At 52.6% G+C, this 56,965-nt stretch carries 61 protein-coding genes and 2 pseudogenes (2 of these 63 running past the window's edge); 17 read left to right on the top strand and 46 right to left on the bottom strand.

Annotated features, from left to right (window positions below; all coding sequences use genetic code 11):
- Positions 1-222, bottom strand: partial view of a TetR/AcrR family transcriptional regulator gene (locus BLP91_RS07140; protein WP_091568234.1) — the beginning only. It extends 372 nt beyond the left edge of the window; 222 of the gene's 594 nt are visible here — the first part of the coding sequence; it begins with the start codon at positions 220-222; its stop codon lies off the left edge, out of view.
- Positions 223-402: 180 nt separating this feature from the next.
- Here BLP91_RS07140 and BLP91_RS07135 point away from each other — a divergent pair, with 180 nt between their 5' ends.
- Positions 403-1,161, top strand: a complete 759-nt coding sequence (locus BLP91_RS07135) for an SDR family NAD(P)-dependent oxidoreductase (protein ID WP_091568231.1) — start codon at positions 403-405, stop codon at positions 1,159-1,161.
- 57 nt (positions 1,162-1,218) lie between these two features.
- On the opposite strand, the gene BLP91_RS07130 is transcribed toward BLP91_RS07135, so the two are convergent.
- Positions 1,219-1,974 (bottom strand): sirohydrochlorin chelatase, encoded by a 756-nt coding sequence (locus BLP91_RS07130; protein ID WP_091568229.1) that lies wholly within the window; start codon positions 1,972-1,974, stop codon positions 1,219-1,221.
- 269 nt (positions 1,975-2,243) lie between these two features.
- Here BLP91_RS07130 and BLP91_RS07125 point away from each other — a divergent pair, with 269 nt between their 5' ends.
- Together BLP91_RS07125 and BLP91_RS07120 are read left to right on the top strand one after the other, a co-directional pair.
- The gene (locus BLP91_RS07125; protein ID WP_091568226.1) at positions 2,244-2,804 is read left to right on the top strand and encodes a GNAT family N-acetyltransferase; all 561 of its coding nucleotides are present in this window, start codon (positions 2,244-2,246) and stop codon (positions 2,802-2,804) included.
- Between the two features lie 92 nt (positions 2,805-2,896).
- Positions 2,897-3,334, top strand: coding sequence for a peptidylprolyl isomerase (locus tag BLP91_RS07120; protein ID WP_091568224.1), 438 nt, complete (start codon positions 2,897-2,899; stop codon positions 3,332-3,334).
- 36 nt (positions 3,335-3,370) lie between these two features.
- Here the strand turns inward: BLP91_RS07120 and lplA are convergent, their stop codons facing one another.
- On the bottom strand, positions 3,371-4,363 hold the full coding sequence (gene lplA / locus BLP91_RS07115; RefSeq protein ID WP_091568291.1) for a lipoate--protein ligase: 993 nt from the start codon (positions 4,361-4,363) through the stop codon (positions 3,371-3,373).
- 199 nt (positions 4,364-4,562) lie between these two features.
- On the opposite strand from lplA, the gene BLP91_RS07110 reads away from it, so the two are divergent.
- Both BLP91_RS07110 and typA read left to right on the top strand, forming a co-directional pair.
- A complete protein-coding gene (locus BLP91_RS07110) occupies positions 4,563-5,498 on the top strand; it encodes a sporulation protein (protein ID WP_176757885.1) in 936 nt (311 codons plus the stop codon).
- A 207-nt stretch (positions 5,499-5,705) separates the two neighbouring features.
- On the top strand, positions 5,706-7,535 hold the full coding sequence (typA, locus tag BLP91_RS07105; protein WP_091568217.1) for a translational GTPase TypA: 1,830 nt from the start codon (positions 5,706-5,708) through the stop codon (positions 7,533-7,535).
- Positions 7,536-7,596: 61 nt separating this feature from the next.
- On the opposite strand, the gene BLP91_RS07100 is transcribed toward typA, so the two are convergent.
- Positions 7,597-8,169 (bottom strand): NAD(P)H oxidoreductase, encoded by a 573-nt coding sequence (locus BLP91_RS07100; RefSeq protein ID WP_091568215.1) that lies wholly within the window; start codon positions 8,167-8,169, stop codon positions 7,597-7,599.
- A gap of 122 nt (positions 8,170-8,291) precedes the next feature.
- Between BLP91_RS07100 and BLP91_RS07095 the strand changes: the two genes are divergently transcribed.
- On the top strand, positions 8,292-9,161 hold the full coding sequence (locus BLP91_RS07095; RefSeq protein ID WP_091568212.1) for a LysR family transcriptional regulator: 870 nt from the start codon (positions 8,292-8,294) through the stop codon (positions 9,159-9,161).
- A gap of 35 nt (positions 9,162-9,196) precedes the next feature.
- Here the strand turns inward: BLP91_RS07095 and BLP91_RS17125 are convergent, their stop codons facing one another.
- The 10 genes from BLP91_RS17125 to BLP91_RS07045 form a co-directional block, all read right to left on the bottom strand.
- Complete coding sequence (locus tag BLP91_RS17125) at positions 9,197-10,051, bottom strand: CAP domain-containing protein (protein ID WP_245662182.1); 855 nt, start codon at positions 10,049-10,051, stop codon at positions 9,197-9,199.
- Between the two features lie 176 nt (positions 10,052-10,227).
- Positions 10,228-10,863: a CDGSH iron-sulfur domain-containing protein gene (locus BLP91_RS07085; RefSeq protein ID WP_091568209.1), complete on the bottom strand. Its 636-nt coding sequence runs from the start codon at positions 10,861-10,863 to the stop codon at positions 10,228-10,230.
- 367 nt (positions 10,864-11,230) lie between these two features.
- The gene (locus BLP91_RS07080) at positions 11,231-12,649 is read right to left on the bottom strand and encodes a sugar porter family MFS transporter (RefSeq protein ID WP_091568207.1); all 1,419 of its coding nucleotides are present in this window, start codon (positions 12,647-12,649) and stop codon (positions 11,231-11,233) included.
- 660 nt (positions 12,650-13,309) lie between these two features.
- Positions 13,310-14,308 (bottom strand): LacI family DNA-binding transcriptional regulator, encoded by a 999-nt coding sequence (locus tag BLP91_RS07075; protein WP_091568204.1) that lies wholly within the window; start codon positions 14,306-14,308, stop codon positions 13,310-13,312.
- Positions 14,309-15,149: 841 nt separating this feature from the next.
- Positions 15,150-15,725 carry a hypothetical protein gene (locus BLP91_RS07070; RefSeq protein WP_091568201.1) on the bottom strand — a complete coding sequence of 192 codons (576 nt, stop codon included), beginning with the start codon at positions 15,723-15,725 and terminating at the stop codon, positions 15,150-15,152.
- A gap of 117 nt (positions 15,726-15,842) precedes the next feature.
- Positions 15,843-16,862 (bottom strand): NADP-dependent oxidoreductase, encoded by a 1,020-nt coding sequence (locus BLP91_RS07065; protein ID WP_091568199.1) that lies wholly within the window; start codon positions 16,860-16,862, stop codon positions 15,843-15,845.
- Between the two features lie 72 nt (positions 16,863-16,934).
- A complete protein-coding gene (locus BLP91_RS07060) occupies positions 16,935-17,465 on the bottom strand; it encodes a GNAT family N-acetyltransferase (protein WP_176757884.1) in 531 nt (176 codons plus the stop codon).
- A 279-nt stretch (positions 17,466-17,744) separates the two neighbouring features.
- Positions 17,745-18,158, bottom strand: a complete 414-nt coding sequence (locus tag BLP91_RS07055) for a hypothetical protein (protein WP_091568194.1) — start codon at positions 18,156-18,158, stop codon at positions 17,745-17,747.
- A gap of 66 nt (positions 18,159-18,224) precedes the next feature.
- On the bottom strand, positions 18,225-19,331 hold the full coding sequence (gene menC, locus BLP91_RS07050) for an o-succinylbenzoate synthase (protein ID WP_091568191.1): 1,107 nt from the start codon (positions 19,329-19,331) through the stop codon (positions 18,225-18,227).
- Entirely contained in the window at positions 19,328-20,845 is a 1,518-nt protein-coding gene (locus BLP91_RS07045; protein WP_245662181.1) for an o-succinylbenzoate--CoA ligase, read from the bottom strand. The genes menC and BLP91_RS07045 overlap by 4 nt, the downstream gene beginning before the upstream one ends.
- Positions 20,846-21,003: 158 nt before the next feature.
- Here BLP91_RS07045 and BLP91_RS07040 point away from each other — a divergent pair, with 158 nt between their 5' ends.
- Positions 21,004-21,597, top strand: a complete 594-nt coding sequence (locus BLP91_RS07040; RefSeq protein ID WP_091568188.1) for a TetR/AcrR family transcriptional regulator — start codon at positions 21,004-21,006, stop codon at positions 21,595-21,597.
- A 4-nt stretch (positions 21,598-21,601) separates the two neighbouring features.
- The gene (locus BLP91_RS07035) at positions 21,602-21,922 is read left to right on the top strand and encodes a DMT family transporter (RefSeq protein WP_091568185.1); all 321 of its coding nucleotides are present in this window, start codon (positions 21,602-21,604) and stop codon (positions 21,920-21,922) included.
- Positions 21,923-21,969: 47 nt separating this feature from the next.
- On the opposite strand, the gene BLP91_RS16725 is transcribed toward BLP91_RS07035, so the two are convergent.
- The 5 genes from BLP91_RS16725 to BLP91_RS07015 form a co-directional block, all read right to left on the bottom strand.
- Positions 21,970-22,128 carry a hypothetical protein gene (locus BLP91_RS16725; RefSeq protein WP_176757883.1) on the bottom strand — a complete coding sequence of 53 codons (159 nt, stop codon included), beginning with the start codon at positions 22,126-22,128 and terminating at the stop codon, positions 21,970-21,972.
- A gap of 125 nt (positions 22,129-22,253) precedes the next feature.
- Complete coding sequence (gene menB, locus BLP91_RS07030) at positions 22,254-23,072, bottom strand: 1,4-dihydroxy-2-naphthoyl-CoA synthase (RefSeq protein WP_091568182.1); 819 nt, start codon at positions 23,070-23,072, stop codon at positions 22,254-22,256.
- Between the two features lie 50 nt (positions 23,073-23,122).
- Entirely contained in the window at positions 23,123-23,953 is an 831-nt protein-coding gene (gene menH / locus BLP91_RS07025; protein WP_091568180.1) for a 2-succinyl-6-hydroxy-2,4-cyclohexadiene-1-carboxylate synthase, read from the bottom strand.
- Positions 23,950-25,731, bottom strand: a complete 1,782-nt coding sequence (gene menD / locus BLP91_RS07020; RefSeq protein ID WP_091568177.1) for a 2-succinyl-5-enolpyruvyl-6-hydroxy-3-cyclohexene-1-carboxylic-acid synthase — start codon at positions 25,729-25,731, stop codon at positions 23,950-23,952. Before menD ends, menH begins: the two co-directional genes overlap by 4 nt.
- On the bottom strand, positions 25,728-27,128 hold the full coding sequence (locus tag BLP91_RS07015) for an isochorismate synthase (protein WP_245662189.1): 1,401 nt from the start codon (positions 27,126-27,128) through the stop codon (positions 25,728-25,730). The genes menD and BLP91_RS07015 overlap by 4 nt, the downstream gene beginning before the upstream one ends.
- Positions 27,129-27,393: 265 nt before the next feature.
- Between BLP91_RS07015 and BLP91_RS07010 the strand changes: the two genes are divergently transcribed.
- A complete protein-coding gene (locus BLP91_RS07010; RefSeq protein ID WP_091568172.1) occupies positions 27,394-28,332 on the top strand; it encodes a 1,4-dihydroxy-2-naphthoate polyprenyltransferase in 939 nt (312 codons plus the stop codon).
- 206 nt (positions 28,333-28,538) lie between these two features.
- Positions 28,539-28,736, top strand: coding sequence for a DUF2188 domain-containing protein (locus tag BLP91_RS07005; protein WP_091568168.1), 198 nt, complete (start codon positions 28,539-28,541; stop codon positions 28,734-28,736).
- Positions 28,737-28,835: 99 nt separating this feature from the next.
- On the opposite strand, the gene trxB is transcribed toward BLP91_RS07005, so the two are convergent.
- Entirely contained in the window at positions 28,836-29,786 is a 951-nt protein-coding gene (gene trxB / locus BLP91_RS07000) for a thioredoxin-disulfide reductase (protein ID WP_091568165.1), read from the bottom strand.
- 96 nt (positions 29,787-29,882) lie between these two features.
- Positions 29,883-30,206 carry an ArsR/SmtB family transcription factor gene (locus BLP91_RS06995; RefSeq protein WP_176757881.1) on the bottom strand — a complete coding sequence of 108 codons (324 nt, stop codon included), beginning with the start codon at positions 30,204-30,206 and terminating at the stop codon, positions 29,883-29,885.
- Positions 30,207-30,420: 214 nt separating this feature from the next.
- Between BLP91_RS06995 and BLP91_RS06990 the strand changes: the two genes are divergently transcribed.
- Positions 30,421-31,674, top strand: coding sequence for a YeeE/YedE family protein (locus tag BLP91_RS06990; RefSeq protein ID WP_091568162.1), 1,254 nt, complete (start codon positions 30,421-30,423; stop codon positions 31,672-31,674).
- Between the two features lie 78 nt (positions 31,675-31,752).
- Here the strand turns inward: BLP91_RS06990 and msrA are convergent, their stop codons facing one another.
- The 4 genes from msrA to abc-f all read right to left on the bottom strand — a co-directional run bounded on the left by msrA (position 31,753) and on the right by abc-f (position 36,412).
- A complete protein-coding gene (msrA, locus tag BLP91_RS06985) occupies positions 31,753-32,223 on the bottom strand; it encodes a peptide-methionine (S)-S-oxide reductase MsrA (protein WP_091568160.1) in 471 nt (156 codons plus the stop codon).
- Positions 32,224-32,808: 585 nt separating this feature from the next.
- Positions 32,809-33,150 (bottom strand): class I SAM-dependent methyltransferase, encoded by a 342-nt coding sequence (locus BLP91_RS06980; RefSeq protein WP_245662180.1) that lies wholly within the window; start codon positions 33,148-33,150, stop codon positions 32,809-32,811.
- Positions 33,151-33,450: 300 nt separating this feature from the next.
- A complete protein-coding gene (locus tag BLP91_RS06975) occupies positions 33,451-34,530 on the bottom strand; it encodes an NAD(P)H-dependent flavin oxidoreductase (RefSeq protein WP_091568157.1) in 1,080 nt (359 codons plus the stop codon).
- Positions 34,531-34,579: 49 nt separating this feature from the next.
- Positions 34,580-36,412: a ribosomal protection-like ABC-F family protein gene (gene abc-f, locus BLP91_RS06970; protein WP_091568154.1), complete on the bottom strand. Its 1,833-nt coding sequence runs from the start codon at positions 36,410-36,412 to the stop codon at positions 34,580-34,582.
- A gap of 399 nt (positions 36,413-36,811) precedes the next feature.
- Here abc-f and BLP91_RS06965 point away from each other — a divergent pair, with 399 nt between their 5' ends.
- Positions 36,812-37,057 (top strand): hypothetical protein, encoded by a 246-nt coding sequence (locus BLP91_RS06965; RefSeq protein ID WP_091568152.1) that lies wholly within the window; start codon positions 36,812-36,814, stop codon positions 37,055-37,057.
- 79 nt (positions 37,058-37,136) lie between these two features.
- Here BLP91_RS06965 and BLP91_RS06960 read toward each other — a convergent pair whose 3' ends face one another.
- Together BLP91_RS06960 and BLP91_RS06955 are read right to left on the bottom strand one after the other, a co-directional pair.
- On the bottom strand, positions 37,137-38,441 hold the full coding sequence (locus BLP91_RS06960) for an NCS2 family permease (RefSeq protein ID WP_091568149.1): 1,305 nt from the start codon (positions 38,439-38,441) through the stop codon (positions 37,137-37,139).
- A gap of 615 nt (positions 38,442-39,056) precedes the next feature.
- A pseudogene (locus BLP91_RS06955) lies at positions 39,057-40,156 on the bottom strand (DUF3626 domain-containing protein).
- Between the two features lie 203 nt (positions 40,157-40,359).
- Between BLP91_RS06955 and BLP91_RS06950 the strand changes: the two are divergent.
- On the top strand, positions 40,360-41,268 hold the full coding sequence (locus BLP91_RS06950) for a cupin domain-containing protein (protein ID WP_245662179.1): 909 nt from the start codon (positions 40,360-40,362) through the stop codon (positions 41,266-41,268).
- Positions 41,269-41,372: 104 nt separating this feature from the next.
- Here BLP91_RS06950 and BLP91_RS17120 read toward each other — a convergent pair whose 3' ends face one another.
- From BLP91_RS17120 to BLP91_RS16375, 7 genes are all read right to left on the bottom strand, one after another.
- Positions 41,373-41,735 (bottom strand): hypothetical protein, encoded by a 363-nt coding sequence (locus BLP91_RS17120; protein WP_245662178.1) that lies wholly within the window; start codon positions 41,733-41,735, stop codon positions 41,373-41,375.
- Complete coding sequence (locus tag BLP91_RS17115) at positions 41,683-41,862, bottom strand: hypothetical protein (RefSeq protein WP_245662177.1); 180 nt, start codon at positions 41,860-41,862, stop codon at positions 41,683-41,685. Before BLP91_RS17115 ends, BLP91_RS17120 begins: the two co-directional genes overlap by 53 nt.
- A 4-nt stretch (positions 41,863-41,866) precedes the next feature.
- Positions 41,867-42,019, bottom strand: a complete 153-nt coding sequence (locus BLP91_RS17110) for a hypothetical protein (protein WP_245662176.1) — start codon at positions 42,017-42,019, stop codon at positions 41,867-41,869.
- A gap of 197 nt (positions 42,020-42,216) precedes the next feature.
- On the bottom strand, positions 42,217-42,642 hold the full coding sequence (locus BLP91_RS17105; protein WP_245662175.1) for an Nramp family divalent metal transporter: 426 nt from the start codon (positions 42,640-42,642) through the stop codon (positions 42,217-42,219).
- A gap of 19 nt (positions 42,643-42,661) precedes the next feature.
- Complete coding sequence (locus tag BLP91_RS06940) at positions 42,662-43,843, bottom strand: thiolase family protein (RefSeq protein WP_091568281.1); 1,182 nt, start codon at positions 43,841-43,843, stop codon at positions 42,662-42,664.
- Between the two features lie 24 nt (positions 43,844-43,867).
- On the bottom strand, positions 43,868-43,999 hold the full coding sequence (locus tag BLP91_RS17265; protein ID WP_281220460.1) for a hypothetical protein: 132 nt from the start codon (positions 43,997-43,999) through the stop codon (positions 43,868-43,870).
- A gap of 68 nt (positions 44,000-44,067) precedes the next feature.
- Positions 44,068-44,250 (bottom strand): hypothetical protein, encoded by a 183-nt coding sequence (locus tag BLP91_RS16375; RefSeq protein ID WP_143003490.1) that lies wholly within the window; start codon positions 44,248-44,250, stop codon positions 44,068-44,070.
- Positions 44,251-44,427: 177 nt separating this feature from the next.
- On the opposite strand from BLP91_RS16375, the gene BLP91_RS06935 reads away from it, so the two are divergent.
- Together BLP91_RS06935 and BLP91_RS06930 are read left to right on the top strand one after the other, a co-directional pair.
- Positions 44,428-45,213: an IclR family transcriptional regulator domain-containing protein gene (locus BLP91_RS06935; protein WP_091568144.1), complete on the top strand. Its 786-nt coding sequence runs from the start codon at positions 44,428-44,430 to the stop codon at positions 45,211-45,213.
- A 90-nt stretch (positions 45,214-45,303) separates the two neighbouring features.
- A complete protein-coding gene (locus BLP91_RS06930) occupies positions 45,304-45,507 on the top strand; it encodes a YhzD family protein (protein ID WP_091568141.1) in 204 nt (67 codons plus the stop codon).
- A gap of 74 nt (positions 45,508-45,581) precedes the next feature.
- Here the strand turns inward: BLP91_RS06930 and BLP91_RS06925 are convergent, their stop codons facing one another.
- The 3 genes from BLP91_RS06925 to BLP91_RS06915 form a co-directional block, all read right to left on the bottom strand.
- Positions 45,582-46,028, bottom strand: a complete 447-nt coding sequence (locus BLP91_RS06925) for an SACOL1771 family peroxiredoxin (protein WP_091568139.1) — start codon at positions 46,026-46,028, stop codon at positions 45,582-45,584.
- 129 nt (positions 46,029-46,157) lie between these two features.
- Positions 46,158-48,371 carry an amino acid carrier protein gene (locus tag BLP91_RS17375; protein ID WP_176757880.1) on the bottom strand — a complete coding sequence of 738 codons (2,214 nt, stop codon included), beginning with the start codon at positions 48,369-48,371 and terminating at the stop codon, positions 46,158-46,160.
- A gap of 144 nt (positions 48,372-48,515) precedes the next feature.
- Positions 48,516-50,063 (bottom strand): carboxypeptidase M32, encoded by a 1,548-nt coding sequence (locus BLP91_RS06915; protein WP_091568136.1) that lies wholly within the window; start codon positions 50,061-50,063, stop codon positions 48,516-48,518.
- 160 nt (positions 50,064-50,223) lie between these two features.
- Between BLP91_RS06915 and BLP91_RS16715 the strand changes: the two genes are divergently transcribed.
- Entirely contained in the window at positions 50,224-50,391 is a 168-nt protein-coding gene (locus tag BLP91_RS16715; RefSeq protein ID WP_176757879.1) for a hypothetical protein, read from the top strand.
- Between the two features lie 110 nt (positions 50,392-50,501).
- On the opposite strand, the gene BLP91_RS06910 is transcribed toward BLP91_RS16715, so the two are convergent.
- The 4 genes and pseudogenes from BLP91_RS06910 to BLP91_RS17515 all read right to left on the bottom strand — a co-directional run bounded on the left by BLP91_RS06910 (position 50,502) and on the right by BLP91_RS17515 (position 54,146).
- The gene (locus BLP91_RS06910) at positions 50,502-52,556 is read right to left on the bottom strand and encodes a thioredoxin domain-containing protein (protein ID WP_091568133.1); all 2,055 of its coding nucleotides are present in this window, start codon (positions 52,554-52,556) and stop codon (positions 50,502-50,504) included.
- Positions 52,557-53,309: 753 nt separating this feature from the next.
- Positions 53,310-53,623, bottom strand: a pseudogene (locus BLP91_RS17090) (MFS transporter); the annotation flags it as partial.
- 204 nt (positions 53,624-53,827) lie between these two features.
- A complete protein-coding gene (locus BLP91_RS06905; protein ID WP_425412188.1) occupies positions 53,828-54,085 on the bottom strand; it encodes a YdhR family protein in 258 nt (85 codons plus the stop codon).
- The gene (locus BLP91_RS17515) at positions 54,054-54,146 is read right to left on the bottom strand and encodes a YdhR family protein (protein ID WP_425412187.1); all 93 of its coding nucleotides are present in this window, start codon (positions 54,144-54,146) and stop codon (positions 54,054-54,056) included. The genes BLP91_RS06905 and BLP91_RS17515 overlap by 32 nt, the downstream gene beginning before the upstream one ends.
- Before the next feature lie 286 nt (positions 54,147-54,432).
- Between BLP91_RS17515 and BLP91_RS06900 the strand changes: the two genes are divergently transcribed.
- Positions 54,433-54,798 (top strand): hypothetical protein, encoded by a 366-nt coding sequence (locus tag BLP91_RS06900; RefSeq protein ID WP_091568131.1) that lies wholly within the window; start codon positions 54,433-54,435, stop codon positions 54,796-54,798.
- A gap of 281 nt (positions 54,799-55,079) precedes the next feature.
- Here the strand turns inward: BLP91_RS06900 and BLP91_RS16365 are convergent, their stop codons facing one another.
- The 5 genes from BLP91_RS16365 to BLP91_RS17070 all read right to left on the bottom strand — a co-directional run.
- Positions 55,080-55,229 carry an oxidoreductase gene (locus BLP91_RS16365; RefSeq protein ID WP_143003487.1) on the bottom strand — a complete coding sequence of 50 codons (150 nt, stop codon included), beginning with the start codon at positions 55,227-55,229 and terminating at the stop codon, positions 55,080-55,082.
- A gap of 194 nt (positions 55,230-55,423) precedes the next feature.
- Positions 55,424-55,810, bottom strand: coding sequence for a Gfo/Idh/MocA family protein (locus BLP91_RS17085; RefSeq protein ID WP_245662174.1), 387 nt, complete (start codon positions 55,808-55,810; stop codon positions 55,424-55,426).
- 41 nt (positions 55,811-55,851) lie between these two features.
- Positions 55,852-56,259, bottom strand: a complete 408-nt coding sequence (locus tag BLP91_RS17080; protein ID WP_245662173.1) for a Gfo/Idh/MocA family protein — start codon at positions 56,257-56,259, stop codon at positions 55,852-55,854.
- Between the two features lie 168 nt (positions 56,260-56,427).
- Entirely contained in the window at positions 56,428-56,646 is a 219-nt protein-coding gene (locus BLP91_RS17075; protein ID WP_245662172.1) for a helix-turn-helix domain-containing protein, read from the bottom strand.
- 80 nt (positions 56,647-56,726) lie between these two features.
- Positions 56,727-56,965, bottom strand: the 3' portion of a protein-coding gene (locus BLP91_RS17070) for a cupin domain-containing protein (RefSeq protein ID WP_245662171.1). It continues 349 nt past the right edge of the window; 239 of the gene's 588 nt are visible here — the last part of the coding sequence; its start codon lies off the right edge, out of view; the stop codon is at positions 56,727-56,729.

The raw sequence follows: 56,965 nt of genomic DNA, 5'->3' as shown, positions 1-56,965 counted from the left end.
TCCCATCACCACCGGCCGGAGCGACTGTAAAAACAGCTCCGCTCCCCGGTCCGTGATTTCGAATAAAAGATCCTCCTTGGACCGGATGTGGGCATACAGACTGCCGGAAAGAATCCCGCTCGCTTCCGATATGTCCCGTATGGTGGTCCCGTGGTACCCTTTGCGTCGAAACAGGCGGCTGGCAATTTCAAGAATTTGTTCCCTTCGTCCCGTCCTGGGCATTGACGTCCGACTCCTTTATTCCGTTAAAACAAGCGCTTGCTTGGGTTTAGTGTACCCAAATAAAGGAATGTTGTCAATGGTCTGATTATTCTTTTTCCTTTTCGCCGCTTTTTTTATCAGAGGGAATTCCCTGTATAATAAAGGGCAGTCCATGCACTGAGAAAGAAAGGGTGAAAAAATTTGGATCTGGGGCTGAAAAAACGGATTGTCCTGGTGACCGGCGGTTCCAAGGGGATCGGAAAAGAGATCGCCCGCGCCTTTGTCGAAGAAGGAGCCCAGGTGGCCATCGCAGCTCGGGGGCTGTCCGCACTGGAAGAGACGAGTAACGCCTTGGGCGGAATCCCTTTTTACCAGGGGGATCTCACGATAAAAGCGGAACGGGAACGAATCTTCCAAAAGCTGATCGACGATTTTGGCACGATCGATGTGTTAGTCAACAACGTCGGCGGCAGTAACGGAAGTTCTGTGGAAGAGACCGACCTGGAGCAATTTGAACAGGCGATGGCTCTTAATTATTATTCCACCCTTCACTTTAGCAAGATGGCCCTGGAGGTGATGAAAAAGAGGCAGCGGGGCGCCATCCTCAACATTACCTCCATCTTCGGCCGAGAATCGGGAGGAAAGGTGAGTTACAACAACAGCAAAGCGGCGGTGATCAGTTTTACCAAAGCGCTAGCAGATGAGGCCATTCCCTACGGCGTCCGGGTCAACGGGATCGCTCCCGGAGCGATTCTCCATCCTACGGGAAACTGGCAAAAACGGCTGGAGGCTGATCCCGAAGGAATCAAAGCTTATGTGAAGCGGGAGATTCCCGCCGGCCGGTTCGGCAAACCGGAGGAAGTCGCCAACGTGGCCGTTTTCCTCGCATCGGAGAAAGCCTCCTGGGTGACCGGCGCCACTTTACAGGTGGATGGCGGTCAATCCCGGGCCAACTTTTAACCGATATAGAAACCCCGCCCCTAGTTATAGGGACGGGGTTGTCTTTTCGATGGATGATCATCTCGCCCACCGATTCACCGTCTCCTCGATCCAACGGCTGACCAGGGGGTGGGGCAGATACGTCTCCTCCTGGTAAGCACAAGGGATCCCTTCCAGCTCCGTCGGGATGACAACATCGGTAAAGTAGCCCCGGCTGAGAAAGACTGGCAGAATGAGCAGACGTCGTCCCCGGCAGAGAACCTTCGCCTTTTCTCGCAGGTTTCCCAACTGAAGCATCGCCACTTCCACTTCGGGGAAACCGAACCGCTTTTGCAGTCCATCGGTCAGTTGACGGAGTCCCCTATCCCACACTGCTTGAAAGCCGGATTGACCACTCCCGTGAGCCACCAAAAGCAGGCTCTCCTCACCCGGACTGTGGGAGAGCTTACAGACGCGCTCTTTCAGCAGTCGGAGAATGAGGGGGTGGGCATCCATCGCCGGGCACCAGACGATCTCCGCCTGGGGACGGATCGGTGAAAGGTGGGTCTCCACTCGTGATCGACTCTTCACGCCGAGGGCGTATTGGATCTCTTCCAGGTGGGTGCTGCCGGAGGAGACGAACAGGGGAACCGCCAGGATACGATTCACACCCTGTGCCTCCAACCACTGCACCCCGTCAGGGATCAGCCGTCCTTCCACCAACTCCAGATAACCGACGGTGATGGGAAGATCCGTCTCCACCCTTTTCACCGCTTCCTCTACCAGCTGATTCCAGGTGGGATTGCGGGAACCGTGAGCGATGACGAGCACCCCGGTAACGTCGGTTGTTGCCAAGGATATCCCACCTCTCCTGCTTGACCTTCTTCACTCCAATGTACCATGCTATCCCCCTGTAAACCAACAGAGACCTCGACGCTATCAGGAACACGAATCGGAATAGAAGGGTGGTATACGACAATTCGACACGATTCTTGTCAACCCTGAATCTCCCTTTCATCATCTAGGATGAAAGCGCTTTATCCAGGGAGTTTCCCAAAGTATGTTAAAGTGAAACATGTGTTAGTTGCGGGAAAACCGCAAAAAAATCAACAGGAGGACATTTTGTGGATTGGTATCGTCGTTTGAACGATTACTTTCCTGAGGAAGAGATGAAACAGTATGGCCAGCTGCGCGACCTGATCCGGGACCATGACTTGTACTACAAGGAGGAGACGGAGGACTACCTCATCCTCTATGCCGAATTTGACTCCTTTCTCTTTGTCGACTACCTGTTGGTCAAGGAGACGGCGCGCAGAGGCGGAGTCGGAAGTCGGGTGATTCAGAAGTTGAAAGAAAAAGGGAAGCCGATCCTTTTAGAAGTGGAACCCGTCGATCCCAACGTCAGTGACACCGAAAAGCGCGTCCGTTTTTACGCCAAAAATGGCTTTCAGATAGCTGATCGGGTCCGATACCAACGGGAGACTGATGATGGGGACACCTTCGACCTCAACATCCACTACTGGAGCCCTCGCTCCCTCTCCCAACGCACGATTTTAGATATGATGGCTAAAGCTTGCGATAAAATTCACAATTTCCGTTCCAAACGGTACTACGGCCGCATCCAAGCTGATCCGGATAAAGTGTTGGAATGGAAGGAAACAGAGAAAGAAGCGATTGGATCCTGACCTCTTTCCCCGCAACAGCGGGGATTTTTATGTCCACTCCCGGTCAGCGAATATGGTACAATGGGCAAGTTCACATGAAGGGAGGCAGCAACATGGCCGTTAAAGGCAGCATTGAAATGGAAGACGGCAATACGATTCAACTGGAATTTTTCCCGGAAGCCGCTCCGAAAACGGTGGAAAACTTTCGCAACCTCGCGGACAAAGGTTTTTATGACGGACTGACGTTCCACCGGGTGATCCCCGGCTTCGTCAGTCAGGGCGGTTGTCCAAAGGGAAACGGGACCGGCAACGCTGGCTACACCATTCCCTGTGAGACGGACAACAACCCTCACAAGCACGAACCTGGCAGCCTGTCCATGGCCCATGCGGGACGGGACACCGGTTCCTGTCAATTTTTTATCGTGCATGAAGCCCAGCCCCATCTAGACGGGGTTCACACCGTGTTCGGCAAAGTGACCGAGGGACTGGACGTGGCCCGGGGCATGAACAACGGAGACCGGATGAAAACCGTTCGCGTCTGGGAGGAATAACATAAAAAAGAACGGGGAGCGAACCCCCGTTCTTTTTCAATACATCAGATCGATCAACTGATCCCGGGTAATGTTTCCAAAATACTGCTGCACATCGATCTCGCGCAAGGCCTGTTCCATATCAGCCGGTTCATAGCGGCGACCGACCAACCGCTCCTCTACTTCCTTCACATCTCTCACTCCGAAAAAGTCCCCGAAAATGGTGCACTCTTGGATAACCCCCTTCTCCACCTGCAAGCGGATATCGATACTTCCCACTCCCTCAAAGCGTCGGGAGTTTTCCACGTTGAAACGGGGGGAGCGGCCAAAATTCCAGTCCCAGTTTTGGTAGCGTTCGGCGGAGATCTGGTTGATCACCTTCCAATCTGCCTCATCCAACCGGTACTCCGGAATCTCCGTTTCCTCTTCAAAGATGTAGCGCAACAACAGATCCCGAAACTCCTCTACTGTCATCTCCCGATCCATAAATTCGCTGATGTTGGCCACCCGGCTCCGAATCGATTTGGTGCTCTTCGATTGAAACTTCTCTTCCTTCACCTTGAGAGCATCGGCCACCCGTTCCAGATCGACGTCAAACATCAGCGTGCCATGGCTAAACATCCGCCCCTTGGTAGTGAACTGGGCGTTTCCGGAGATTTTCTTCTCCCCGACCTGAAGGTCGTTGCGGCCGGTCAATTCCGCCTCCACCCCCAGTCGGCGGAGGGCTCTCACCACCGGTTCTGTAAACTTGCGGAAGTTGAGAAAGCTGTCCCCGTCATCCTTGGTGATAAAGCTGAAGTTCAGGTTGCCTCGGTCATGATAAACCGCCCCGCCTCCTGACAGGCGACGGACCACGTGAATTCCGTGTTCCTGGCAGTAATCCACCTGAATCTCTTCTACGGTGTTTTGATTGCGTCCGATGATGATGGACGGGTCGTTGATGTAAAACAATAGGTAGGTCTCATCGATGTCCAAGTGCTTCAGCGCATATTCCTCGATCGCGAGATTGATCCGCGGATCATAGTGGTTCTGGTTATCTATAAACAGCAACATCCTTCGCCTCCTCTTCATCCAACCCTTACTATTGTAGACAAAGACAGGCACGGAAGCAATTTTTGTCAACTTTTTCAATAGAGAAGCGGCAGTTTTCGACAATTTATATACAAGTCCGTGCTCGTTCATGACAAAATCTTTTTATTTGTATACATTTTGTAGTATCCCTTATCTGATTCAACGAGGAGGTTATGCCTTGATCAAAAATCTGATGGCCAAGTTAGGAAAAGGTGCAGCCCGAGTCGATTTGGTTCTGGACCAGGAGGATTATCTTCCCGGCGATCTCGTTACCGGTGAACTGGTGATCCAAGGTGGAACCGTGGAACAGAAAATCAATGAAATCCTGGTCGACCTTACCTTGTTGATCCGCGTCAAGGGAAAAGATTTCTCGCACCTCATTCAACAGTTCCCCTTTTACGAATCCTTTACGATTCAGCCGGGAGAACAGAAACGTTTCCCCTTCTCCTGTGAACTTCCCCGGGATCTTCCCGTCTCCGGAAATCAAGTGGCTTACTTTTTTGTCACCCACTTGGATATCGCCTCTGGAGTGGACCATTCCGACCGGGACTACATTCAGATTCATCCTCCATCGAGTCTGCAAAAAGTATTGGATGCCTTGAATGAGTTGGGACTGCGGGAAAAATATGAATCCCGGTCTTTTAACGGCTACGCTCAAGAATTTGAACTGTTTCCCACCACCTTTCTAAACGGACAGGTGGAAGAGGTGGAATTTGTGGCCGGGGTGGAAACCTCAGGTCTACGCCTCCTCTTGGAAGTGGATGTTTATTCCTGGAGCGGTGAACGGGAAGTGCGAAGAGAGATCTGGTTGGACCACACCCTGATCCAGGACCCGGAAGCGCTTCGGAACCATCTGGAAAATATTTTGCAGGAGATGGTGGAGAGCCCTTCTTCCTTCCGCATGCCCACTTCTCTATACGGCGGTCACAAACATAGCGGTTTATCCAAATGGTCTGGTGCCATCGGCGGATTTGCCGCCGGCGCCCTGGGGGCCGTGGTTTTGTCGGAATTGATGGATGATGGTGAGGAGATCGTATCGGAAGCGACAGAAGCCCTAGACGAAGAAACTGGCCTTTTCGAAGATATGGGTGATTTTTTTGGCGCTGACGACTAACGATCCAACATCCCCTGGAGTGATTTCCAGGGGATGTTTCAGGTTGTTGAATATCTAACCAATGAAAAAACCTCCCCCTTGCCTCCTATTCGCCTCAAGGATGCCACTATGCTATAATAAAATGATAAACATTAATCCCGCATCGATCCTCGGCCGCATGGCGCCGAGTGATTTTTTTCAAAGGAGGAAGCGCACCCGCGCGTGACCATGAAAGCTGAACACATTCGCAATATCGCTATGATCGCTCACGTCGACCATGGGAAGACCACCCTGGTAGACGCGATGTTGAAACAGAGCCGGATTTTCCGCAAAAACCAGCCGGTGGAAGAGCGGGTGATGGATTCCAACGACTTGGAACGGGAGCGGGGGATCACCATTCTGTCTAAAAACACCGCCGTGGAATACGAGGGGGTGAAGATCAACATTGTTGACACCCCCGGCCACGCCGACTTCGGCGGTGAGGTGGAACGTGTGATGAACATGGTGGACGGTGTACTTCTGTTGGTTGACTCCGTCGAAGGGCCGATGCCCCAGACCAAATTCGTGCTGCGCCACGCGCTGGAGCAGGGACACCAGGCAATCGTCGTCGTCAACAAGATCGACCGTCCCAACGCCCGCCCGGACCATGTGATCGATCGCACCTTCGACCTTTTCGTCGATCTGGGGGCGACCGAAGAGCAGGCGGAATTCCCCGTTCTCTATACCAATGCCCTGACAGGGGCCTGCGGAAAGGAACCGGATCAATTAACAGACAGTATGGTGCCCCTGTTTGAAGAGATCCTGAACGCCCTACCCGCTCCGCAGGTGGATCCGAAGGGACCGCTGCAGCTGCAAGCCACCTTGATGGGTTATGACGATTACAAAGGGAAAATCGTGATCGGTCGCCTCAACAGCGGATCGATTGGTAAAAATGACCATGTCCTCCGCATCGACCGAGAACAAAACCATCACCCCCTCAAAGTGAGCCAGGTGTTTACCCATGAAGGTTTGAATCGGATCGAAGTGGATCGAGCGGATGCCGGGGACATCGTCGCCCTGACCGGCCTTGGAGATGTGGGTATCGGGGATACGATCACCGATCCGGATCATCCGAAGGCTCTGCCTCCGATCAAAGTGGAAGAACCCACCCTGACCGTCACCTTCGGGGTCAACTCCAGCCCATTCGCCGGCCGCGAGGGGGAATACGTCACCTCCCGCAAATTGCGAGAACGCCTTTTTATCGAATCGGCACGGGATGTGGCGCTCAATGTGGAAGATACCGATTCCCCCGATACCTTTCTGGTGGCCGGGCGCGGCGAACTTCATATCGGCATCCTGATCGAAAACATGCGCCGGGAAGGGTATGAGTTTGAGGTCAGCAAACCGGAAGTGATCTTGAAAAAAATCGATGAAAAATGGCACGAACCGATGGAAATCGTCGAGGTGGAAGTGAGCGAAGCCTACCAAGGAGCCGTGGTGGAACTCCTCGGAAAGCGAAAGGGACAGATGATCGATATGTCCGTCCGAGACGATGGTTCCATGCACTACACCTTCCGCGTGCCCACCCGGGGCCTGATCGGCTTCCGCCATCAGTTTTTGACCGCCACCCGTGGCGAAGGGCTGATGAACACGCTCTTCGGCGGATTTGAACCCCACGCCGGCGACATCCCCACCCGGGACCACGGTTCCCTTGTCGCCTGGGAGCCCGGCGAAGCCACCAGCTACGGGCTGCACGCCGCCCAGGAGCGGGGCACCCTCTTTATCGGGCCCAACACCGAGGTTTACGAAGGGATGGTAGTCGGTCAGCATATTCGGGAAAACGACCTGGATGTCAACGTCTGCAAAAAGAAGCAGCTAACCAACTTCCGCGCCGCCGGTTCTGACGACGCCCTCCGCTTGGAACCGCCCAAGGAGCTCTCTCTGGATGACGCTCTGGAGTACCTCTCCGAAGACGAACTCTTGGAGGTCACACCAAAGGATTTCCGCATCCGCAAACGAATCCTGCCTAAAAACCAACGCCGCCGTTACCAGAAGCAAGGCGGGAAAGTGGAAAAGTAAGAACGAATCCCCTCGCATGAACGAGGGGATATTTTTTGTCCTTCGCTGGGCTTCGTCTATATTATCCAGTATAATTCAAACCCAGGTGATAAGCTCGGTTCAGCAACGTTTCCACATGGCCAGGTCCTGATTCAATCGTTTCGTAAAAGAGTTCTACCTTCGAGTTTGGAATTCCGCAGTAATCAGCCAAACCGACGTTGAAGTAATGATCGATCATCGAATGATATCTCCTTTTTTCAAACCGCTCGATGGGAGCCCCCGCCAGACTGAGCCACAAAACCTGTTGATGCGGGAGTTTCTTTGGGCCATAAGCAAACCCATAGTTCCAGACACGGTCGATATATCCTTTTAACATCGCGGGCATGCTCCACCACCATAAGGGAAAAACAAACGCCAACCCATCATGATTTTTCATTCGATCGATTTCCCTCTCCACCTCTGAAGAATACCTCTGATTGTCCGCTGTCCATTCGGGCTCATCGGCCTCCCATAAGACAGGGTTAAAACCGCTGCGGTATAGGTCCAGCAATTCCGTTTGATGCCCTTTTGCCTTCAAACCGGCAATCAATCGGTGGGCAACCTGAAAGGTCAAGGAATCCACCCTTGGATGAGATACGACGGTAAGTACATTCACAAATGGTACCCCCACTTCTGATATAGATGTAAGGACAGTTTATAACGGATCTTTTTATTAGTAAAATAGATATTTTCAAACATTTGATTCAATAAATTCGATAGAAAAAAGAGGTGAAGGTTATGGAGCTGCGTCAACTGATCACTTTTCGCACCATCGTCGAAGTAGGAGGTTTTAAAAGGGCAGCTGAGCGATTGGATTATGCACAATCGTCGATCACCACCCATATCAAACAACTGGAAAAGGAACTCGGCTCTCCCCTTTTTGATCGATTAGGTAAAAACATCAGCTTGACCCAAACCGGCAGACGTTTTCTTCCCTATGCTTTGGACATGATCCAGCTGTATACGGAGTCAAAAGAAGCGGTTCTACGTGATGACGAAGTTTCCGGTCCACTTACCATCGGGGCTTCTGAATCGTTAATGATTTACTGGATGCCCGAACTGATGATGGATTTCATGAAAGAATATCCGAAAATTGATTTAACCCTCAAATCCCTGGATTATCCTGACGTAACTTCCCAATTAAAGCGTGGCGATATCGATGTGGCCCTCCTGGTGGAAACTTCCCACTGGAATCCGCCCGAATGTAGAATCCAAAAACTAAAAGATGAAAAGCTGATCTTGGTTCAATCCACCAACAATCAGACAGCCAAAAGCGAACAAACCATGTTATATACGGAAAAAGCCTGCAGTTGGCGGCCCATTTTTGAAAACCGATTAAGCGTTGGAGGCACGAAATCGTTTTTTAAGGTGGAATTACCCAGTGTCGAGGCCATCAAGAAATCCGTATTATGCGGACTGGGCATCTCCCTGCTTCCTCTATTTACGGTTGAGGAGGAACTGGCGAAAGGAGACTTGGTGGAGCTACCAACCGATATGGAAAACCACCCGATCGGTATTTATGCCGCCTTTCACCAAAACAAATGGATCTCAGCCAACCTAAGCGCGTTTTTAAATAAACTAAGAGAAAAATCCGCTTCCACCATATAAAAACGCCGGCCTTCACCGGCGTTTTTTACACATGTTTACTTGGAGATGAACATTTGCGTCCAGTAGTGGCCATAGGAGCCACCTTTGGTGTAGCCGACGCCGATGTGGGTGAACTGGTCATTGAGAATGTTCTCACGGTGACCCTCGCTTTCCATCCAGCCCTTCACCACCGCTTGTGGGGTGGTTTGTCCGGCAGCGATGTTTTCCCCGGCGGCCCGGTACTGAATACCAAACTCCTGCATCATTTCAAAAGGGGACCCGTAAGTGGGAGACTGATGGGAAAAATAGTTTTCATCCCGCATATCTTCGGACTTGGTCCGGGCCACGTCAGCCAGTTCCGTATCCACTTTCAGCGGGTTCAGCCCCCTTTCGGTGCGTTCCTGATTCACCAGCTGTACCACCTCTTGCTCAAAAGCGGACAGGTCCTTCTCATCGGATGCGGCCTCGCTTGGTGACTGGGACGGGGTTGATTCAGCTGCCACCACCTGCCCTTCTTCCTTCCCGGATTCGGAAGGTGTCGGTACCCCCTCTGATTCTGGCTCAGGCAGAGCGTCATGCTGAGCCGCATCGGCATCCGGGTTGGAAGCATCGGCCTTTTCTCGATCCTGCGCTTGTTTCTGTTGGGGTGCTTGTTCATCAGGGGAAGGCTCTTCCCGTTCAACATCGGCCGGCTCCTGTTGTTCAAGGGAAGCGGAGGGAGATGGTTGCTCCTGCTGCTGTAGGTCCGCAGCCGGTTGAGCCGTCCCCTGCTCATCCCCCGCAAACAGCTTCTCTTGGGCGTACAAGACCCCGGCTGACAGGGATATGATAAGAGCGGTCACCCCTAAATAAAGGGGAAACCGACGTTTCCTTCTCTTTTTTCGGGGTGGTAAAGAGGATGGTTTAACCAAAGAAACGGCCTCCTTCACTTGGTTTTTATTCAATATACAGGGAGGATTGTCGATCAATGGGTCCCTGTATAGTAACGAGTGAAAGAGAAGAGCCGGTTTCCGGAATGGCAGATTTGGATAGATGTACCTGCAGCCACAAAAAACGGCCCTATCGGACCGTTTGCCTTCCTGTATGCTTATGAACTCCCTTTTTCACCGTCTTTGCTCCATCCCCAGCGTTTTTTGTGTGTTCCGTCGCAGAAGGGCTTATGCTTGGAGGCACCGCAGCGACAGAGGGTATAATGCTCCCGGCTTACCAACAGAACCGCCGACCCCTGTTCGTCTTCCAAGGAGATGGACCCGCGGAAGTGGAGGGGACCTTCTTCCTGCACCCGCACCTCCGGTTCATCGTGCCAATCCGTCACATGGTTCCCATCGATGGAATAGGTGAGAGCACCGGAAGGGCAATCCTCAATCACGTCGATGACGGCGTTCACATCCTGCGTACCATCTGGATCGATCCAGGGGCGCTTCCTGGGTTCAAAGACCCCTTTCAGCCGGCAAGCACCGTAATGAGCGCACAGATAGCGGTGATCATGAATCGTGATCTGCGCTCCCACATAATTTTCTATTCCCCGCCTCAGTTCCCTTTGACGGGTATCATCGAACCCGATCTTGGCATGGGTCCCATCACAGAAGGGCTTGTCAGAAGAATGTCCGCAGCGGCACAGCGCATAGTCGGTTCGTTCCGTCATCTTCTGGCCGGAGAAATCTTTCAGTATCGCCCCTTGCACCTGGATCGGACCGTTGGGTTGAAGCTCGCCTTTAGCCATACCATCCCATCCTATCGATTATAATCCGGGATAATGAAAAACCGGATGTTTGATCCCTTTTATTGTCTCCGGGACCGATGCTCTTATGAAAAAAATTCCTCTCGATCCGTCGAGAGGGGGACAGTTAAGGGGATTATGTGCAGGTCCCTTTAATAGCGAGCCGTCACCATTTTCTTGCGGGGTGTAAAACTCACCCCGTTTTAACTATGACCCGAAGATTTTCGAAACCTTCCTCTTTGGATTCATCATCCCGGTATCAGCACATAAACGTTGCCAGATCATCAGTTTTTGAAGCGCTTAAAAAGAAAGGATAATAAGTGGCCGAATTGGATCCTTAGCGAGGACATTTCATCCAAGAAAGAATCGATCAAACGACTTGGCGTCCATACCCCTTCGGAGCTTCTTCCTGATCCCCATGACGGCGGAAGATCTTTTCCAGCTGCTCCAACGAAAGCCCCTTCGTTTCTGGCAAGTATTTCTTAACAAAAGCGATTGCGCCAACTCCGACCACCGCGAAGAAGAAAAAGCTGTTTGACAGGCCGATAGAGGACATCATGACCGGAAAGGTTAATCCGACGAGGAAGTTTACCATCCACAGGCAAAACACAGAGACACCCATCCCGATCCCTCGTAGACGCAACGGAAATATTTCCGAAAGGATCAACCACGTCACCGGTCCGATGGCACCCTGGAAGAAAGCGAGAAAAATTACGGTCAGGCTTAAGATAATATAGGGCAATGCTGCCGAAGCATCAAGGGCGAGAGAAAATACCCCGATCAAGAACAGTGTCGTCGTGGTTCCGGTCAGGCCGATCAGCAACAGAGGCCGACGACCAAACTTGCCGAGGAGTTTAATGCCGGTCATCACAGCAAGGACCGAGATAACGCCGTTGGCGATATTACCGATCAGGGCTGCTTCTGTACCGAAACCGGCTTCTCTCAAAATTTCTGTTCCGTAGTACATGATCGAATTGATCCCCGTCATCTGCTGTACCACGGCAATCCCGATTCCCAAGAATACGATACGGCGCACCCACGGCACAGCCAAATCCTTTACCTTCGCCTTATTCAAGGCTGATTCTTCGGCAATTGCTTTCTCAATCTCCTTCAGTTCCTTTTGCGCTCGGTCCCGTTCCCGGATCCGTCGAAGAACTTGCAAGGCACTTTCCTTATTACCCTTTGACAGGAGCCAGCGAGGGCTTTCTGGCATTTTCAGCATACCGAGGAACAAAAAAATCGCCGGTGCGGTGGCGACGGCCAACATATATCGCCAAGCATGGGCGCTTTCTGCCATGATGTTGCCGATGACAGCGTTAAAAGTAAAGGCTAACAACTGTCCGGTCACAATCATCAATTCGTTTCGAGAAACCATTTGGCCCCGCCGTTCCGCAGGAGATATTTCCGCCAAATAGGTTGGCACGGTTACCGATGCACCGCCTACAGCAAATCCCAGCAGAAAACGAAAGATCACCATCACACTGACACTAGGAGCAAAAGTGCATCCAAGGGTGGTGATGATGAACAACACAGCGAGATAGATAATATTTTTCCGGCGGCCCTGATGATCCGAAAGGCGGCCGCCGAGTACTGCACCCAGCGCCGCTCCCAAAAGCAGCGAACTTGTAACCAGCCCCTCAGTAAAGGGGGTAAGATCCAATTCTTTCGTCATAAACGGTAACGCACCGTTGATAACACCCGTGTCGTATCCAAAGAGAAGACCACCAAATGTTGAGAAGATGATAATCAACTTAAGAAAGGATTTATGACTTGATTTCCCGTCGGGCATCACTCCACCATCTCCTTCCTTAATTGAAAGCGAGGATCTTTGGATACAGTAAACTGCTTTTGTTTTTGAAGCGCTTAAGAATTGAACCGCAAATTAATTATAAATCTCCACTTTAAATAAATCAATGTTATCGCCGATTCGATCTTATCGGCATTAACTTTGAGCATCAGAACGGTGTCCGCCGTGATATGTTCTCTTCGCGATCTCTGTTTCGGGACGCTGAACACATATGATGCTTTTTAAACGCTTCATCTATTTTATCGTTGTAGTCCACCTCCCGGGTTGTACAGTACTTGGAATGTTGCCGCCTTTTGAATATTCCAGGTTTCATCCGGGGAGGTGGTTATCCGCTTTTCGGAAAACATATGAATACCGTGTTCCAGACACTTTAAACGGTGTGGATACCAAGATCTAGTCACTCTTTCAAACTGCCGTCCCCTCCCACCTCATCAGCAATAGGAGTCTCGGAATTCCGACTAGATCGACTCCTTTGCACCTTAGCGGTTCGACACCCAAAACTCCTACCTTCCCTTGACAATGTTCTCTACCTTTTTCTTTTTTTGGTTGGTGGAGAGGCTATGACTTTTTAAGCGCTTACATTTCGTCGTACAGAAAGGGGTTAGCCGCTTCAAAATTGTGAAAAGGAAGGCCGGCCATGATTTAAAATCGGCAGGGACCAGTCGATTGCCGAATGATAAGATCCGGCAACAACACAATCCGTTGTTTTCGAGTGCTTTTCCCTTCGATCTCCTCTATGAGCAAATCGACGGCTTGCGAGCACATATCTTGAATCGGCTGTTCAACAATTGTCAACGGTGGATCACTGCTCTTCGACAGCAGGGTGTTGTCAAATCCAGCGACGGAGAGATCACCAGGGATGCTTCGGTTTTTCTTGCGGGCGGCTAAAAACGAACCGATCGCTAGAATATCATTACAGGCGAAGATGGCGGTGGGGGGGTGGGAGGTATTTAACAATTCATCCGCCAGACGTTCCCCATCTTCAAAGCTGGAATCACTGGTAACAATCAAATCTTCATCAATCTCGATCCCTTGATCCTGAAGCGCATGCTTATATCCACGAATACGCTCCCGACTGCTAATGGCTTCTTCCGCGATGACAGCGATTCTCTTATGGCCGAGGGAGATCAGATGAGAGGCGACCTGATATCCGCCGGTAAAATCATCGACTGTGACGCTGTTTACCGATACGGCAGGATGGGAAACTGCGAGCAACACTACCGGTGTCTGCTCTCCCACCAATTCTTTTACCACATCCACATTTTTGAGATCGCCGGCGAAGATAAAACCATCCACACGTTTTTGTCTCAATAGAGAGGTATAAAGAGCTTCCTTTTCCTTGTCAGAATCGGTACTACAAATCACCACATTAAAGCCGCGTTCATGGGCCCGATCTTCCACCCTGCGCGCCATTTCTGCAACAAAAGGGTTGGCCAGATCGGGCAATAAAAATCCGATCGTCGTCGTACGTTTTCCGGTCAAAGCAGAGGCAAGCAGACTGGGCTTGTAATTCAGCTCTTCCATCGCTTTCAAAACTTTTTCTCTAGACTTTTTACCCACTTTTTGGTTATTCATCACATAGGAGACCGTAGCGATGGAGACACCTGCTTTCTCTGCCACGTCATAGATGGTCGGTTTCATTTCTCATGCCTTCTTTCCACGTTACCCTTATATGAAGCGCTGAGCATCAGCTTACCCAATTTATCTCAACGATTCAAGACTGGATCGTACCCGTTGATTTGTTGTTTTTGTCCGCAAAAATCGGTTTTTCGATCATCCTTCAAGCATTGGATAAAAGCGATCACTTCATTCAGATAAGCGGTCTCTACCCGGCCGGAACATCGGGGGTGATATCACCAGGATCTAAGGTTAAGTAAATGCTTGATCCACATCATTAAAGTGGCTCCTTTACGAGCCATTCCTTAATCGATCAGCCTTCCCTAAAACTATTGAGTCCTTCCCAGGGGTGTACGACCTGTTCCGCTCACCCTTCTTCGCCAAATGGCGTCTTTTTTAAACACTTATAAAATCGCTTTTTGATTGTAAATCAGGATTTTATCAATTGCAATGGTTAGAAATATTGGATTACCAAAGTAAGCGCCTTGCGAATGGCAAGAGGAGAAGCGTTTATTATGAAGCGCTTAAAGAAAATGCGAGGTTGCAAATTTAACTATGGTTGAACCAATTACAGTTTTAATAGTTTTTTTGATTCATCCACAGGTCGGCTATATTTCATCTCTGGGGACATCTAAACTTTTCGGCACCATACTCGGCAGGCCAACCGATTGTTGCAGATCCTGGTTCGCCTGCCGATAAGGGATTGTCAAACCGACACAACCTCAGTGGTCTGGCCACCGGAATCACGTTGTCAGCCTGACAGGTGGGTTTATGCTGGCTGCCTCCTTCGGCCTCTTTGGAATGGGGCTATGCTGTTATTGGAATTGATCCAGCTCATCTGCCCAGCCATCACATGAACAGGTATTCACTGCATCAACAACATATCGGATTCATAAGAGGCGTAATCGTTCCAGTGCAAAAATTGCACCACTTGAAAGGCCAAGTTTTTGCCAGGATGTTTGCGGGCGGAGAGGGCGTCGTCGCCGGCGACCACGGCGAGGCGGTCGAAAAATTCCTTGGTTTCCTCGTACAGGTCCTCTTCGAAATGCATCGCTTGATTGCGCCCGTGGCGGATGATTTCCTTCAGGGTAACCCTTTGGCCGTTCCCCTGTATCTCTTTGCCAGCCGGCCAATTGTTAAAGTCACCGTGGACGATGGACATTCCTTGTTTGGCGATCTGAAGTAAAGCACCGCTCAGCACCTGGATCGAATTTACTTTAATCTCCTTGGCCATGATCAGCTCCTCGATCTTGACATCCAAGTCCTCTTTCGTCGTTCCGATGCCCTTATGGGAGACCGGAGCATAACAGGATTCCCGCTGTTCCTTCACCTGTTCGTGCTCCTGCAGCAAGCGGGCATACTCTTGTTTTTGCTCCCAGACGAGACGAAGCAAGTTCTCCGACGCGTAGCGGGTGTTTTCCAGATAAAACTGCAGATCCACGGAGCATCACCTCGATGAGTGGTTTCTCTCTCCATTCGGGAAACCGGTTCGAATTTCCTGTGTTCACTTAAAAAAAACGCCTCTTTCCCAAAAGGAAAGAGGGCAGAGAGCCGATGATTATTCCTTGATATCGGATACTTTAACCAGCTGCTTACCCAGATTTTCACCTTTAAACAGACCCAGGAAGGCATCAGGGGCGTTTTCCAATCCTTCGACGATATTTTCGCGGTACTGAATCTTGCCCTGGGCCACCCATTCAGCCAGTTGGACCAAACCTTCCTTAAACCGATCCTGATAGTCAGATACGATGAATCCTTTCATCAACGCGCTGTTGATCAACAGGTTGGTCTGAACCCGGGGACCCTCATCGGGTTTGTCCAAGTTGTACAGGGCGATCTGTCCGCAAATGACGATCCGAGCGTATTTATTGATCCGACGAACCACATGATCGGAAATTTCGCCGCCCACGTTGTCAAAATAGATATCGACGCCATCAGGGCAGGCCTCTTTGAGAGCCTGTTTCACGTCGTCGGTCTTATAGTTGATCACGGCATCAAACCCGAGTTCTTCTTTGAGGAAACGGATTTTTTCCGGGGATCCGGCGATACCGACCACACGGCACCCTTTCAATTTGGCGATCTGTCCAACTACCGAACCAACGGCCCCGGCGGCTCCCGATACGACCACGGTCTCCCCTTGTTTCGGTTGACCGATCTCCAGCAAACCGAAATAAGCCGTCAAACCAGGCATCCCCAGGACCCCGAGAGCCGTAGTAGGGGGCGCCAACCGGGTATCCACTTGACGAAGCTCCTCCCCCTTGAGGACGGAATAATCCTGCCATCCCATCATCCCGGTTACGAGATCCCCCGCTTGAAAATCAGGATGTTTCGATTCTTCTACCTGACCGACGACGCCACCGGTCAACACCTGATTCAATTCAAAAGGAGCCACGTAGGATTTGGCATCGTTCATTCGCCCCCGCATATAAGGGTCAACCGAAAGATAGACGGTACGGACCAGCACTTCCCCTTCCTGAGGAGAGGGCCGAGGAGATTCCTTCATTTGAAAGGTGTTTTCATCAGGCCAACCTTTGGGGCGTTCCGCCAACAGAATCTGTCTGTTCGTCTGATCAGACATGTTTCATCCTCCATTCGTCACCCATTATTTCGATACACAAAATATAGTACCCGTTTTTGTTTACTTTTCAAACTACCCTTCATACAATTCCGTTTTGCTCATTCGGTAGTCTGTCACTCGAAAGCCTAGGGAGGCGTACAGCTTAACCGCAGCCAAGTTGTTGCTGGTGACGAATACATGGCGGTGAGAGACACACCGCTCTTGAAACCACCGTTCTCCCCGAGCCAACATCGATTTGGATAGGTTCCGTCCGCGATAATCAGGGTGAAGATAAATCTCGTTAATAAATCCTTCCCTGCGAAAGGTCAGATGATCGTTCCGGATCTCCGCATACAGAAAGCCGACTAGAATATCGTCGGTATCGGTAAACACCAACAGCAAGGCATCCGGATCCTGTATCCGCTTCCGCAACTCCTCCGCCCACTTTTTACCCACTTGTTCCCGTTCCAATAATCGATTCCAATACTCCGCGTCATATCTTCTTCCGTGCAGATCGGACCAAAGCTTGTAATGGGCGCGCATCAGGTCTAGGTGAAAACGCACCACGGTTTCTTCATCTGACTCCGGATCATAAAACCGCGGTTTCAGCTGTTGAAATCCCATATTTCGCCCATCCTGTGCACCCTGGTTATTCATACTCTTACTCACCGAACCCCTTCTACTCATTTTCAAAAACCTAGTTCCCAAGTTCGGTTACCACCGACTGAATGGGCGTACATTCATGTCCGATTATATCCCTTTCTCTCTGTTGATGAAATAGAAGAATCAGAGTATTTCATGACCTGCAAAAAGCAAGACCCGCTCCCGAGGAGGGCCGGGTCCTGCTTTTTGCTAATATACGGCCTAAAGGAATTCTCCGATCCATCAATCCTGGACTATTCGTCAGGCGGCCAGTTTTACCCGACGGTCCAGCTCGATTCGGTTCCACCACATCCCTCCGAAAAAGAAGGCAGCGGGAACGAACAGAGCAAACAAACGCCAATCCATCATTTCCGTGTAAAACCCTTTGGAAGCTGCTAGTACAGCACAGAGTAAGATGGCGGCCAAGGGATAAAAACCAGGTTCCGTCATGTGCAGCTTGCCGAGTAAGAGGAAAAGGAGCGGTGCTGCCACCACAAAGTAAAGCACTCCTCCAATCACCAGGGTTTCGGAGACCAGATACAACGCCAACAGCAGGACCAATGCCGGATCGTAGGCTTCTATTATGGTGGTGATGTAGAGGCCGCAAATCATGATTTGAAAGCCGAGTCCGATCACAAAGGAGGTAATGGAGATCACCAACAAGGATTTGAACATGCTTGACCCTCTTTCTTTTCTCTTTCCTCCATTCTACCTATTTACCATTTTTTGGCAAGGATGTTTTTATGTGTAAACCTTTTTCTTTACCCGGACTTCCTGCAGTCGGTGTCGGTCCACCTCAAAACCGATCCCCGGACGATCCCAGGGAACTTTAATGCTCCCCTCTTCCAGAGTGATCTCCGGTTCAATCACGTCTTGATGCCAATATCGGTTCGAGGCGGATATGTCTCCTGGCAGGGTAAATCCGTCCAGGGAGGCGAGTGCGATACTGTGAGCCCGACCCACCCCCGTTTCCAACATACCGCCACACCAGAGGGGGATGCCGCGATCCAGGCAAAGATCGTGAATCCGTTTCGCCTCCGAAAGGCCCCCAACCCGAGCCGGTTTTACGTTGACGACGCGGCAACTGCCCAATTCCAACGCTCTCCGGACATCGGCAGCAGAGTGAAGACTTTCATCCAGACAGATCGGGGTGGACAATTCCGCCTGCAAACGGGCATGATCGACAATATCGTCAGCGGCCAGAGGTTGTTCCAACATCATCAGGGAAAAGTCGTCCAGCTGTTTTAAGTGATCCACATCCTCCAGAGTGTACGCGGAGTTGGCATCAGCCATCAGGGGAAGATCGGGAAACTCCAACCGGATCCGCTTCAGCACTTTTATATCAGCCCCCGGTTTCACCTTTACTTTGACGCGGCGGTAACCTTGCTCTACCCGACAGCGAATCGTCTCCACCATCACCCCCAGATCGCCGGCACCTACCGCTACCCCCGAAGCGATCTGCTCTCTTGTCCCGCCCAAGGCACGAGCCAAGGGTATCCCCTCCGCCTTGCACCAAACATCCCAAACTGCCCCCTCAATCGCCGCCTTAGCCATAGGATGGCGGCGGATCGGTTGAAAACGCTCCGCTACGTCCCTAGGATGGTGCAAAGACGTATGCAGGAGGCGGGGGATCAGAAAATCTTCCATCACATGCCAGGCAGTGCCGATCGTCTCTTCGGTGTACCAGGGGGAAGAGAAAGCACTGCACTCCCCCCAACCGATCCGACCGCTCTCATCCTCCACTTCCACCAGGATCAGCTCTCGGTCGGTCACCGTGGTCAAACTGTTGGTAAAGGGTGTTTTCATCCTCATCTGAATCTGATGGAGAGTGACTTGATGAATGATCAACGTCGGGCCCACTCCCCTTGGGAAGCCCAGCGAGCCAGTTCCCGCCGCAGAAGCTTATTGGATGCGTTTTTGGGCAGTTCCTTCACAGGGTGAATACGGATCGGCACTTTGTATCGGGCCAACCGTTCTCGACAATGGGAAAGCAGCTCATTTTCATGGAAGTCGGCTCCGTCTTTTATGCTTACAAAACCGACGGGAACCTGACCCCAGGTGGAGTCGGGGATACCGGTCACCCCGGCGTCTGCCACCGACGGATGGGCAAGCAATACTGCCTCTACCTCGGCTGGATACACGTTTTCCCCGCCGGAGATGATCAGGTCTTTCCGCCGATCCATCACGTATAGAAAACCGTCAGCATCCAGATAGCCGAGATCACCGGTGTAAAGCCAGCCGCCGCGAATCGCCTCCCGTGTCGCCTCTTCCCGCTGCCAGTAGCCCTGGGTTACATTGGGACCCTTGACAACGATCTCTCCCGTTTGCCAGGCCGGCGCTTCCTGACCCTCCTTTACGATTTTCAGCTCCGCCGGAAACAGGGGCTTTCCTGCCGAACCCAGTTTCTCCAGACTGTATTCCGGAGCCAGGGTCGCGATCTGGGAAGCGGTCTCCGTCATCCCGTAGGTTTGAAACACCGGGACCCCTTTCTCTGCACAGCGTTCCAAGAGCGGCTTCGGCGCGGGCCCTCCTCCCAACAGCATGCCGCGGAAGGAATCGGGATACCCCTCTTCTCCCAGCTCGTCCAGCATACGGGTCAGCATCGTTCCCACTACAGAGACGATCATCACCCCCTCCTCCCGGATCGCCCGGTTGGCCTCAACCGGGTCGAAACGGGTATGAACAACGGCAGTCATACCATAGATAACACTGCGTATCAAGATCGATAATCCGCTCATGTGAAAGAGGGGGACAGCCGCCAACCATCGTTCATGGGGATCCAGACCCAGATTGAGAGCGGAAGCGGTGGCGCTCCACCAGTGGTTGCCCCAGGTAAGCATCACCCCTTTCGGCCGACCGGTGGTGCCAGAGGTATACATGATCGTGTGTAAATCTTGTAGGGAAACACGGGCAGGGAGCTCTATACCCATTTCCCGCTGTTGCAAAAGCTGTTGCCAAAAGATCATGTTCACACCGCTGTCGGGGGTTCCAGTCCGTGCCGCCTCTGCCTTCTCCCGATGAACCTGATCATAGACCAGCACCTTGGCTCCGCAATCTTCCACCTGCCAAGCGATTTCCCGCGGAGCGAGCCGGGTATTGAGTGGGACCAATACCGCTCCCAGGCGGGTCACCCCGTGAATCAAGGTGACCGTGTGAACCCCGTTTTGCATCAGGAAGGCGACACGGTCCCCCTTCTCGATGCCCAATCCAGCCAGCTTTGCCGCTATGCTGCGGGCTTCCTCTGCCAGCTCAGCAAAGGTTCGCCGCTCCATCCCGGAGATAACCGCCGTCCGCTCCGGTGTCAAGCGGGCCCGTTGATCCAGCCAGGCAGGCATCGTTGTTTCCTGTTGCAGTGAAGACATACACCTTCAACCTTTCCGTAAAACCAGTTTCGCTTTCTCCTTATATTATAACGGATTTCCCTCAATGGGAGGCATGATCCCAAGAGACGGGGACTTGTCGATCTCCGTTATGTCCATTACAATCAAACTAACGACCGTTCGTTAGGTGGTGTGAACCCATGTCTGCGCAAGGGATTATCGACGCGTCATTGCGGCTTTTTGCCCAGGAAGGCTACAATGGTGCCTCCCTCGCCCGAATCGCCGACGAGGTGGGAATGAAAAAGTCATCCATCTACGCACACTTTTCGGGTAAAGAAGATCTGTTTCTGAAGGTGTTTGAACAGGTTCTCCATCATCAGCTGGAACGGACGGAACAGCTGGCCGCGGATATTAAACAACTTTCTGTCGAGGAGCGGCTGTACCGCATCCTTTTGGACAATATCCAATATTTTTTGGAAAGGGAAGAGGAGACTGCTTTTTTGAAGCGGGCGATGCTGTTTCCCCCCGCTTCCTTGAAAGAAAAGCTCCGCGCCCGGTTCTTAAAGTCGGAAGAGATGCTGTCTGAGCTTCTCTCCTCCATCTTTAGGGAAGGAATCCGCAGTGGACAGATCCGCCCCCTGGCGCTGGAGGATCTTCTCGCTTCCTATTACTGCCTGCTGGACGGAGCTTTTATCCAGCTCTTTTATTATGGCCGCACGGGGATGGAAACCCGTGTCGACTCCGTATGGAAGATCTTTTGGTCCGGCGTGGCCGACCATCGAAACGGAGGTTGATCACATGGCTTGGTTTATCTTAGTGATCGCAGGCATGATGGAAACAGTCTGGGCCATTGCCCTTAAATACAGCCACGGTTTCACCAAACTGTGGCCGACCCTTATTTTTCTCTTGGCGGGCGGCCTCAGCTTTTGGCTGCTCTCCCTCTCCCTCCGAACCCTCCCCGTAGGCACCGCCTATGCCATCTGGACAGGGATCGGTGCCTTGGGAACGGTGTTGTTCGGCATGTTTTTTCTGGGGGAATCCAAAGACTGGATCCGATTGGTTTTTCTTTCCCTGCTCATTTTCAGCCTGGTCGGACTGCAAATCACATCAGAAACTTAAATCAACCCACCGTCTCTAAACAGGAGGCGGTGGGTTTCTACAAACAGCTACCTTTGCCGGAGCAACGCTTCAATACGATCCAATTTTTGGTTGATCTGTCGCATCAAAGACAAGTGCTCGTTGAGAGCCCTTTGCGCGTACTCCGGCATCAGGCTCGCCTCGGCTTGTTTTGGAGCTGCCCACGGCGGGGGAACCATTCCGTACATCTTGTTCACTCCTCCCATCGTTCCTTCGGAAACAATGTATGTACCCAGACGGAGTCTGTGCCTTTCTCACGCTAGAAAAAAACGTCCCTCTCCCGTCGTAGGGGAAAGGGACGTTTCATCTTGGTTTACGGGAAACGGGGGAACTGACCGAAGTCCGGTTTCCGTTTCTCCTTGAAGGCGTCACGTCCTTCTTTGGCTTCATCAGTGGTGTAGTAGAGCAGGGTGGCATCGCCTCCCAATTGCTGCAGACCGGCCAACCCATCGGTGTCGGCGTTAAAGGAAGCTTTCAGGAAGCGAAGGGCGGTCGCCGATTTCTCCAGCATCTCTTCACACCACTTGATCGTCTCTTCTTCCAGCTTCTCCAACGGTACCACCGTATTGACCAGCCCCATGTCCAGGGCCTCCTGGGCGTTGTACTGGCGGCACAGATACCAGATTTCGCGGGCTTTTTTATGTCCGACGATGCGGGCCAGATAGCCGGCACCATATCCGGCATCGAAGCTGCCCACTTTGGGGCCGGTCTGACCGAAGATCGCGTTATCGGCGGCGATGGTGAGATCGCAGACCACATGCAACACATGTCCTCCGCCGATCGCGTATCCGGAAACCATGGCCACCACCGGTTTCGGGATGGTACGGATCAGCCGTTGCAGATCGAGCACGTTGAGACGCGGAATCTCGTCTTCACCGACATACCCGCCATGCCCGCGCACCGACTGGTCACCGCCGGAGCAGAACGCTTGGTCCCCTTCGCCGGCCAAAATGATCACACCCACTTCCGCGTCGTCACGAGCGCGAGCAAAGGCATCGATCATCTCATTGACGGTGCGGGGGGTAAAAGCGTTGCGCACTTCAGGACGATTGATGGTCACCTTGGCGATCTGATTGTACTTCTCATAGCGGATCTCCTGATACTCGCGTACCTGTTTCCATTCCACAGACAAAGTTTCATCCTCCTTCGATTACAAGACATGAGTGAGGGCAGCCCTCCCGGTCAGGGAAGACCGGGATCCACATCCGATCCTGACAACACATCCATAATAATCGATGAAAACAGATCGGGCTGTTCCACATGAATGGTGTGACCGGCAGCGGGAACCGCCACCCACTGGGCACGGGGGAATGTTTCCGTCATCTCTTCCGCGATCCGGTGGTATTTGTGATCTTCCTCCCCAGTGATCAAGGTTACCGGGCGGTCAAACTGATGCAAATGATCCCACCAGGAAGGCTGAACGCCGGTTCCCATCCCCCTGAGGCTGGCCGCCAGCCCCTGGGAGCGCTGCTGCAGACGAATTGCCCGAGCCCGCTCTCGCACCGGTTCCGGAAGCCGTTTCTGAGTAGCGAACAGGGGAAGCTCCTCCCAAAAGCGAACGAAGGCCGCCACACCTTCCCGCTCGATCCGGTTCGCCAAAGCCTCATCCCGCTCCCTCCGTTCCCGGCGCTCCCGTTCCGTTTTCAGTCCGGGAGAGCTGCTCTCCAGCACCAGCTGATCCACCCGGTGAGGACACATGAGGGCGAAGGAGAGAGCGAGTCGCCCCCCCATGGAGTACCCCAAAACATGGGCGCGTTCAACGCCCAGCTGCTCCAACAACGCTTCCAAATCAGCCGCCACCAGCTTCATCTGATAACGGGAGGGGTCCTTTGGCGCATCGGTCCGGCCGTGGCCGATGATATCAACTCGGATCACGCGGAACCAACGGCTCCAAGCGTTGACGAAGGGCTCCCAGACAGCGGCGGAGCCTGTAAAACCGTGCAACAAAAGCAGGGCAGGGCCATCGCCGTCCACCTCCACATGGTAGCGGACCCCATGGATGGTGAGCTTCATCCCGCTTCCCCTTTCAGCCGCTTCTGCACCGACTCGGCAACCTCCTGCCACAGCCGCCGGTGGAGCCGAACATTCTCCTCCCGATCGGTGCGGACCTCGATCACGGTCAAGCCGGTTTGCCGCAAACTATGGGTGTAAGCTTGCCGGAAAGCCTCCCAGGAATCCGGCCGTTCAAAATGGCCGCCATACATCGGTACCACATGGGCGTAATCCAGTCCCATCGGAGTACCGAAGAGGGTTTCAAAGGTTGCGGGGTCCGTTTGACTTGCCTGAGGCAGAAAAGAAAAAATCCCACCGCCTTCATTATTAACCACGATAATAGTGACATCCAAAGAATACAATTTGGCAGCGAGAAGACCGTTCAAATCGTGATAGAAAGAGAGGTCCCCCAACACCAGGGTGACCCGGTTGCCGGCTGCTCCAACTCCCATAGCAGTAGAGACGACTCCGTCGATGCCGTTGCCTCCCCGGTTGCCCATGGTCCGAATCTGACGGGGCGAATTGAGCAAAAAGGTGTCCAGATCGCGAATCGGCATACTGTTCCCAGCAAAGAGAACACTTCCCTCTGGTATCTGTTCCGCCACTTCCGTAACGATGCGCCCCTCGAAGGGCTCCTGAAATCGGCTGGCTGTAGCCAGCCGTTCCCGGGTCCGCTGATTTAGATCCTTCCAGAGACGAGACCAGGAGGTGTCTTCACAAGGAGCGCTCCCCAATCGCCGGAGAATCCCTTCACTAAACCGGACCGGATCAGCATACATCATATCCGAACCTAAGAGGGTCGGCTCCCGCCAGCCACCGTCAGGATCCACCACGACTTGACGGCAATCGGGGTGATTTTTTAAGTATAACAAGTACGCTTTGGAGACAGGCATGGCTCCGAAACGGATCACCACCTCCGGCTTCAGCGCTTTCACCGCCTCGGGATCCCGTAAAAAGGCATCGTACCCCTCGAGGATCCACTCCTTTGAATGGGAGCCGTTCCGAAGTTGAGAAAGGGGATCCGCCAACAGAGGAAAACCGAGGGATGCAGCTAATCGGTGGAGACTCTCACCGAGACGGGGATCCTCCTGGGGACCGCAGACAATCAGCCCTCGCTCCACCTCGGAAAGCTTCTCCGCCCACTGATCCAGTTCTTCTTCGGACAAAACCTTTTGTCCGGCGGAGACCCGGACATAAGAGGTAGCCACCTCCTCTTGCCTCCTCCGCCCCCCTTCCCACAGGGAGGCGGAGGTGAGGTCCGGGGTCAAGGGCTCCCGGAAGGGAAAATTGAGGTGGACGGGACCCGCCGGCCCCTCCGCTGCGGTGGCGATGGCCCGAGCGGCAGTGGTTCGGGCGTAGCGAAGCATCGCTTCTGATGACTCCGGCAACGCCATCTCCACAAACCATTTGACGTGAGATCCATACAATCCCAGCTGATCGATTGCCTGAGGAGCCCCCACATCGCGCAGTTCGTGGGGACGATCCGCTGTCATCACCACCAGGGGCACACGAGCCAGCTTTCCTTCCACCACTGCCGGAAAATAGTTGGCCGCCGCCGTGCCCGAGGTACACAACAGCGCCGCCGGACGACCCATCGCTTTCGCCATGCCCAGCGCATAATAAGCAGCAGACCGTTCATCCACATGGATCCACGCTTTCAGGCGGGGATGAGCCAGGATCGCCATCGCCATTGGCGTCGACCGGGAACCGGGGCTAATCACTACATCTTGCACACCACTTTCTGCCAACTCATCCACAAAAGCACCTACGTAAGCGGTCAAGGGATCTATCGGACTCACCGCTTCTTCCCTCCCAAAGCCAACAACATCGGCTGAAATTTCATTCGCGTTTCCTCATACTCACTGACCGGATCGGAATCTCCCATAATCCCGCATCCGGCGAAGAGGGAGGCGCTTTTGTTCCGAAGGAGCCCGGAGCGGATGCCACAGGCAAACTCTCCATCCCCTCGGAAATCCAACCAACCGAGGGGAGCAGCATACCACCCCCGATCCATCGCTTCCATCTCCCGTATGCGGGAAAGGGCACGCTCCTGTGGATAGCCTCCCAGTGCAGGAGTAGGATGGAGGCGTTCCACTATGGACAACAATGTGGTGTCCGGATGGGCGGTGCCCTCCACAGGGGTAAACAGGTGCTGAACATCCCGCACCTTGTACAAGACTGGTTCCTCTGGGACCTGGATCGACGTGCACCCTTCCCGCAGCGCTTCCACGATCATATTGACCACGACAGCATGCTCCTGCCGGTTTTTGACGTCACGCAACAGCTGAGACCCCAATTCCTGATCCGCAGCCGGATCGCTCCCGCGAGGATACGTCCCCGCCAGACAAGTGGAATACAGGTGATGTTTCTCTTTTTTGACCAACCGTTCCGGAGAAGCCCCCACAAAGCAGGCATCGCCTCGCTCCACCGCAAACAGAAAACTGTGGGGTTGCTGCTCTTGTAACCGTTTGAGTACGCTGGCGGGGCGGATGGTTTCCTGTGAATGGAGACGCAGCTCCCGGGCCAGCACCACCTTCTCCAGCTGCCCCTCCCGGATTTCCCGAGCCGCCTGGGCCACCGCCTGCCTCCATCGTTCCGGTTCCACTTCAACAGCATCGTAAGATGGGTGTGTTTCCGGAATATAACCTTGTACGGCGGCATCTACCAGTTGATCTTCTTCTTCCGCCAACCTTTGCGACATCTCTTCAGGGTCGTCTTCGGGTGTGATCACCGCATTGACCGTCAACCACACGCCGTCTCTCACGGCGGTCAGCAGAAAGCGAGGCAAGATAAAGGACGCATCGGAGAAGCCCTCCCATAGAGAGGTATGTTCCCCGATAGGATCAAAGGAGAATCCCCCCATCAAGAGCGGACCCGCCCCTCGTGGTACGTCGGCAGGTTCCCGCAGAGCTCCTCTGATCAGCTCGGCCCAATCTCTTTCCACTTTTTCATAGCGGTTTTTCGACTGCGGCCCGGATTCTGTCCTCCAGGCCGTTCCCAAGCCGACCAACGTCTCCTCCCGTCCGGGATCGGACCAAAAGTTTCTCGCTCCCTGGGTACCGGCTCCAGACGCAAAAAAAGAGAGCGGATCCAGATTCGGAGCCCGGCGAGTGCGGCTCACCAGTACCGGGCGGTTGGATCGACAGGCTCTTTTTGCTCCTTCCTCCAACCCAGAGAGATTGTCCAATTGTTTCATGGTCGACACGGTCGTTCCCCCCATCCGTTCCACGCCGGGAGCAACACAGCCCCGGCCAATCGGGGAGCCCACAGCTCCCAGGTCGATTCGATCTATGATCAAGCTCTGTTTTTCAAGACACAAACCAAATTAAGTATATCGAAAATGCCGCCGCTTTTCTACAGATTCCACATATCCCCTCTTCCTCCATGGAGAAATTGACGTTGGAGTCCTATCAGATTTAAAGGTATAATATGGTCGGATTTCAGTAGAAGGAGAGAAGGAGATGAACCGGCAATCAACGCAAGCCGGAAAGCCCTCGGCGAAAAAAGATTGGCAGGTCTGGTGGCAACTGTTGCGCCCCCACACCTTGACCGCCTCCTTTGTTCCCGTTTTGATCGGAACCGCCCTGGCTCTTCCGGTGACACGAATTCATATTCCCTTGTTTGCAGCCATGTTAATCGCCTCGATTCTCATTCAAGCAGCTACCAATATGTTTAACGAGTACTTCGATTTCAAACGGGGACTGGATAACGAAGAATCCGTCGGCATCGGCGGCACCATCGTCCGACACGGGGTCTCCCCTCGCACGGTGATGACGATCGCGATCAGCTTCTGTGCAGTCGCAGTCCTGTTAGGTGTCTATATTTCTATGGAGAGCAGCTGGTGGCTGGCCGCGATCGGCTCTGTCTGTATATTGGTGGGGTATCTGTACACAGGAGGACCGCTCCCGATCGCCTACACGCCTCTGGGCGAAGTGGTATCCGGTCTGTTCATGGGACTGGGCATCATCCTGATCGCCTTCTTTATTCAGACGGGAACCGTCACTGTGGAGAGCGTGCTCATCTCCATTCCCTTTGCCATCCTGATCGGAGCTATCATGATGTCCAATAATATACGGGACCGGGAAGGGGATGCTGAAAACGGCCGCAAAACCCTGGCCGTTCTCATGGGGCACAGCAGAGCGGTCCGCTTTCTGGCCGGCATGTTCGTCGTCTCATACCTGTGGATCATCGTTCTCGTGCTGACGGAAGAAGCCTCCCCGTGGCTGTTGTTGGTCTTTTTGAGCGCACCCCAAGCGATTCGGGCTGTCCGGGGATTTCGGGGACGCTTGCGCAATACGGAAATGATGCCAGCGATGATCTTAACAGCCAAAGTAAACACCCTGTTCGGATTGCTACTGGCAGCGGGACTGCTGTTGGAGTACTTGGCCCGCTCCATTTAGAAGCGTTGTGATTGTTGGTTAGGTTCTATAAGATGTAAGGGGAAGTGTTTACCCGAAAAAGCGACTTTGCGGACAGCAGTCGGAGCAGCTTCGGGTAAAAATGCCGCCACTCTTTTTTCACAACGCTTTTCGATTGGCAACCCGTATGTTTTTTCGCTGCCGGGAAAGGGTAGAAGATAACCAAGATCCTGGGGAGGAGGGTCTCTATGGAACGATATACGGTTGTACCGAACCAAAATGCCACTCGTTGGTTTGTCATGGTGGAAGATATTGCCGCCCTCGGATTGTACGACCGGAAAAGCAAAGCGGTTAACGCCGCGGTGCTGATGGCCCATGAGAATCCTCCCAGTCAGGTGATTGTGATGAACAACCTCCACCAGCCGGAAGAATATCGTTACTTTTAAACCACTGCCCTGCAAAGCCGAGTGTCGGTTTGCGGGGCTTTTTGGTATCAAAAAACCGGCGGATCGCTCCGCCGGTTAGTCATAGGATGGTTATTTCTCTCAGAGGGCTTGGCTCCAATCGATAGACGCCGAACCCTCCAAGTATTTTTCGCAATCCATCGCTGCCATGCAGCCGGTACCGGCGGCCGTGATCGCCTGACGGTAGATGTTATCCTGAACATCGCCGCAAGCGAAAACCCCTTCGACATTGGTCCGGGTGGTACCGGGAACCACCTGGATATAACCCTGCTCATCCATCTCCAGTTTTCCCTTCAGGAAGTCGGTGTTGGGGTGATGGCCGATGGCGACAAAGATCCCATCGGTTTCCAGCAATTCCTCTTCCCCGGTCTCCTTGTTATGCACCTTCAGCCCTTTGACACCGCCTTGTTCATCGGGGACAACCTCCGTCGGCACCCGATTCATCGCCCAACGGATCTTTTCGTTAGCTTGAGCGCGATCCTGCATGATTTTAGAGGCGCGCAATTCATCCCGACGGTGAACAATAGTCACTTCCGAGGCAAATTTGGTCAGAAAAGTGGCCTCTTCCATGGCGGAGTCGCCGCCACCTACGACAATGATCTTTTTCCCGCGGTAAAAGAACCCGTCACAGGTGGCACAGGTGCTGACCCCTTGTCCCATGTATTCCTTCTCGCCAGGAATCCCCAGCAATTTCGCCGAAGCCCCGGTGGAGACAACCAGCGCTTCTGCCTCTACTGTTCCTTCCCCTTCGACGGTCAAGGTAAAAGGACGTTTGGACAGATCCACATCCGTCACCCAACCCCTTTTAAATTGGGCACCGAAACGCTCCGCCTGCTTCCGCATATTTTCCATCAATTCCGGACCGAGAATCCCGTCGGGAAAGCCCGGAAAGTTTTCTACATCGGTAGTGGTGGTTAGCTGACCCCCGGGCTCCTGCCCCTCGATCACCAAGGGTTCCATATTGGCTCGTGCCAGATAGATGGCCGCCGTCAACCCCGATGGACCGGTACCGAGTATGATCACTTTATGCATGGGTTAAAACCTCCTACACCTGATGATTCATATGGATTCCAAAAGGTCTACGCTTCATCTGTTCCCGATGTCTGCCTTCATCAACCATAAACATGGTCAATCGCAGACACCTTTTTTTCCCTCCGCCTTTAAGCGCTGAATCTCATCTTGTTGATCCGGCAGGGTGCGAAGGAAGGAAAGAAAAAAGGGATAATCCCTTCCATCCAGTGAATAGAATACCCACTGACCCTGACGGCGCTCCCGGACCAACCGTGCCTGTCTCAGTTTTCGCACGTGTTGGGACACCGCCGGTTGGGTCATTTTTAAAATCTCCACCAGTTCCCCCACACATAGATCCTCTTCTTTCAACAAGGCGAGAATCCGCAGTCGGGTCTTATCCCCCAACGCTTTGTGGCAGTCTGCCAACTGATCAAAATCCATGACCACCACCTCACCGATATATAAGCATATTCTTATATTGTTTGTCAAAGGGAATCAAATCATTTTGACCACTATCATGGTCGTCATCCCGGGGAATATGCACCGAACCACCGGTGGACTCCAGCAGGATGGAGGTTTACAATTTCCTCAAAATCTTGTATTATAAAAGGAAGCGAATTATCCCCACTAAATTAATCGGGATAGGAGGGTTTAAATGTCGGTTCAAACGAAAACACAACCTTTGGGCGGAAACCAGCCGGCAATCGGACGGCCTCCCATGCCCTCCGTTCGGCCGTTGGTCCTGGGTGCAGCCCTTATCGTCGCCGTTCTGCTGGGCTCCGTCATCCTGGGCAGCCAGGGTGTCAAACAGGGGATCCTGTTCGGAATCGGTCTGCTCTTGGGCTACACCTTGTATCATGCCCGGTTCGGTTTTACTTCCGCCTTTCGGCGTCTAGTCTCTGTCGGCCAGGGAGCCGGTGTGCGGGCACATATGCTGATGCTCTCCGTCGCCTCCCTGCTGTTCGCTCCGATTCTCTCCTCCGGAGTCGGATTTTTCGGGGCGCAACCGGAAGCCAGTGTGGCGCCGGTGGGCGCCAGCGTCCTCGTCGGTGCATTCATCTTTGGAATCGGTATGCAAATGGGCGGTGGGTGCGCCTCCGGCGTCCTGTACCAGGTGGGCGGTGGCGGTTCTTCGGTTCTGATCACCTTGATCGCCTTTATCGCCGGCTCCGTCATCGGGGCCTGGCATTGGGATTTCTGGGTGAATCAGCTCCCTTCCCTGCCTCCGATCTCCCTGGCGGAGACCACCGGCCTCGGTTATGGCCCAGCGCTGCTCATTCAATTGGCGCTATTCGGGGCCATCGCCGGAGCCACCGTTCTGATCGCTCGCCGCAAAAAGGCCCCGCCGATGAAGCCGCTCCCCACCACTTACGGTTTGTTGCGGGTCATCCGCGGTTCTTGGCCCCTGTGGGTGGGCGCTCTGCTCCTGGCCGGATTGAACGCACTCACCCTGGCGATCAAAGGATCCCCCTGGGGCATCACTTCCGCCTTCGCCCTCTGGGGCTCTAAAGTTTTATCCACACTGGGCGTTAACGTCAGCCAGTGGGCTTACTGGTCCGGAGATCGAGCCGCCGACCTGAAAGCCTCTGTACTAGCTGACACCACCAGTGTGATGAACTTTGGCATCATCCTGGGAGCGATGGTGGCGGCAGCCGCCGCGGGAACCTACGCCTTCCGCAAAGTGCCGGGCAAGGTAGCCATGTCCTCGATCATCGGCGGCTTGTTGATGGGTTACGGTGCGCGATTGGCCTACGGCTGCAATATCGGAGCTTACTTTGGCGGCATCGCTTCCTTTAGCCTCCACGGCTGGGTCTGGGCGGTCATGGCCCTGACCGGCACCTTTATCGGCCTGCGCATGCGCAGCATCTTCGGCTTGAAAAACCCCAAATCCAGAGATTCTTTCTGTTAAAAAAAGTCCCGGTCAGGGGCTTTTTTTGTCCACAGATGGAAAAACACCCTCCAGGTAAGGTACCGGAGGGTGTTCGGCTTATATGTGACAAGAGGATTGGCCTCGTTTTTGTAAATAGCGTTGATGGTACTCCTCCGCCCGGTAAAAGGTGGTGGCGGGTTCGATCCGGGTCACGATCGGATCTTTCCATTTCCCCGATGCCTCCAGGGCTTGTTTGGACTGTTCCGCGCTTTCCTTCTGTTCCGGGGTATGATAAAAGATCACCGACCGGTATTGGGTCCCGATATCTGGGCCCTGGCGGTTCAACGTGGTCGGGTTGTGATTTTCCCAAAACAGCTCCAGCAATCGTTCGTAAGAGACGACAGAGGGGTCATATTCCAGGTGGACCACCTCCGCGTGACCGGTCTTGTCCGTACAGACCTCTTCATAAGTCGGGTTTTCCTTGGTTCCACCCATATATCCAACAGCCGTGGAGAGAACGCCGTCCACTTTTCGGAACAGCTCCTCCACGCCCCAAAAACAACCAGCGCCAAATGTCGCTTCTGCCAAAGGTTCGCACTCCTTTCCTTCCAGCCATCTCGGGTCCTTTTCCTATCCTACAAAAAACAGGTGATCTCGGCAATGCAATCGGGTGCTCCAATTGATTCAGTCTTAAGCTTTAGCGACTGCTCCTCCAGCTGTTAATTTTCCCATAGGGACCACACTCCACTCATCCTCTTCCTTCTGAATAAAAAAGAGGCCCGGTTTGCGGCCCCTTCTCATCGGTTATTCTTCTTCTTATTGTCATAATGCCGGTAGGCAAAATAACCGGTCAACGCCAACACGCCGACAAAGGAAACCGCATCCAACCACCCGTTCACAGCAGATCTCCCTTCTCCCGATACCGGGGAACGTCTCCTTCTGATGAAGTTTATGCCGCCATAGCCTGACCCGTTCCGTTTTCCGCTACGACCCAATCACAATGGGGATGGTGTGATCCACACGAAGAAAAAAATAGTTGCCAACCGATGGGATCAGCTGGCCGACAAGTATGCCAGGGAAAGTCCCTGTCCCGGGAACAGGGGGTGTCGGTGCTCAGGTGTCCCGATCAGGAATTATTGTCTTTGTTGTAGGCAGCCTACCGCATCCGGCACATTATTTTGGAAATCGGGTCAAGCTGAACATGATCATTAACGCCAAAAGCGGAGGTGCGGGTGAAGGCGTTTGTAAGACTCTCCTGTGTGAAGTCGATGGGATGAAATGTAACGCTTCCGGTACCTCCCACCCTAATTCGGCAATGCGTCGACGTTTAAAGTCTTGTGTGGCTGGAAAATCAACCTCAAACACCCGAAGTTGCTCGACGATCTCCGGTCGCCGAAACGCAAATGTATCCATCCCTGCACCCAAGATGATATATTGTTTAGCACCGTGTCTGACCGCTCGTTCGAGGAGGTCCTCGGTATAGCGGGCACGACTGATCGCACTCGTGGCCCCCATGAGGCCCTCTTTAGGCAAAAATTGTTCAAATCAAGGATTCCGCCAAAAAATCATCCAAGATTTTCGGGGACCCGTCGTTCGCGTGACAGGCACGGATATAGGCGGTGATCAAAGCGGTCATGCTCACCTGATTTTCTATCATGCTACCTCCCCTTTTCCCCCTTGAACCAACCATATTCCCGAATGGATCGGAATGTCGATCGTTGAAAAGACAGACGGGCGACCGCGATCAGGGATGAATGTAAAGACCGCCTCGGAATCGGATTTAAGAGGCGGTCCATTTGCATATCAATCATCCAATCACGACCTGGCCTGCGATCCTCTCTGCACGATCGTCTCCGCTTCTTCGATGACCTTTTGGACCAGCTCCCCCGCTGCCCATTCTCCAGCTAGACCCAGTCCCTGACCCGCCCAGAGGCTCATCCATTCCGGGTCGTTTTTGCGGGCGGCAGCTTTTCGGATCCCTTGGGTAAGGGCATTCTGTACCGGATAAGGGGGCAAGGTCTGCTCCCGACCGGACAGCTCATCGATCATACGATTACGGATGCCCCGGGCCGGCTTCCCGGAGAAGGCGCGGGTAATGACGGTCTCCGTCTCCGCCTCGGTCAGGATCTTCTCTTGATGAGCCGGGTGAGCCCCGCTCTCCCGGCAGGTTAAAAAGGCGGTTCCCATCTGAATGCCTTCTGCCCCCAGGGCGAGCGCTGCCGCCATGCCCCGTCCATCCATGATGCCGCCGGCGGCGATCACCGGAAGGTTCACCCGGTCGACGGTTTGCGGGATTAAAGCCATCGTCCCGATCATCCCCCGGTCATAGGGAACGGCAAAGGTGCCCCGATGACCGCCCGCTTCCGCCCCCTGAGCCACAATGCAATCGACCCCAGCCGCCTCCAGCTGTTCTGCCTCCCGCACCGTCGTTGACGTGCCGATTAGCACCGTGCCTTGTTCCCGCAACCGGTCCAGCCATCGACGAGGGGGAATGTCGAAGGTGAAACTGAAAACCGGAACCCTTTCCTCCACTAACACCTCCATTTGCTGTTCAAAGGGCTGCGCGATCGGGGTCAAAGCCGATTCCTCCACCCCCAGCTGCTTACGATAGGGAGCCAACAGTTCCTGGGTGCGCCAAACCTCTTCCTTTGACGCTTCCACCTCAGTTGTCACCAGCAGGTTGACGGCAAAGGGCTTGCTGGTGCGCCGTCGGATCTCACGAATCGCCTCCCGAATCCCATCAGGAGATAAATAGCCCGCCCCCAGCGTCCCCAGCCCGCCGGCTTCGGAAACCGCCGCCACCAGCTCTGGCGTGGTCGCCTTGCCAGCCATCCCCGCTTGGATCAGGGGATAGCGAATCTCCAGTGTTTCCGTCACACGGTTGGGTTGCCACATTTGTTAAAACCTCCTTCTCCCGTGTAAACGTCGATCTTTTGCCACTGGTTTACCCTTTCAGCTTATCCAACCGAGCCTGGACCCGGTCGATACGGGATTGCAACGCCTTTCTCTCTTCCTCCTCTTCCGGCGCCTCTTCTGCCATCAGGCGGGTTAAGGTAAGCTCCAACTCTCGGACTTGGCCATCGACCTCCGGGTCCTCCGGGGCTTCCGCCCGTTCCTGTAACCATCTCCGGTATTCGACGGTACTACCCGGGTAAAAGAATGAGGTGTGATCTTTTTTCATCGCCAACGTTTTGTTGGAGACCCGATCGATGAGACGCCGGTCGTGGGAGACGAGGATCAAGGTGCCAGGATAATGGAGGAGCGCCTCTTCAATCCGTTCCCGGGTGGCCAGATCGAGATAATTGGTCGGTTCGTCCAACACCATCAGGTGGGCCCCGGAAAAGTACAAGTTGACAAAGGCGACCCGGCATTTCTCTCCCATGCTGAGTTGCCCGATCTTGCGGTGCACCTCCTCCTGCCGAAACAGAAAGGAAGCCAAGATGTTGCGCGCTTTCCCCTGGTCGATTCCCGGCCGACGGAGCAGGGATTCCAGCACCGTCTCATCGGGATCCAACTCTTCCAACTCCTGAGCGAAATAGCCTACCCGGAGTGCCGGATGACGCCGAACGCACCCTTTTTCGGGCTCAATTTTTCCGATCAACCCTTTTAACAGGGTGCTTTTTCCGCTCCCGTTGGGTCCGATCACCGCCAGCCGATCCCCCCGCCACACGGTCAAGTCGACCCGTTTCAGCACGGTCCGGTCACCGTAAGCGAAGGAGGCCCCTTCCACCCGGAGCAGCTCCCGGGGCTCAAAGGAACCCTCTTCCCATTTCACCTGAATGGTAGCAGGCTCCGTCGGCCTTTTTACCTGCTCCCGCTTGAGACGTTCCAGCGCTTTTTCCTTCGCTTGCAGTCGGCTCTGGTGTTTATTCGCCTTTTTCTTGTAAAAGGGATTCCGCTCACCAGCGGCGTTGTGGGCACGGTTGAACCATCGGTGGTACCGCTGGATCGATTCTTCTAACTTTTTTCGTTCCTGTTCCTGCTTCTGATAGAGAGCGGCCTGCTCTCGGCGTTCCCGCTCCCGCTCCTGTTGAAACGCGGTATAACCCCCGTGAACCCTGCGGCTCCCCTGTGGCGTTAACTCCACCGTGGCATCAGCCACCCGGTCGATCCAATCCCGATCGTGGGAGACAAACAGACAGGCTCCCTTAAAACCGGCCAACCACTCGCTCAATTCGTCCAACATCTTCTCATCCAGGTGATTCGTCGGTTCGTCTAACAGCAGAAACGAGGGGCGCCCCGCCAGCAGCCGGGCCAACTGGGCCCGTGTCTTCTGTCCTCCGCTCAGTTGGGTGAAGGGGATGTTCCATTCATCCGCAGCAAACTCCATCCGGGTCAGTACAGCCTCCGTCTCCCGTTCCCAGGAATAACCGTCCAGGGACTGATATGCTTCCTGTACCGCGGTATACCGGGAGAGGACCTCCTCCATCCGTCGGTGATCCGATACGGTGAGCAGCTGTTCCAACCGCGACAGCTCTGTTTTGAGCCGATGAAGTTCCGCATCGCCGGAGCGAACGTAGTCCAGCAATTGTATCCTCTCGCTCACCGGCGGTGATTGCTCCAACATGCCCCAACGCCGCACCGGCACCCGTCGGGTCACACTCCCTCGATCCGGGGACAGCGCCCCGGTCAGACAGCGGAGCAGGGTGGTTTTACCCACTCCGTTTCGGCCGATCAGAGCGACACGCTCTCCTTCCCCAACTGAGAGATCCACATTTTTAAAGAGCACCCGTCCCTTCCTTTCCACGGTCAACCCCTGCGCTTTCACAATCCACATACACAATCCCTCCAGCGATCGTTTTCGCCCCAAACAACAAAAGGACAGGCGTCTCTCTGCCTGACCTTACGATTGCGGAGGGTCTTACGACCATATAATAGGCGGAATCATCCGTCCGCGTCCGCCGAATGATCCAGCACGAAAAGGACTTTTCAGTCCCCTGAAAAGGGCATATTTGTCCCGACCGCTCCGCCTTTTGGCAGAGAAAGCACCGTATCCGATTCGTTACGGTCTTAACGGTCGAAACGCATGTTGATCCTTTTGATTCCTCCGTTCCATAGATGATATGTTTATCATACCCGATAGATTGGTAAATGAAAAGCCTAATCCCGATTTAGACGCATTCAAAAAAGGAAGAATCCCATTCCATAACGAATAAGAGAGGAAAGGGGGATCGACATGAAGTGTAGCCACTGTTCCACAGCAGTAACCAAAGCGGATCGATGGCTCAGCGGAGTGATCGGGTTGGAAGCGGCCTTGATCCTGGAATGCCTGTTTATTCTCACCGGAAAGTGGACCGGTCTCTCCCTCGGGATACGGGAAGGGATCAGTGTAGCCATCGGTATCCTCGTGTTCCTGTTCTGCCTTTTCAAGGCCAATGCCAATCCCTGCCCAGGATGTCCCCATCTCAGGCAATCGATGTGATCCGCCTTAATGTTATGCCATCATATATACCAAAAAAGCACCCCGGACTCATGCTGTCCGGGGTGCTGGTTATTCGGCCTCATTCCGGCAAAAAAGCTAACTGCAGGATAAACAGCGCCATAAACAGATACAGGAGAGGATGCACTTCTTTCCCGCGTCCCCGCACCAGTTTCATAAGGGGGTAAGTGATAAAGCCAAAGGCGATCCCGGTGGCGATACTGGAGGTAAGGGGCATGCTCAGCATGATGATAAAAGCGGGGAACGCTTCATCAAACTCCTCCCATTTCACTTTGGACAGCCCGCCCATCATAAAGGAGCCGACAATGATCAGCACAGGGGCGGTGATCGCTGGAAGTCCCGCTACTTTGGAAACCACCGGTTCAAAAAAGAGGGTGCCCAGGAAGAGCAGACTGATTACTACCGCCGTAAACCCGGTCCGCCCACCAGCGGCTACCCCGGTGCTGGACTCCACATAGGCGCTAGTCGGACTGGTTCCCATCACCGCTCCGGCGGTCACTCCGAAGGCATCCGCCAACAAGGCCTGCCGCATCCGAGGGAAATTGCCGTCCCGAGCCAAGCCCGCCTGTTCCGCCACTCCGATCATGGTTCCGGTGGTATCAAACAAGGTGACCAAGAGAAAGGCAAAAACCACAGCGTACAACCCATGTTCAAACACCTGGGGAAGAGATTGGATCGCCACGCCGAAGGTGGGAGCCATACTGGGCGGCAATTGGACCCACTGCTCCGGCAATGTAAACAACCCGCTGAACCAGGCCCCGAGCGCCGTCAACACCATCCCCAAAAACAGGGCACCTGGGATCCTAAGGGTGATCAGCGCCAAGGTGACAAACAACCCGCAAAGGCTGAGAATCGTCATCGGTTGACTGAGATCCCCCAAGCCGACCAGATTGGCTTCGTCATTGACGATGATACCGGCCGATTTGAGTCCGATAAAAGCGATAAACATACCGATCCCCGCCGTGATGCCAAACTTGAGACTGGGCGGGATCGCTTGAATCAGCCCTTCCCGGAAACGGGTGACGGAGAGGAGCAAAAACAGGATGCCGGCCACCAACACCGCTCCCATCGCGGTCTCCCAACCGATCTGACCTTGGCCCACCACGCTGAAGGCAAAATAGGCATTTAACCCCATACCTGGAGCGATGGCGATCGGGTAGTTGGCAAACACCCCCATGATCAGGGTGCTGAGGGCGGAGACTAACACGGTGGCCACAAAGACAGCACCGAAGTCCATCCCGGTCTCACTCAATATGGCCGGGTTCACCACGACGATATAAACCATCGTCAGGAAAGTGGTCATCCCCGCTAACACTTCTCGTTTAATATTCGTCCCTTTCTCTTTAAATCCAAAAAAACGATTCATATAAAGCCTCCTGTCACATCAAAGGCGAACATTAATAACCACATATGTCATTTTAATTCGTAAAATACTTATTTACAAGCCTTTTTTCTCCACTCCCTGCCAACTATACAAAAACCCCTTTAGGAAGGGTTTCCTGTTGCTACTCCCCCCATCCCTCAGCAAAAACCACCGCTGAAAAAGCACGCGGTGATTTCTATGGAAACTTAACACGGGATTAACCGACCCTTATTATTGTTCTTGTACATTGAAACTAGCGGTAACCCCCTTTACCGTATCCAGCAGATGGGTCCTCCCGACGGGAGGACCATTTTTTTCAAAAAAAGAACCAGGGGGGTAACCCCTGGGGAATCTCATCCAACGCTTAGAAAGGAGCTCCATCTTTCAGGCGACTGCCGCCTGCTCCATCGCTTGTTTTCCTTCGTTTCAAGACATCTGCCATCCAAAACATCCTCAAATATTCCCATCGTATTTCGCCTGAATTAGCGGAATCTTTCGCCATCGGGGCCTTCACTCTACTAGACTAGATCCTTTTCGCAAAACCATTTTGTCGGGAACATAAGATTTGGTTGTTCCAGGTACAAGGTTCCACCCGGTCTGATTCAAACGAAAGCTCCCTCAGGGTGAGGAGTTCGTGGAACTTCCTTTTATCGGTTTTCCATACCTCACCAAAACGTGCCAAAGCAGTTTCAATTCCTGAAGCACTTCCGGTACAGACCCGCGATCACTCCATGCTGCGGGATGAGCTTTCAAGTCCCGGACTGCTGACCCGATAAGGTTGGCATCGATTCGACAATGTCGGGCGATTCGTTTGGCTAAGGAAGGCATACTGGGGCCTCTGAAATCCATGGGGACCTCATTTACTTCCAGCCGAAAACCCCGATGCCAATAGAGATCGATCAAATACTTTCGACTGATTTTTTCCAGCACGTTTCCGATGAGCGTTCCCCGAAAGGAGGGGTCCACCACGAGCACTTCCACGTCCTCCTTGAGAGAAATATCGCCGTGAACTTGGGCTTCGATATAATGGTTCAGATTTCGACTCGGCTTCTTCATCGCCGGGTTAGGGATCGGTTCACCTAGGCGGCGCATACGTTCGACCAATTGAGGTGGCGTAAGGTTTGGTTCACCGACGGCAAACTCCCTTACATAAGCCTCTTTTAAAAGAGCTGCCAAAATCATCTCAAACGCTTCATAGGTGCCTTTTTCTGTCGGGTTTTGGTGGGAGTCCAGATAGGTAAAGGTGGATCGACGGGACACCTCCGGGTAGAGAAGAAAATAACAGGATCCAAAACGGGGGGCCGGACCGTCGGGATGTAACATCAAGTGAAGCGCCCCATATTTTGATCTTTGCTGATGACGCCCTTACGATGATAAGCTCCGCCGAACAACCGTTTTTCCCAAAGGTCGCGTTCACCGCCAGGGTAGGCGGTTACACTGCCATTGGAGATCAAAGTTTCAAACTGGCTCTTATAGATGCCATCCTCTAATAACGCTTCGGCAACCGTCCGCATGGATGCATCGGGACGATCTGGATGAAACTGCAGGCCAATCCTCGCATGAACTTTCACATGACGAACGGCCTGTCTCCATCGTTCCCTCGAGATATTGGACATGTTCAAAATGTGAGTAATGGTTGCATCTGCATCTTGTCGTTGGTTCTTTGCCCAAGCTGTCACATGTTCAATTGCCGACCGTTGGGATGGGGTCAAATCCATCCGATCATCCATACCTCCTCTCGTTTGTTTTTTCTTTCCGCGCGAGAATCATGATCTCTTGTACACCCATTGGAATCCAGATTTTTCTGGAAGAGGAATCAGCCTCTTCCAACACGTTACGTTGTCTGAAATTTGAAACACAGCTGATAAGTATATCGAGGCACATCGCCTACTCCTTGTGCATAGAGTACGTTATATCATCCATGAAGGGAATGAGAGGATTGTACCCATCTTCACATCCTTATATTGTAAACACTCCTCCGTTCATCAACCATCCAAATCACAGCCAACAGATATTAGAAGCCATCCTTAGCGGAATCAATCGTGAAGCGACGGCCATCGATCTTTATCAACGATTAGCCGAAGCGGCGCCTGATCACCAGCAGAAAAGGAAGCTCCATCAGACCTTAGAAGATAAAAAAGCCCACTTCCACCGACTAGCTGAGCTATATACCTCCTGGACCGGAAGGACGCCCCGTTACGACATCGATAAAATCACCTTTCACAGTTATCAGGAAGGATTGCAAAAAGCGTACCAAAAGGCAGCAGAAGATTATGAGGAGTATCGAAAACACCTTTTCCTCACACAACACTCTCCATTTCAAGGGGTATTCTGGAATGCTTGTCATAATGAAGCCAAGCACGCCAACCAACTTCACATCTTCTCCTTACACGGGGAGCCCAACAGGAAGCAAGATCATGGACAAAATCCCTTTGTAATCAATATCAATCGAGCGGCCAAGGAAAATAACACCTATCGTACAGCGATATGGACAGGGAAACATTTGCAAGTGACATTGATGAGTATCGACGTAGGAGATGATATCGGGTTAGAAGTCCATCCGGATGTGGATCAATTCTTGCGCCTTGAAGCAGGGCAAGGCCTAGTACAAATGGGCAGCAGTAGAGAGCAATTGGATTTCAGGGCCCGAGTATCTGATAATGATGCGATCATGGTACCCGCCGGCATCTGGCATAATTTAATCAATACCGGAAATCAGCCCCTTAAGCTTTATACGATTTACGCCCCTCCAGAACATCCTTTCGGCACAGTTCATCGGACGAAGGCGGATGCCATGGAAGAGGAAGAAACAGAGGCTCACCCCTATTGAAATTCTCGTGGCAATATTACAGCGGAATTGAAGGGGGCCTCTCCTAATAGCTGATCCATCGTCGTTGTCACAAAAAGAGCGCCCCCAGGCGCTCATCGCTTGTTTTACTTGGCGAAAATATCCATCAATTCCTGAGCCCCCAAGAAGGCAAACAGGATCAGGCATCCGGTTAAGACCAAATTAGCTGTGAGTCGATTGCGGTAGGCGTCTGTTACTTTTTGTGAGTTTAACAAGAGCAACAGGGAGACAGCCAAAAAGGGCATGAACAACGCTCCCAGCGCTCCGTAAATGATGATCAGTTCCACCGGCTTCCCGAAGTAGAAAAGGATCATCGGAGGAAAAGTGAGCCACGCGAGATAGAAACGGTAGGCCGGCTCCTTCTCTGAAACATACTGGATCCCTTCCTCTTTCTTCTTACGGATGGTCTTGATGAAATCGGCGAAGAGGTAAGGAACCCCGTTCCACAACCCCGAGCAGGGAAGTGTAAGCGGCAGACCAAAAGGCGATCAGAAACATCCAGCGAATAGGGGTACCAAATTCCTCACCCAGCAGATTGGCCAAGGTGATCAGCCTCTGATCGCCCCGGATGCTCACACCCTTAGCGGCGAGAAACTGCGCCCCGATAATCAGACCGGACCATAGCGAAGATCGCCGTCAGGGTATCGGCCACCTTGGCATCGATGCGCATGGTGGAGATCCACCCTTTGCCGATCCATCCCTTTTCACTGAGCCAATAGCCGTAGGAGGACATGGGTGATGGTTCCGCTCACTCCTCCGATCAAGCCGAGCATCAACATAAAGGAACCTTCCGGCACACGGGGATAAAACCGCTCGCAAATTGGCCAAAACTAGGTAAAAAAAGGGTAGCGGTCCCGATGATCGTGAGAAACATGTTCCCGATCAACACCGTCATTACACGTTCAAACAAGAGGTAGCGACCAGACCAGATCAAAAGGAAACCGCCGATGGCGTGGCCCACGCCCACAACGGCATGACCGGAAACATGGCATGCATCGCCATCCCCAATGTGGAGGTGGCGGCAGCACCGTAGACAACCCCCCAGATGATGGAGTAGACGCCGAAATACCCAGTTGCCCAAGAACCGAGGGAGTGCCAGCCGTCCAGGATCGTTTTCCCTGTCGCCAGATACCACCGGCCGACGCCTTCGTTCAGGAAATATTTTAGGATTCCGCCGACAATCACCGCCCAGACGAAGGTCAGGCCAAAGGAGGTGCCGATCACCAGCGAGGTGACCAAATCAGCGGTTCCTACCCCCGTGGCAGCAACCACCAGACCGGGGCCGGTATGCTTCCATTTTTCTTTCCATGTCGTTGGGGGTGTCAGTAGTTGCGGTTGATTCACTTCGGTTTTCAAGGAGGGCACCTCCTAACCTTTATGCGGATTCGAGCAAAACAGCCATCCCTTGCCCCCCTCCGACACATAATGTCGCCAGGCCCAGTTCTTCCTGCCGGCAGTTCATCTCATGGATCAGCTTGGTCATGATCACCGCTCCCGTCGCTCCAAGGGGGTGACCCAGAGCGATCGCTCCGCCGTTTACATTCACTTTTTCCATATCCATGTCCAATTCTCGGATCACGGCGAGGGATTGAGCGGCGAAGGCCTCATTCAATTCGATCAGTCCGATATCCGCCAGCTGCAAGCCCCTCCGCTTTAACAGCTGTTTCACTGCGGGAACCGGCCCGATTCCCATATAGCGAGGGTCGACACCGGCGACGGACCAATCCTTGATCTTGGCGATTGGCTTCAACCCCAGCGATTTCGCGCGTTCTTTGGTCATCAACACGATCGCGCTGGCGCCGTCGTTGCGCCCGCAGGCATTGCCGGCGGTGACCGATCCGCCTTTTTTGAACACCGGTTTCAAATTAGCCAGCTTCTCCATATTGGTTTCACGCATGTGTTCGTCTTTTGAGAATACGAAAGTTTCTTTTTTCTTTTGCACCTCGATCGGGACGATCTGCTCGTCAAATTTGCCTGTTTCCCACGCTTGTTTGGCGCGGCGCTGGCTCTCCAGAGCGAAGGCATCCTGGTCTTCCCGGGAGATCCCGTATTTTTCGGCTACATTTTCTGCCGTCATTCCCATCCCTAGATCTTTCCCGTACATTTCGATCGGTTGTTGTCCATTTTCCATGTTGGAATCGACCAGATAGGGATTGCCTTCCCCGAAGCGGGAATTGCGTAGATAGATAGGGGCACGGCTCATATTTTCTGTACCGCCGGCGATCACGATCTCCTCCGGGTGGAACGCCAGATGCTGAACACCGGAGACCACAGCTTGCATCCCGGAGGCACACAAGCGGTTAATTGTATAGGCCGGTGTCTCCAGGGACAGGCCCGCCCGCAATCCGGCCACCCGAGCCACATTGGATGATTCTGTTGACTGGCGCACCTCGCCCATCACCACTTCATCAATGGTATCGTTTCCGAGGCCGGTGCTTTCCAACGCGTCCCGGATCACTGCCGCAGCCAAGCCTCCCGAAGAAACCGTTTTCAACGATCCTCCAAATCGACCAACCGCTGTCCGCTTCGCACTGACTACCACAAACTCCTGATTGATCAATGGGATCCTCCTCTTCAAAATTTAAGCGATGCTGTACGCCTGTAGGACCAGAGAAACGCTAATCCAGGCCGTTGTGATCCCCTTTAACTGTTCTACGGTCCACCCCGCAGCCAGTTCCTCCAGCACCATGTTTCCGTCGATAAACCGAAACACTGCATACTCTGTGATCAGGGTATCAACCACGTTTTGGGCCGTAATAGGAACCGATCGCTTTTTTGATTTTATTTTTTCTCCCGGCTCCCCCTAGGTTGTTGCCGATCACCGTCAACCCGGAGACAGCACGATTCAGATGCGCTTCCAACAAAGCTAAGGGGCAGACGACCAGACCAAAGCCGCCGACAGCGGAGGGTGTCCCCGTCGTTGATGGGGGAAACCGCTTCTGCGGCGGATACGATCTTATGCAACCACCACCCTCCCTTCTCCTCTATCTGTTGCGTTTATCGCATTCGCATTGTACACTATGCGTACATATATACGAATCACGTAAGTGCAAATTTATTATAAAAGCAATTTTCAAATAAATCAACCAAGCGGAAACTGTTTCGATGCCTGAAGATTAGGTGAAGGAGCGTGTTTCACATATGGCGGAAAAGCGACCCGGTAATTATTTCGTCCATTCGGTATCTAAAGCCTTTGCTGTATTGAAAGCCTTTGATGCTTGTGCGACATCGATGACCCTGGGGCAATTAGAAGAAAAGACCGGAATCAACAAGGCGACGGTGCGTCGTTTCGCCCTTACCCTCGTCGACCTAGGTTACCTGCGCTTGCATCAGGGACGGTTTTTTCAGCTGACTCCCAAAACCTTGGATTTGGGAGCCCATTATCTCGAATCTCTCAACCTTCCGGATCTGGCTCACCCGATCTTGGAGAAGATCGCCACCCAAGTGAAGGAATCGACCAATTTGGCGGTGTTGGATGAAGCGGAAATCGTCTACGTCTCCCGAGTAAACGCAGCCGAGCGAATCATCGGAGCCAACCTGCGCGTCGGCTCGCGTCTGCCGTATTATGCCACTTCTCTAGGGAAAGCCCTGGTCGCTTGGCTGCCGGAAGAAGAGAGGAGACAAGTCTGGGAATCGGCGACGGTGGAAGCCTTTACTGACGCGACCATCACTGATTTCGATGAATTGGAAGCGCAGTTGGAAGCCTATCGCGAGCAAGGGTACGCAGAAGCGAAAAACGAACTGGAAGCCGGTCTTCACTCCATCGCGGCCCCTATTTTTAACCGGAAGCAAGAACCGATTGCCGCCATGAATATTTCCACCCACACCCTCCGCACAACGGAAGCGAAGCTGAAGGAAGTGTTTCTGCCTGTGCTGCGCATAGGAGCAGAGGACTTGACGCGGCAAATCCGATACCATCATGGATAAATCCCGTTAGCATGTTGCGAACTTTTCGCAAAGGCGTTCCTCTTTGGTATAATAGAAAGGATCAAACCACAGCAAAGGAGGACACATCGATTGTATCACTTAACCGTTTATGATCAGGACGGGAGCAAGCTGTATGATGAACCCATCGAGGCCACTGACGATTCTGCAGCGAAGGAAAAAGGGCATGCCATCCTGCGGGAGAACGATGTTCAGGAACACCCCTTTCGGATCGTGCACACCTCGGGGCGTCTGGTCGAGTTCCTGAGCCACAAAGGCAAAAAGGCGAAGGCGTAACATTGTCGAAAGCGCTTCCGATATAACCGTAAAAATCCCTGTCCCCCTTCTATCGAGGACAGGGATTTGTTTGATCACGCTTTTTCCACACGGGCTTCGACCGCCAGTTCCACGTTTCCACGAAGGGCATTGGAAATCATACAGGATTGTTCCGCTTTTTCCGTAAATCCTTTGGCTTCCTCCACTTGTTGCTCTGTCACCTCTGTACCCAGCACCACATGGGGGTAATGGGTGATGCTTTCAAACTTGAGGCGTCCCCGGTTTTCGCTCACCACCCCTGTCGTTTCCAGGGTGAGCTTGTCTACCGGGATCTGTTTTCTCTCCAACATCGCCGCCAAAGTGATCAAATAACAGGTAGCGGCCGCTCCGATCAGCATTTCGTCAGGGTTGGTCCCTACTCCCGGACCTCCCATCTCCTTCGGGATGGAGATCTTCGTATCCAAATTGCCAGCGCGGATCGTTCCTTCCGCATTTCGGCCGCCGTTCCACTCTGCTGTCAGATGAAATTCATGTTGCGCCATGATCCCCCACCTTTTCACGTGTATTGTTGTACCCTTTTCATGGGATACCCTTTATTTTTCTCAACAAAAACCATACCATAAAAAACGCCAACGGGTGATTGCCCGTTGACGAATCACGGGAAAACCCGTTTAAGCTTGCGCCCGGTTTTGGATAAATGCTTCCGTTTCCTGTTGAATCCGCTGTTTGTCGTTGTCCAAGGTGGCCACATGGTAGGAGTTCTCCAGCGTTACCACCCTTTTGTCCTCCGATCGAAGTTGATCCTCGATCCATCGGGAGTTGGCAGGAGGAACCACATGATCCTCACGGGAGACCAGGATCAAGGTCGGAGTGGAGATCGAGGAGACTTTCTCCCTGGTTCGGGTCGCCAATTCGGCAAATTCCTTTACCGACTTCAGCGGGATTTTCTCATAAGCCAGCTCCTCAACCCCCTCCGCTTTGATGTCGGATCCGATGGCATCCAGAAAACGGGGTTCCTTCAAGGTGACCAATTGATCCAGATTGGTAATCTCCAACGCCGCATTGATCAAGACGATGCCCCGGGTCTCCGGAAAGCGATGGGCCAGATGGAGGGCGAGGGTGCCCCCCATGGACAGGCCAACGACAAATACTTCGGAACAGGTCTCCTTCAGTTTGCAATAACCAGCTTCAGCGGAATGGACCCAATCCTGATAAGTGGTGCCTTCCAGCTCCTCATAGTGAGTCCCGTGACCTTTGAGACGCGGTCCGTATACGGTGTACCCGCACGCCGCCAGGTGTTCCCCCAATGGCCGCATGCTTTGGGTGGTTCCGGTAAATCCGTGCTGGACCAGGATACCGGTTTTATTCCCCGGAAAATAAAAGGGTTCCGCCTCTTTCATCACCGAGTACGTCCGGGTCATTGAAGATCGCCTCCTTTGAACAAATCTCACACCCTGTTCATGATTCCACTTGCGCCATGAGATTTCCTGTTTTAGCTCGCCTTCTCTCTCTTCTTTCTCCTTTTTGTATACATTTTCAATATAGTCTTCCGTCTCCTCTTTCACTTCTTTGCTCATAAATAACAGAGCGATCATATTGGGCACCACGATCGCGGCCAATAAGATGTCCAAGAACTGCCAGACGAATTTGAGTCCTCCCACTGCTCCGGCAAACATGGACAAGACATAGATGACACGCATAAATTTTGAAAATTTTAAACCGAACAGATACTCCGCCTGCTTTTCCCCATAAAAGATCAACACCCCAACCGTGGTCATCACGAAGATGAGCAGGAAAAAGGAGACGAACAGTCCACCGGCAGTCGGTCCCAACAACTGTCCGAAAGCGAGGGAAACTGTATGTGCCAGCGCCGCTTCCCCGCCGGTGCTGTCCACCTGCGTCCAGGTGCCGGCGGACAGCACAGCCAAACCGCTGGCGGTGCAGATGACCAAGGTGTCCATCGTCACACTGAACAGTCCCCACAACCCTTGCCGGGCCGGATGGTCCGTCTGGGCGGTGGCGTGGGCGATGGAAGCAGTCCCCATCCCTGCTTCGTTGGAATAAGCCCCTCGAGCCATCCCCCAACGGATCGCCAGCATCACGCCAGCGCCAGCAAAACCACCGGTAGCGGAAATCGGGGTAAAAGCATAGACGAAAATATCGCGAAAGACGCCGGGCAGCTGATCGATGTTGATCAAAATCACGCCGATGGCTCCTAATAGATAGACAATCACCATAATGGGAACGATCTTCTCCGCCACATTGCCGATTCGCTTCACGCCGCCAAACACTACGATCGCTGTCAGGATGGTCATCACAATCCCTGTCACCCAGGTGGGCCATCCGAAGGAAAGCTTTGCAGTGGAAGCGATGGAGTTGGACTGAACCATGGAGCTGGGGATCACTTCCAGCATCAGCCCCCCCGCAAACATCACCGCCAACCATTTCCAACCGAGTCCCTTTTGAATGTAGTACATCGGTCCGCCGACAAAGTGGCCCTCTTCATTTTTTTCTCGGTATTTCACCCCGAGCAGGATCTCGCTGTACTTACTCGCCATCCCGATGAGGGCGATCACCCACATCCAGAACATGGCCCCAGGTCCGCCGATGGCGATAGCGACTCCCACACCGACAATATTGGTCGCTCCCGCCGTCGACGCCAGCGCCGAAGTAAACGCCTGGAACGGGGTCAATGTTCCCTCCAGGTGGTCGGTGTTTTGCCTGATTCTTCCGACAGTTTGGCGCATAGCATGGGCAAAAAATCGAAACTGAAAGAACTTCAAACGAAACGTAAGAAAGAGTCCGCCACCCAAGAGGAAAATAATCATGGGCGGTCCCCAGATCCAAGCCGACAAATCGGCCACCCACTGATTAAACAAATTCACTAACAACTCTCCTTTATGCAATGACGTGAATACTCCTCATGATAGTATGCATCCGACAGCCCGTCAAATTTCTCATAAAAAAAGGAATCATCGATCAATTATTTTTCATAAAAGCCGGAAGGTATACCCCTCCGGCCGAATCACTTACTCTTCAAGATAGAGTTGGGTAAATTTATGTTTGAGATATCGAATGTAAGGATCGATAGAGAGGGGAGAGCCCGTCGCACGCCGGGTCAGTTCATCTGCCGTATACTTGGCCCCGTGCCGGTATAGATGTTCCGTGAGCCAACCCCGCAGCCCGTTAAATTCCCCGCGGCGAATCTGATCGGGGATTTCGGGATGGGCAGCCAGCGCCGCTTCATAGAACTGAGCGCTCAAGATGTTGCCCAGGGTGTAACCCTGAAACGCACCGCCGATGGTGCCGATGTACCAATGGACATCTTGCAGCACGCCGTCCCGGTCATCGGGAGGCACGACCCCCAGATCCTGTCGGTACCGTTCTCGCCAAGCTTCCGGTAGATCCTCCACCGCTAGCTTTCCTTCCAGGAGTGCCAACTCTAGATCGAAGCGGATCATCACGTGCAGGTTATAGGTTAACTCGTCGGCCTCGGTGCGAATCAGGGAAGGCTGCACTTTGTTTACTGCCCGGTGGAAGGTATCCAGGGAGACATCCTTCAATTGATCGGGAAATGTCCGCTGCAACCGGGGATAAAAATACTCCCAAAACGCCCGGCTGCGCCCGACGATGTTTTCCCACAGCCGGGACTGGCTCTCATGTACACCGGAGGAGGCCCCTTCAGCCAAGGGCGTCCCCTCATACCCCTCGGTGATCCCTTGTTCATACATGGCGTGTCCCGCTTCGTGAATCGTGCTGAACAGCCCTTCTCCCAGATCCCTCTCCTTCAGTCGGGTGGTGATGCGCACGTCTCCGAGGGAAAATTTGGTCATAAAGGGATGATGGGTTTTATCCTGCCGTCCCCGCTCAAAATCATAGCCCAACTGTTTGATCACATCGAGACCGAAGGACCACTGCTTCTCCTGGGGATAAGACCGGGTGAGACACGTGTCATCCGCCGGTTCTCGATCGGTGACCGCCTTCACCAGCGGGACCAGCTCTTCCCGCAAATCGGTAAAGAGCGTCTTCAGCTCCGAAGTCCGAAGTCCAGGATCGGAAAAATCGATCAGGGGATCGGCGATGTGTTCGTAACCGGGGAAAAACTCCGCCATCTGCCGGCTGTATTCCAAGGTTTTCTCCAGATAGGGCGCCACCTTGGAAAAATCATCTGCCGGACGGGCTTCGGTCCACACATGAAACGTCTCCGCCGTGTGGTTGGCAAACTCCGCTATAAACGCAGCGGGTACTTTGGAAGCCTTCTCAAACTTTCGACGGGCGACACGGATCAGCCCGGCTTCGTCGGAATCATACGGGAGCTCCGACTCCAGGGGAGACAATTCGTCCAAAAGCTTCCCTAAGGTTGGGTCGGTCATTTTTTCGTGGACCAACTTTTCCAGCACGGCTATCTGCCGACCTCGGGCCGCTCCACCCCCTGTCGGCATGTAGGTGGACTGGTCCCAATCTAGGAGAGCGATAACCCCTTCCAGGTCATACACCTCCGACAACTTCTCCTTCAGTTCATTCAGCTTCGTTTCGATATTCAACCCCTCCTTCGATCGGATAGCGATCAATTCCATGTTACTCCTCTTTATCTTCAACGGGCAATCGGGCCAATGCCTTCATTTGCACGGGACAAGCACAATCATTGTCTTTTTTGCTATATATAATCACATCATTCTCTATCATTCTGGCAGCCTTCGATACTAGAAAGACAATGAGAGAAAAGGAGAGTTACGGATGAAAGAACGGTTTGTGCCAACGGAATATCAATGCCAACACTGCCAAGGCCGCTTTTTAATGGAAGAATATCCGGCGGACCGATGTTGGTATTGCGGCAGTGAGCGGATCCTCGACCGTCGCACCCTCCGCAATCCGACAGAAACATCATCATCCAAAATTCCTTAACGGGAGACTCCATGCTGCCCCCGATGACCCTATCACCTCCGGCTTCGGTTTCCCGCAGGCGAAAGAAAAAACCCGGGCCCCTTTTACGAGGTCGGGTTTTTATGGCGCTTTTACAGCCGTTTTTCCAGTTCGGTCAGGCTGGTAGCCGGTGTATGGCAGGCAAAATTTTCACAGATATAGGCGGTGGCACGACCGTCAACCGTCCGCTGCTCCATGGTGAAGGGCACCAACCGGCTGAGCTGGTCCCCTTCCCCCTCTGGTTTATATAACAACACCGCCTCCGGTAAAAACTGAAGCTGTACATACCGGAGCATGTTCTGGGTGGTCTCGTCTCCAGCCGGTCCGGTGATCACGATCTCTTTCGGTTCGCCTTGAAAAAACTGAACGGCGGTGAGGAAAAAGCTGAAGGCCATGGGCGCGTTGCTGATCGACCCGGCAAACGCTTTGATCTGCCGATCCGCCTGGTCGCGAAGCTCCGTGTCCCCTGTCAGGCGGGCGAGTCGGGCCAGATTGAGAGCAGCCACGGAGTTGCCTGAGGGGATGGCTCCGTCGTAAATCTCTTTGGTCCGGGTGAGCAACTCCTCTGCGTCTTTCCCAGTGAAATAAAGCCCATCCGCTTCCTCATCCTGAAACAGCTCCAGCATCTTTCGATTCAGTTCCAGGGCCAACTTCAGGTATTTGGGTCGGAAGGAGGCCTCATACAGCTCGATCAGCCCCCAGATGAAAAAGGCATAGTCATCCAGGTAACCGAGGATCGCCGCCTCCCCCTCCCGGTACCGGGCCAGCAGGCGGCCCTTTTTGTCCCGAAGCTTCTCCAGTAGGAACTGGGCGGCCTTTTCCGCTGCCTCGATGTACCTCTCGTCCCCCAGTACCCGGCCTCCTTTGGCCAGGGCAGCGATCATCAGGCCGTTCCAGGAAGTGAGGATTTTATCGTCCTTATGCGGGCGCACCCGCCCTTCCCGAGCCTGAAACAGCCTTTTTCTGGACTTCTCCAGCCAGCTCCGCACATCGGACTCGGAGAAATTTTTCCGGGCAGCAAAATCAGCCAAGGACTGGTCGATCAGATTGGGGATGCTTTTCCCCTCAAAATGGCCCTTGTCGTTGATGTCGTAGTACTCGCAAAAGAGTTCGCCCTCCTCTTCCCCCAGCACCTCCTGGACTTCCTCCGGTGTCCAAACGTAAAATTTCCCTTCCACTCCTTCCGAATCCGCATCTTCGGCGGAATAAAAACCGCCTTCCGGCGACGTCATATCCCGAAGAACGTAGGTAAAGATCTCCCGTGCTGTCTCGGCGTAAAAGTCCTTTCGGGTCACCTGGTAGGTTTCCAGATAAGCGTAGGCGAGCATCGCGTTATCATACAGCATTTTCTCGAAATGGGGAACCAGCCAGTGCCGGTCCACCGAATAACGGGCAAACCCATATCCGATCTGATCGTAAATCCCACCCCGCCGCATCGCCTCCAGGGTATGCTCCACCATCGACAGAGCAAAAGGCTCATTATTCTTCTTCCCATAGCGAAGCAGAAAGAGAAAATCATGGGGGCGGGGAAACTTCGGCGCCTGGCCGAAACCGCCATATTGCGGATCATAGGAGGATTTGAAATGCTGGTAGGCCTCGTCCATCTCCTCTGGACCCACCTCCCCCGCATGGGTGATCTTCAACTGGCTCTGGATGGCATGGGTGATCTTCCGTCCCGCTTCCAGCACCTTGTCCCGTTCCTCTTTCCAGGCCTGGGCCACCTGAGCCAACACATCCAGCAACCCCGGCATGCCTTGGACCGCCTGCTTGGGATAATATGTCCCGGCAAAAAACGGCTCTTTGTCCGGGGTCATGATAATGGTCAGCGGCCACCCTCCGTGTCCAGTCAAGGCCTGGCAGACCGACATGTAAAGGTTGTCCACATCCGGCCGTTCTTCCCGATCTACCTTGACGGAGACGTATTCTTTATTTAAGAGATGGGCCACTTCCTCATCAGCAAAGGATTCCCGCGCCATCACGTGACACCAGTGACAGGTGGAGTATCCGATCGAGAGGAAGATCGGCTTGTCTTCCTTCTTCGCTTTCGCAAACGCCGCATCTCCCCAAGGATACCAATCTACCGGATTGTGGGCGTGCTGCAAGAGATACGGTGATTTTTCCTTGAACAGTCGATTCGGTTCACTCATCCGACCACCCCCTCTTCTTATTGTTGGTACATCTTAACATATCACAGGTTAACCAAAAAACTTGTTTACTCACTTTACCTTTATCACTTACTCACTTGCTCTTATATTTTTCACACACTTTTTTCGCCATATTAGACACTTTAGACACTTTTCCCCTCGGCTCCACATCTTTGTGATCGGGTCCGTCATCCTGTCATTATTTGGGGCGCCACGAACCGACCTTATCGATCATCCTGTCGATGGAGATGGTAACCGGATGATATTTCACAATTCCGATCTCTAAGTTGAACAATTACATGACACGTTATGTTATCGAATCGGGTATTTCAAGTCGGCGATGACTATCAAGATCAAAACCGTGATTAAGTAAAGGAACCGCGCTTATTTTAGCGCAGTTCCTTTTGCATCTTGGAACACTTCATGGCTAGCCGGGCTTATGAGTATTTATCGCAACATTAACGCCACGACGTAATGCGACAGCATCGGCAGCAACCCGCATGGTTAAGAGGTATCCATCGTGCTGATGTCGATCACGAACCGATACCGCACGTCGGAATCCAGTACTCGCTCATAGGCCTTTTCACTACGGATCAATGGGGAGTTTCCAACCTGGAGTCAACTCCAAGTCAATACGAGATTTCCGAACAATTTTCTTACAACCCATGGCTGCCGACTTGCCTGCCGGGAGGCGTCGTGGAAAGCAAGACCCCATGAGGAAACCGCTGTAGCTTTCCAATTGACCAAACCTTATAGTCAAGGGGCGTCACCTTGTTTCTGAGGAAGAAAGCGGATGTTTGATGGGGCCATGCCTTTCATTGTTAACAAACGTTTCACAAAGAAAATGAACAGCAACAGGGAAAACGCAACCGACACAGCACTGACCGTAAATATTATCTGATAGTTCATGTGCTGAGAAACCTAGCCCAACATGATCGCTCCCAGCCCGATGCCGAGGTCGGTCGAAAAAGAAGCATTGGCTATCCCTTTACGGTGCGGGTGGACAAAACGGATCGTCGCCGCTTGTAGGACGGCTGCGCCGAACCGAAACCAATGCTGTACAGTACCGCTGAAACGTGTACGCCGAGCCATCCGGTCAAGAAGCTTAGGAACTGGGTGATACCTGTCCCCTCGAAAGAAAATTCAAGAGCCCCAGAATTCACCTTTTGGGGCTGTTTAACCTTGTTACTGCGACCTTTCACCGGTGATTGCCTGGGTACCTAGCTACTACCTGGGGAACCGGGTCACTGGTGATTGCCACGCTCTTTATTCAATTACATCGCCCTATTTCGGTAAGAAACTTCAACGATATCTCGATGTTCTAACTGAGACCATTTGATTTGAGTCAATCCTTCATTCACTTCGAATATTTCCCCGTTAACCGGCTCAATACCAAATCCCTTTAATCTCTCTGTATTTATCATTAAATATTTATGAGCGGATTCTTTTGACTCAAACAGATAAATCCCACCAGCTTCCTTCTGCCTCACGATCTTCCGTTTAAATTTTCCATAAAAATCCTTCTCCCTCATTAATACTTTTGTGTAGATTAGAAAATGCTTCCACCATCTCGTCACCAAATGGTCCATCCATTTTAAAATCCACTTGTAAAATATAGCCATTTTACTGTATTACTTATTATCCGTGGTGACAAGCGCCGTGAAATTAGTTGGTACACAGTTTATCCAAAAACATGTTAGTACTCACGCTCCCTTTTCCTTGATCAATTGTACAAACAGATCTTCGTATATTAGCGGGAATTTGTGACAACAAGGTTGAAATCCTTTTAAGGGTTGGCTCCGATTGTATCGTAAAAAAAGAATTGACATAGGACGCTCGTACCGATCAAAGAGTAAAAATAGATTGAGGAGGCAAACATGTGAAGAATCTGAACATCACAGATGGAAGCGGGCAGAAAAAGATTTTCATCCGTTCCGGATATCATACCAATGGTTATTCGATTGAGATCCATTTTGAAGGAACTCATTACAATAACCTTCAGGGAAGGGAAATACCACATATTCAATTAAATACAGATGATATCAAAGACGCTTGGTTATTAGCCCAAGCATTGGAGATTGCCGCCCGGGAGCTCAAAACAGATGTCAACTACCATTATGATTTTGTAGAATTTTTAGTACAGGAAGAAGGTCTCTCCTCTAAGGAAGCCGCCTCCCTTCGATTTGAAGAAGAACTGAGCGATATGCAAAAGGAAATGAGGAAAATGGAATCCAAAATCGATTAAATGGTTTCCAGTCAACCCCAAACCTTCGGGGATCTAATTCGGATGCTGATGAAAAAAAGGTGATGGCCGCTTGCTCTTTACATATAACGAACGATAGGAATTTGAGATCCTATGAGGTGAAAGGGGTAAGAGATTTGGGAGATCACTCACGGTTGGACCTGAATGAAGAAGCAAAAACGCCGTAACCTGTCCACACAGGGGCGGCGTATTATCGTGATCGGTTTTTCTCCGCGGGAGTTTCGCAAGGCATAAGCAGTCTCCATCGTGCTGATGTATCCTACTCATTCAGACTCCACTTCGCCGATTCTCACCGGCCGGCCCTCTGTTAAGGATCGATGGGCCACATGGGCAATCAGCTCCGCTTGCAAGCCATCTTTTCCGTTCACGCAACCTTCTCGATTGTCCACTATCGACTGAATAAATGCTTTCATTTCAGCTCGAAAGGCATCGTATATCGGTCAAAGAACTTAATCAAAGTTGAATCGGCGTTCCGGTTTCTAATGACTGAAAACATGCCTCAAGCACTTTCATACTATGGATACAGTCTTCTTCTGTATAGGTTTCGTTCCGGTAAGCACACAATGGGAAAAATGTTCAACCGCTATGGTGTAAGGATCTCCCAGGATCATCTCTTCTCTTTTGGAGCATGATCCGTCTCAACTCGGACAAAACCTTTCCTATCAGCCAGCGGGACATAGGCGATGGGTACGTCGATTTTCCCTTTGCTCCCGACCACCTCATAAGACTGACGAAGGTCGCTCATATTCATGCCGCAATCAAACACCGTTTTTCGCCCATTTTCCAACTCCATGACGGCAACCATCGATAAATCGACATAATCCAGGTGATGATTTCCCACGGCGTAAACCTTCGTCGGTTCTCTCTGCATGATGCTTCGGATCGCATGAATACAGTAACAGCCCAGGTCGTACAAACTTCCCCCGCCCAACTCTTTACTCATACGAATGTTCCCTTCCAGTTGTTGAAGGACAAATGACAGGCTGGACCTCATCAATTGAACCTCGCCGATTTCTCCGAAATCGATAATTTCCTTCACCCTCTGATGCTGGGGATGAAACTGATACTCATCGCTTCCATTAATAACACGCGGTGATCCTCACAAACCTGAACCATCTCTTTTGTTTCCGTGGCGGTCAGGGCCGCGGGCTTTTCACAAAGCGCATGTTTTCCACTTTCCGCTGCTTTTCTCACCCATTCAGCATGCAAACCATTGGGCAGTGGAATATAAACCAGATCGATTTCCGGGTCAGACAGCAGTTCCTCATAGGTATGGTACGTTTTTTCGATGTGGAATTTCTCCGCCACTTCTTCCAATTTTCCGCTGCTGCTGGCAATGGCAGCCAGGTTAGCATTCTTCGCCTGCTGAAGCGCAGGGATCATCCATTTTTGTGTGATCGCCGCTGTGCTTAAATACCCCCAATCGACACTCTGTTTTGTCATGGGTCTCCTCCTCTCCAGTCACCGACGGAATGTTCCTTCATCAGTATAAAAAAAAGACAACGATCCTGTCTTTTCATTGTGAAGACAAGATCATTGTCTGATAAAGACATCGTTTCATATGAACCCCGAAAAAGAGAACGTTCGCCATGCTATCGACCGTAGTTCTGTTCATCTGATTTTATATATGTCGATCGGAATCGTCCCGGTGAACATGGTAGAAGTAAAAACGCGAGTAAAATAATGAACGGTTGAAAAACCGGTTCTCTCCGCAATCTGATTGATAGATAAATCCGTTGATTTCAGCAAAGTGGACGCTTTTTGTAATCGCTCTTTTTGGAGGAAAATTGAGAAATTGATTCCTGATTCAGAAACGAAGATTCGGGACAAGTGGCGACCGGATACGTGTAAATAACCGGCGACATCCGTCAGCTTTAACCTTTAAGATAGATTATCCTTGATGTATAACTTTATTGATTGAGAAGCAGAGAGGAGGTTTTGGCCGACGTCTTGTGATCATCGTTTTGTAAATAGGGGACGAAGGTTTGCAACAGGGAAAGAATGAGAGCATAGGCCAAATGGGTTAACAGTTCTTCGAAAAAGCCATGTATGGGTTGAGCAGCTTGGATCAGGAGGGATTTCCAGAGAGACGAAGCGGTTATGTCGTATTGTACCGGTTTAACCACCTCAGGACATTGTTCCGCTTCCT

The sequence above is a fragment of the Melghirimyces thermohalophilus genome (assembly GCF_900102685.1).
Lineage (GTDB): Bacteria > Bacillota > Bacilli > Thermoactinomycetales > DSM-45169 > Melghirimyces > Melghirimyces thermohalophilus.
This window is presented reverse-complemented; position numbering and strand designations above follow the sequence as displayed.

Excerpts from the sequence above, each read along its gene's own strand:
- BLP91_RS06950 (WP_245662179.1), top strand. The coding sequence starts at position 40,360 with ATGAAGGGAATGAGAGGATTGTACCCATCTTCACATCCTTATATTGTA.
- BLP91_RS16725 (WP_176757883.1), bottom strand. The coding sequence starts at position 22,128 with ATGTACGGAATGGTTCCCCCGCCGTGGGCAGCTCCAAAACAAGCCGAG.
- BLP91_RS07095 (WP_091568212.1), top strand. The coding sequence starts at position 8,292 with ATGGAGCTGCGTCAACTGATCACTTTTCGCACCATCGTCGAAGTAGGA.
- abc-f (WP_091568154.1), bottom strand. The coding sequence starts at position 36,412 with ATGTGGATTGTGAAAGCGCAGGGGTTGACCGTGGAAAGGAAGGGACGG.
- BLP91_RS07055 (WP_091568194.1), bottom strand. The coding sequence starts at position 18,158 with ATGTTCAAATCCTTGTTGGTGATCTCCATTACCTCCTTTGTGATCGGA.
- BLP91_RS07010 (WP_091568172.1), top strand. The coding sequence starts at position 27,394 with ATGAACCGGCAATCAACGCAAGCCGGAAAGCCCTCGGCGAAAAAAGAT.
- BLP91_RS07065 (WP_091568199.1), bottom strand. The coding sequence starts at position 16,862 with ATGTCTGATCAGACGAACAGACAGATTCTGTTGGCGGAACGCCCCAAA.
- BLP91_RS17110 (WP_245662176.1), bottom strand. The coding sequence starts at position 42,019 with ATGTCCTCCTACGGCTATTGGCTCAGTGAAAAGGGATGGATCGGCAAA.
- trxB (WP_091568165.1), bottom strand. The coding sequence starts at position 29,786 with ATGCATAAAGTGATCATACTCGGTACCGGTCCATCGGGGTTGACGGCG.
- BLP91_RS06915 (WP_091568136.1), bottom strand. The coding sequence starts at position 50,063 with ATGGAATTGATCGCTATCCGATCGAAGGAGGGGTTGAATATCGAAACG.
- BLP91_RS07040 (WP_091568188.1), top strand. The coding sequence starts at position 21,004 with ATGTCTGCGCAAGGGATTATCGACGCGTCATTGCGGCTTTTTGCCCAG.
- BLP91_RS16365 (WP_143003487.1), bottom strand. The coding sequence starts at position 55,229 with ATGAAAGCATTTATTCAGTCGATAGTGGACAATCGAGAAGGTTGCGTG.
- BLP91_RS07080 (WP_091568207.1), bottom strand. The coding sequence starts at position 12,649 with ATGCCCGACGGGAAATCAAGTCATAAATCCTTTCTTAAGTTGATTATC.
- menH (WP_091568180.1), bottom strand. The coding sequence starts at position 23,953 with ATGAAGCTCACCATCCATGGGGTCCGCTACCATGTGGAGGTGGACGGC.
- BLP91_RS17085 (WP_245662174.1), bottom strand. The coding sequence starts at position 55,810 with ATGAGGTCCAGCCTGTCATTTGTCCTTCAACAACTGGAAGGGAACATT.
- BLP91_RS06995 (WP_176757881.1), bottom strand. The coding sequence starts at position 30,206 with ATGGATTTTGATCAGTTGGCAGACTGCCACAAAGCGTTGGGGGATAAG.
- BLP91_RS06905 (WP_425412188.1), bottom strand. The coding sequence starts at position 54,085 with ATGAGGGAGAAGGATTTTTATGGAAAATTTAAACGGAAGATCGTGAGG.
- typA (WP_091568217.1), top strand. The coding sequence starts at position 5,706 with ATGAAAGCTGAACACATTCGCAATATCGCTATGATCGCTCACGTCGAC.
- BLP91_RS06925 (WP_091568139.1), bottom strand. The coding sequence starts at position 46,028 with ATGGCGCAACATGAATTTCATCTGACAGCAGAGTGGAACGGCGGCCGA.
- BLP91_RS17080 (WP_245662173.1), bottom strand. The coding sequence starts at position 56,259 with ATGACAAAACAGAGTGTCGATTGGGGGTATTTAAGCACAGCGGCGATC.
- BLP91_RS06975 (WP_091568157.1), bottom strand. The coding sequence starts at position 34,530 with ATGTGGCAACCCAACCGTGTGACGGAAACACTGGAGATTCGCTATCCC.
- BLP91_RS07075 (WP_091568204.1), bottom strand. The coding sequence starts at position 14,308 with ATGAAACCGACCATCTATGACGTGGCAGAGAAAGCAGGTGTCTCCATC.
- BLP91_RS07015 (WP_245662189.1), bottom strand. The coding sequence starts at position 27,128 with ATGAAACAATTGGACAATCTCTCTGGGTTGGAGGAAGGAGCAAAAAGA.
- BLP91_RS06990 (WP_091568162.1), top strand. The coding sequence starts at position 30,421 with ATGTCGGTTCAAACGAAAACACAACCTTTGGGCGGAAACCAGCCGGCA.
- BLP91_RS07120 (WP_091568224.1), top strand. The coding sequence starts at position 2,897 with ATGGCCGTTAAAGGCAGCATTGAAATGGAAGACGGCAATACGATTCAA.
- BLP91_RS07005 (WP_091568168.1), top strand. The coding sequence starts at position 28,539 with ATGGAACGATATACGGTTGTACCGAACCAAAATGCCACTCGTTGGTTT.
- BLP91_RS07035 (WP_091568185.1), top strand. The coding sequence starts at position 21,602 with ATGGCTTGGTTTATCTTAGTGATCGCAGGCATGATGGAAACAGTCTGG.
- BLP91_RS07045 (WP_245662181.1), bottom strand. The coding sequence starts at position 20,845 with ATGTCTTCACTGCAACAGGAAACAACGATGCCTGCCTGGCTGGATCAA.
- BLP91_RS06965 (WP_091568152.1), top strand. The coding sequence starts at position 36,812 with ATGAAGTGTAGCCACTGTTCCACAGCAGTAACCAAAGCGGATCGATGG.
- BLP91_RS16715 (WP_176757879.1), top strand. The coding sequence starts at position 50,224 with ATGAAAGAACGGTTTGTGCCAACGGAATATCAATGCCAACACTGCCAA.
- BLP91_RS07085 (WP_091568209.1), bottom strand. The coding sequence starts at position 10,863 with ATGGCTAAAGGCGAGCTTCAACCCAACGGTCCGATCCAGGTGCAAGGG.
- BLP91_RS06960 (WP_091568149.1), bottom strand. The coding sequence starts at position 38,441 with ATGAATCGTTTTTTTGGATTTAAAGAGAAAGGGACGAATATTAAACGA.
- BLP91_RS07060 (WP_176757884.1), bottom strand. The coding sequence starts at position 17,465 with ATGGGATTTCAACAGCTGAAACCGCGGTTTTATGATCCGGAGTCAGAT.
- BLP91_RS06980 (WP_245662180.1), bottom strand. The coding sequence starts at position 33,150 with ATGGGGGCCACGAGTGCGATCAGTCGTGCCCGCTATACCGAGGACCTC.
- BLP91_RS17515 (WP_425412187.1), bottom strand. The coding sequence starts at position 54,146 with ATGGATGGACCATTTGGTGACGAGATGGTGGAAGCATTTTCTAATCTA.
- BLP91_RS06935 (WP_091568144.1), top strand. The coding sequence starts at position 44,428 with ATGGCGGAAAAGCGACCCGGTAATTATTTCGTCCATTCGGTATCTAAA.
- BLP91_RS06910 (WP_091568133.1), bottom strand. The coding sequence starts at position 52,556 with ATGAGTGAACCGAATCGACTGTTCAAGGAAAAATCACCGTATCTCTTG.